Here is a 57,474-nt window from a genome sequence, read left to right as displayed (position 1 = left end):
TGATGGATGATGCAAGGCGTGCCGAGCTGCTTCAATATGTCGGCGGCCTCGCGCGTGCGCTGCGAATTGTAGGAGGAGATGCCGGCATAAAGCGCCTTGCCCGAGCGCACCGCGTGATCGAGCGCGCCCATCGTTTCTTCCAGCGGCGTTTCTGGATCGAAACGGTGCGAATAGAAGATGTCGACATAGTCGAGCCCCATCCGCTTCAGGCTCTGATCGAGGCTGGCCAGCACATATTTGCGCCCGCCCCACTCGCCATAGGGTCCGGCCCACATCTCATACCCGGCCTTGGTCGAGATGATCAGCTCGTCACGAAAAGAGGAGAAATCCGTCCGCAGGATTTCGCCGAAAGCCGTCTCCGCCGAACCGGGCGGCGGGCCGTAATTGTTGGCGAGGTCGAAATGCGTGATGCCGAGATCGAAGGCCTTGCGCGCGATCGCCTGCTTGGTCCGGTGCGGCGTGTCGTCACCGAAATTGTGCCAGAGCCCGAGCGAGATCGCTGGCAATTTCAGGCCGGATCGCCCGCAGCGATTGTAGACCATGTTCTCGTAACGGTTTTCGGCGGGGACATAGGGCATGGGAGATCCTCAAATCAAAAGCGAGCCCGGCAGTTGCCACCGCGATAAAGGGTGAGTCGGCTCTGCCTCTCACCCTTAGCCTCTCGCCGTTCCTGTGGGGAGAGGGATCGCTGAAGCGCTTGCGTTACTTCTTCTTCGCCAAGAGCCCATTCTTCTTCGCCAACAGCCCTTCCGCATCCTTGACGCCCAGTGCCGCAGGCCGTTCGCAGGTGGTCTGCATGGCAACGAACTTTCCGCTCGCGCCCGACCGCAACATGCCGGTCATCACATCGACCGCATGCAGCGCCAGGTCCATCGAACAGCGATGCGGCCGGCCTTCCGCAATCGCCAGCGCCATGTCGGCGAGACCGGCGGTGCGATAGTTGGCCATCATGCCGTGCGAATGCATCTGGTTGGCCACGCCGAACGGATGCTTCCATTTCGGCAGCTTCTTGACCGGCTTGGCGGCATTGGTGAAGCGAACGTCGCCGCCAAAGAAATTCGGATCCGGCAAAAACACCGTGCCCAATTCGCCGTAGAGTTCCATCGGCGCATGGCCATGGCTCCACACGTCCCAGCTGCTATTGAGCGTCACCACGGCGCCATTCTCGAACTCCATCACGCCGTGGATGGTCGTCGGCGTCGCGACCAGGATTTTTTCGCCCGCGCGCGGCTTCGAACTGATGGTGCGTTCTGTCGAGGGGATCGAAGCGAAGGCCGCCACCTGCTTCACCGGCCCGATCAGCTGGATCAGGTTGGTGATGTAATAGGGTCCGATATCAAGCACCGGACCAGCGCCAGGCTGGAAGAAAAAATCCGGATTGGGGTGCCAGTGCTCCATCCCATGGCTCATCACATGGCATGTGCCGCTGGTGATCTTGCCGAGCTTGCCACTGTCGATGAGGTTGCGGACGAGCTGGTGCGCGCCACCGAGGAAAGTGTCCGGCGCCGAGCCGATGCGCAGTCCGTCTTTCTCCGCCAGTTTCTTCAGGTCCAGCCCTTCCTTGACCGACAGCACGAACGGCTTTTCCGAATAGACGTGCTTGCCGGCATCGAGGATCTGTTTCGACACCTCATAGTGCACCGCCGGAACGGTGAGGTTGACGATGATGTCGATGTCGTCGGCCTTGAGCAGCCCTTCGACTGTCTCGGCGCGCAGCTTGAACTCCTTCGCCCGCGCCTTGGCTGCATCCATGTTGATATCCGCGCAGGCGCGCATCTCGATGCCGCGAAACAGCGGCGCAAACGAGAAATACGCCTTCGAAATGTTGCCGCAGCCGATGACGCCGACCCCAAGTTTTTTTGCCATGCTGGTTTGCTCCTAATAGGTCTTGGCGGCTGCGATCGAGCGGCGGGCGAAGCGCTCGATGTCGTTGGGGTTGTCGTGTTCCATGACGTAGTATTTGGCGGCGCTTTTGGCGCGCAGCGCCTGGATCAGACCGGCCCAGTCGATCGTGCCGTGGCCGACATCCGACCAGCCGTCCTCGTCGAGGCCCTCGCCGGGCTTGGCGATGTCCTTGACATGGACGGCGGCGATGCGTTTGCCATGCTTCTCGATCCAGGGCAGCGGATCGTCGCCGCCGCGCACCACCCAGGCGACGTCCATCTCCCAGCCGATGTCGGGCGCTGCCGCCAGGATGTGGTCCTGCGGCACCGAACCGTCGGCAAGCTTCTTGAACTCGAAATCATGGTTGTGCCAGGCAAAGCCGTAGCCGGCCTTTTCAGCCGTCTCGCCGACCTTGGCCAGGCGTGCGCCGAAGCCGCGCCAGCCGGCGGCATCGGTCGGCCTGCTCTCGGCGACCAGATAGGGGCAGATGAGCAGCGTGATGCCGAGCGCGTCGGCGATTTTGCGCACGCCGTCGAAATCGTTCTCGAGCGCATCGATCGAGAAATGGCCGGTCGGCATGGCGAGGCCGTTCTTGTCGAGTTCGGCGCGAAATGCCCCGGGATCGTCATAGACGCCGCCGAACCCCTCGACTTGCGCGTAGCCAAGCTCGCCGAGCAACTTGAGCACCCCTGCCCAAGGCTGGAAGTTGCGGGCGCTGTAAAGTTGGAATGACCAATTCATCGTCTCTGTCCGTTCTCTGGGGATGGATGTGCTTGAGGGTGAAATTCTCGGGGTGTTACAGGCGGTTGCCGGTTGCAGCGTCGAACAGCGAAGCGCGCATCGGGTCAAAACCGATGCTCACGGTGTCGGCGTTGTTTGGCGTGCGCTCAGATGTCACCCGCACGGTGAAATTCTGATTTGCGAGCTTCAGCCAGACCAGCGTGTCGGAACCCATGGGTTCGACGACCACGACATTTGACGTGGCTGTGAACGGCCATCCGGAGCCGCTGTTGAACGCGACATGCTCGGGCCGGATACCGAACACCGCCGCTCCCGGCACGGGCTTCTTTTCGAAAGCGTAGGTGGCAAGCGGGATCCGCACCTCCTCGGCGACGAAGTGCCAGTTGCCATCGTCCTTCTCCAGCCTGCCGTCGAGGAAATTCATCGCCGGCGAGCCGAGGAAGCCGGCGACGAAACGGTTGACCGGGCGATTGTAGATGGTCTGCGGTGCGTCGAGCTGCTGGATGACGCCGCCCTTCATCACCGCGATGCGGTCGGCCAGCGTCATCGCCTCGATCTGGTCGTGGGTGACATAGATCATGGTGTTCTGCAGCTTGCTGTGCAGCAGTTTGATTTCGACACGCAATTCGGCGCGCAGCTTGGCGTCGAGATTGGAGAGCGGCTCATCGAACAGGAAGACGTCGACGTCGCGCACCAGCGCCCGCCCGATCGCCACACGCTGGCGCTGGCCGCCCGAAAGCGCCGACGGCTTGCGCTGCAGCAATGGCTCGATCTGCAGGATCTCGGCGGCCCGAGCGATGCGCCTAGCGATCTCGTCCCTGGGAATGCCGGCAACGCGCAGCCCGAACGACAGGTTCTTCTCCACCGTCATCTGCGGGTAGAGCGCATAGGACTGGAACACCATGCCGATGCCACGGTCCTTGGGCTCCTCCCAGGTGACGTTCTTGCCCTTGATGAAGATGCGGCCGTCCGAAACGTCGAGCAGGCCGGCGATGCAGTTGAGCAAGGTCGACTTGCCGCAGCCGGACGGCCCGAGCAGCACGATGAACTCGCCCTCGGCGACATCGATGTTGAGGGTTTCCAGCACCGAAATTGCGCCGAAATTCAGCGACAGGTCCTGGATCGAAACGCTGGGATTTTCGAGTCTTGTCATCATCATCCTTTCACCGCGCCGGCGGCGATGCCACGCACGAAAAGCTTGCCCGAAACGAAATAGACGACGAGCGGAACCAGGCCGGTCAGGATGGTGGCGGCCATGTTGACGTTGTATTCCTTCACGCCTTGCACCGAGTTGACGATGTTGTTGAGCTGCACCGTCATCGGATAGGTGTCGGGGCGGGTGTAGACGACGCCGAACAGGAAGTCGTTCCAAATGCCGGTCACCTGCAGGATGATGGCGACGACGAAGATCGGCAGCGACATCGGCAGCATGATCCGGAAATAGATGCCCCAGAAGCCGGCGCCGTCGACGCGTGCCGCCCGGAACAGTTCCTCCGGCATGGAAGTGAAATAGTTGCGGAACAACAGCGTCAGGATCGGCATGCCGAAAATGGAATGGACGATCACCAGGCCGCTTAGGCTGCCATAGAGGCCGATCTCGCGCAGGATGATGACGATCGGATAGATCATCACCTGATAGGGGATGAAGGCGCCGACGATCAGGATGACGAAGAAAGTATCGGCGCCCTTGAAGCGCCAGTTGGCAAGCGCGTAGCCGTTCACCGAAGCGATGGCGATCGACAGGATGACCGACGGAACGGTGATGCGCACCGAATTCCAGAAGCCGCGCGAGAGCCCGTCGCAGTTGAGGCCGGTGCAGGCGCTGGACCAGGCCTTCACCCAAGGCTCGAAGGTGATCTCCAGCGGCGGCGAGAAGATGTTGCCGAGGCGTATCTCCGGCATGCCCTTGAGCGATGTCACCACCATCACGTAGAGCGGCAGCAGATAATACAGCGCCACCACGATCAGCGTGCCGTAGAGGAAGATGTTGCGGCGCGAGAACACATGCCGCGGCTTCGGCCCTCGCGGCCCGGATGCCTCAAGCCCGATAGAGCCCGTACCGGCAGGCAGGGGAACGGCAAGGTCAGCCACGCTTCTTGCCTCCGAATTCGAGATAGGCCCAGGGAACGATGACGACCACCACCGACAGCAGCATCATGGTCGAGGCAGCAAAACCCTGGCCGAGGTTCTGGGCGAAGAACATGTAGTCATAGACATATTTGGCCGGCACTTCGGAGGCGATGCCGGGACCGCCGCTGGTTTGTGCGACAACCAGGTCATAGACCTTGACGATGCCGGCAGCGATGATGACCAGCGCGGTGATGAAGACCGGTCGCATCATCGGGATGATGATGAACAGATAGGTCTTCAGGGTGGGTATCCCATCCACCCGCGCGGCCTTCCAGATATCCTCGTCGATGCCGCGCAGGCCCGCCAGCATCAGGCACATGATCAGCCCGGTGCCTTGCCAGAGCGCGGCGATCAAGATGCCGTAGATGACGATGTCGGAATTGTAGAGCGGATCGAAGCTGAAGCTTTCCCAGCCGAGGCCGCGCACCACCCCCTGGATTCCGAACTCCGGGTTGAGCAGCCACTGCCAGACCAGACCGGTGACGATGAAGGAGAGCGCGAACGGGTAGAGGAAGATGGTGCGGAACGTGTCCTCGAAGCGGATCTTCTGATCGAGCAGCGCCGCCAGTATGAAGCCGATGACCAGAGAGAACACCAGCGACAGCACGCCGTAGACCAGCAGGTTCTCGATCGAGACCAGCCAGCGCGGCGTCGACCACAGCCGATAATACTGGTCGAGCCCGACGAAGTTCAGCCGCGGCAGCAGTTTTGAATTGGTGAAGGAATAGAGCACCGTCCACGCGCTGCCGCCAACGAAGATCACCAGTGCGGTGAGGACCATCGGAATAGAGGCGACCTTGGCATTAAGGTTGCGGAAGAGTTGGTTGGGGCGTTCGCTCTTGCTCATCTGCACAGCCGGGCTGGATCGGGTAAGGCCGAAGGGTCAGGGCCAAGGGTCAAGACTTGACCCGGAGCTCCCGGCCCCGCGGTCGTGGGCCGGGAGCGAGCGGTTCGTCGATCGTCAGTCCGCTGAGGCGACGATGTCGGCGAAGCGCTTTTGCGCCTCTTCCACGGTCATGTCCGGCTTGGCGAAGAACTCGGAGAAAAGGTCCTCCTTCTGCTTTTGGGTGTCTTGCGACAGCAGCTGGTCCGTCCAGGGCATGACGCTGCCCTTGGCCAGGATGTCGAGCCCTTTCTTCATGCAGTCGTTCGCCGCCTTGAGGTCGATATCGCCGCGCACCGGCAGCGAGCCCTTCTTGAGGTTGAAGGCGACCTGCGTCTTGGGATCGAGCAGCGTTTCGGCCAGCGCTTCCTGCGCCTTGGACTTTTCTGCGTCCTGCAGCAGCGGGAAGTAGAAGGCGTCGCCGCCGGTGGCAATGACCTCGTTCAGGCCAAGGCCGGGAAGACACGTATAGTCCTTGCCGGCGGTCTGCCCGGCAACCTGGAACTCGCCCTGCGCCCAATCGCCCATGATCTGGCCGCCGGCCTTGCCGGAGATGACGAGATTGGTGGCCTGGTTCCAGTCCTGCACATTGGTGTTCTTCGCCATCTTGCGGGCATCGTCCGCGGCCTTGAATACCTTCGCGACTTCGGGCCCGGCGGCGAATTCGGCATCCTTGTCGCGATAGACCTTCAAGAAAGCGTCTGTGCCGCCGACCGCCGTAAGCAGCACGTCGAAGGCGCCCGAGGATTGCCAGGGCTGCCCGCCGACCGCCAGCGGTATGATGCCTGCCTTCTCCAGCGCGGGGGCGGCCGCGACATATTCATTCCAATTCTTCGGCACCGGCACACCGGCCTTTTCGAAGGCCGCGTTCGACAGCCACAGCCACTGCCAGGAGTGAATGTTGACCGGCACGCAATAGATCTTGCCGTCGAGGGTGCAGCCGTCGAGCAGGCTCTTCGGCTGGACGATTTCCGCCCACTTGTCCCTGGTGGCGAGCTCGGTCAAATCGCGCATCAGACCGGCCTGCACCAATTCTTCCGCTTGCCTTCCGTGGTTGAACTGGGTGGCGCCCATCGGGTCGCCGCCAGTGATGCGGCTGATCATGATCGGCCGCGCCGTGCCGCCGGAGCCGGCGATGGCGCCGTCGACCCAATGATTGCCTGTCGCGTCGAACGCCTTGGCGAATTCGGCGACCGCCGCCGCCTCGCCGCCTGAAGTCCACCAATGGGTGACTTCCAGATCGGTCGCTGCCGCCGGGGCGGCGAGCGCGGTTGTCACCGCCAACGCAGCGGTCATGATTTGGTATCGCATTTCGGCTCCTCCCAGAATCTGAAACGTTACAGATTTTCGATACGGCAATTGTTGGAGGCGCGCAACCCCCGAACAGGAGCAACTCGGCATTTTTTCGAGCCGCGAACAAACCCGCCGCGCAATGTCCGCCTACTGCACCGCAGCAAGCCAGGCTGCAATGCGAAAATGATGCTGCAATGCGTGAAATTCGGCAAAACCTTGCTAGCGGGCAAGTCCCTTGCCGACGCCCACCGACTTTGTGTCGAACGGAGCGCCGCTCATCCAGGTTAGCTTTTACTGGCCGCTGCGCGATGGCAAGTGACAATCTGTAACGTTTCAGTATATAGGGTGTTCATCGCCGATTGCCGACCTGCACGGCAACTGCTATGCGCCTAATGGGCGGGATGAATGGACAGAGACCAGACGGAAAAGGACGACGAGGGCTCGGGCAGGCCGACATTGAAGACGCTTGCCTTCATGACCGGGCTGGGCGTCACCACCGTGTCGCGGGCGCTGAAGGACGCGCCCGAGATCGGCGCCGAAACCAGGCGGCGCGTCCAGCTCGTCGCCAAGCAGATCGGTTACCGGCCGAACCGCGCCGGTGTGCGGCTGCGGACCGGCAAGACCAACGTCATCAGCCTCGTGCTCAACACCGAGCGCGAGATCATGAGCTTTGTCTCGGACATCATCTACGGCGTCTCGGAAGTCATCGCCGACACACCCTATCACCTGATCGTCACGCCCTATTCACGCTTTCAGGATCCCCTGGACCCGATACGTTATCTCTTGGAGACCGGCTCCGCCGACGGCGTCATCATCTCGCGCACCCAGCCGGATGATCCCAGGGCCCGTTACATGCTCGAGCGTGGCATTCCCTTCGCCACGCATGGCCGCACCGACATGGGGCTGATCCATCCCTATCATGACTTCGACAATTACGCGTTCGCGACGGAGGCTGTGCGCCACCTGGCCGGCATCGGCCGCCGCAGGCTGGCTCTGCTGGCACCTCCAGTCGAGCTGACCTACCACAGTCATACGCTGAACGGCTTCACCGATGCGCTGAGCGAGGTCGGCGCCAGCGAGATCCCGTTCAACACCGTTTCGGTCGACCATTCGATCGAGCAGATCAGGATGAGGACCGCGCAGCTGATGCGCCGCGACGTCAGGCCAGACGGTTTCGTCAGCAGTGCCGCTGCCGCGACACTCGCCATCGTCGCCGGCATCGAGGACGCCGGGCTCAAGCTCGGCCGGGACGTCGACGTGGTGTCCAAGCAGTCGTCCGACCTGCTGCACCTGTTCCGCAGGGAATTGCTGGTGGTCAACGAGAACTTCCGGCTGGCCGGCGCCGAGCTCGCCCGCTCAGTGTTGGGCTGGATCGGCGGCGCAACACCTGGTTCCTTGCAGAGCCTGAGCAAGCCGACCGGGGTTCTGGCCTATCGCCCTCCCGACTGATCTTTTTTTCAAGCACCGGATTTTTCCCAAAACCAGAAGTCACAGATGGCATGCCTGGTGGCCGCTCTCGACTTGCTCCGGGTTCTCTGCAAACCGGCCCGAACGCATCGTTCCCGTCAACATATGTTGACACGGGTCGATTTCGTCAACTAATGTTGACACATGATCGATGTCCGCCAACTGCCCACACCTGACGAGCCGGAGGAAGCCTTGGCTGCGGTCGTTGCGCTTCGGCGGGCGGCTGACCTATTGGAGCGTAGAGCGGTCAGGGCGGCCCTGAAGCAAGGTTGGTCCTGGGCGAAGATTGCCCAGGCACTCGGCATCTCCAAGCAGGCAGCCCACAAGCGGCTGTCCGACATCAACGCCCAGGACAATCCGCCATAGGAGACGATCATGCTCAGCGGCATCAAAACCCGTCTATCGAACGTCCGCACCATCAAGACACTGTGCGAAAGTGCGGAAAACTACGCTCTACAGGACCAGCAGCGACAGGCCGGAGCCGAACATTTCCTGCTGGCGGCCATCGATCTTCCCGACAATACCGCCCGTCTCGCATTCCGCGAAATTGGCGCGGACGCCGCTGGCTTCCGCGACGCGGTCGGCGCCCAATATCGGGAAGCCCTCCGCTCGGTTGGGGTGAACGCCGGGGAGCACATATCCGGGGGTTTGACCCCAGAACCGCTTCAGGCAGCCGCAGGCCTTTATGACGCAGCCCCGTCGGGAGCTGAGGTGATGAAGGAATTGGCGGCCAACCGAAACGATCACCGGCCACTGCTGGGTGCGCATGTCGTGGCTATAGTCGCCGCGATGGAGCAGGGAGTGGCGGCACGTGCGTTGCGTTGCATGGAAGTCGATCCCGCTGCGCTGAAGGCGGCGGCGAACAAGTTCTTGCGCGCCAGCTGACGGAAGGTGGTGTAGGTAGGTTTTTCCGTGGCGGACGGAGTGTTCGAACGCATGCGCCGAAGTATTCGGCTGAACTTCGGCGGCACAACTATGTCTGCCGCCGGATGGCTCATCCGGCGGTTTTGTTTGGAGAGTGTTTCTCTCCAACGTCCGCAGACCACTGCCGGTTGTCTCCTTGAGGGGCAATCCGGCAGTGGACTGCGCCGGCACTTCTTCGCTACGACCAAGGCGGTCGAGGAATGTCCGGTTTCAGGCTAATTCGGATCGCCTAAACGACCGACATGCGGCGCTAACCTGCCGCTCCGCTCCCCCAAGGGCCATGGAAAGCGCCCGGCCCGTCGATGCGTTCGAAGCCGTGCGTGCCGAAGAAATCGCGTTGCGCCTGGATCAGGTTCGAGGTGCCGCGGCCCCTGGCGATAGCTGAACCCGCTGCCAGCCGACCAGATCCACCGCGCTACGGAATCAGCATCGAACAGAAGTGAGAAGTTGAACGCTGATATCGGGCGTTCGGTTCAGCTCATACCGTGAATCATGGCTTCGTTCTCCGATGTCACATTGATCAGGCGCTGGCACTCCGAGTGGGCGAGGACCAACCTTCCGGTTGCGCGAGCAATGCCTATCGGCCGCGCTCGGCGCGCCACGTTTTGAACCGTTCGGCGTGTTCGTCTCGCGTGCAGGGATAAAGCCCGATTATCGGAACGCCCGCCTTAACCTGTTCGACCACGAAATCCTCGTAGATCGTCATCTCAGCCGCCTCATCGGCCACCTCGCCGGCGATTTCCCGGGGAATGACGATGACGCTATCGTCGTCTCCAATCACGATATCTCCGGGGAACACGGCCACGTCACCGCAACCGATCGGCACGTTCAGGTCCAATGCCTCGTGCAGAGTGAGATTGGTCGGGCTGGACGGCCGCGTATGGTAGGCCGGGATATCGAGTCCGCCGATCACCGCGGCGTCGCGGAACCCGCCGTCGGTAACGGCGCCGGCGACCCCGCGCACCATCAAACGAGTCACCAGGATGTCGCCCGCGGATGCCGCGCGAGGATCCTTGCGGCTATCCATGACGAGCACATGGCCCGCCGGGCAGGTTTCGACGGCGACGCGCTGCGGATGATCCGGCTTGCGGAATTCAGTGAGTTGGTTACGGTCCTCGCGCGCGGGGATGTAGCGCAGCGTAAAGGCCGGCCCGACCATGTTGCGGCCTTTTCGCTGCAACGGACCCACGCCCTGGATTACCTGGTTGCGCAGGCCGCGCTTGAACAGCGCTGTGGCCAGGGTGGCGACGGAAACGCCCATCAGTTGTTCGCGCAGGTTCTCGTCCATGTTCGCTTCCTCAATTCAGGTGCTGGCACTGCAAGCGCCGTGGTTTCTCCGGTCGCCGGTGTGGGCGGAAGGCAATTCGCAATTCAGTTGGGCTTTCCCGCCGCAAGGCGGTTCGCGACTAAAAAGGCGTCGAGCCTCGCCTGCTGCGCCGAAGTGAGCGGCCAGGCCGAGGGCGGGCGCGTCGGTCCGCAGCCAAGGCCCTGCGCGATCAGCGCCGCTTTTACGCCGGTCACGTTGGCGCCGCCCATCTCCTCCGCGCGGATTTCCTCGAAGACTCGCATTCCATCGATAAGTGCGTTCGCCTTCTCGAATTCGCCGGCCTTGAGTGCGGCATGGATCGCGACCGACCGTTCGGGCCATACGTTTATCAGCCCGGAGGTGAACCCTCGTGCGCCAACGGCATAGAAGACCGGCGCCCAGACCTCGGCCAGACCTCCGACCCAGACGATCGACGGGTCGCAGGCAGCCCGCGCTTCCGCCAGGCGAAGCGGATTAGGCGTCGCCCATTTCACCCCCTTCACGCCTGGAAGGCCGCAAAGCTCGGCGATGGCGCGCGTGCCGATCGTGTCGTTGCGCAGATAGAGCATCATGGGCAAGCCGCCCGATGCATCGGCCACCGCGTTCAGGTAATCGACCAGCCCTCGCGGCGCGACGAATGCGTCTGGCGGCTGGTGCACCATCAGCGCAGCGGCTCCGGCTTCGGCGGATACTTTCGCCAGCTTCTGCGCGTCACGGATGCTCCGCCCAACGCCCGCGAGCACCGGCGCGCGGCCAGCTACCATCGAAACGACTTCGCGCGCCATTGTCACCGCCTCATCGGTGGTCAGCGCATAGAACTCGCCGGTGTTGCCGTTGACCACCGGCATGTGCACGCCGGCGTCCAGTGCCCGGTCGAGGATCGGGGAAAGCCGTTCGGGCGCGATCTCGCCGTGTTCGTCGTAAGGCGTAACCAGAATGCCCGATATGCCGGTCAGCGCCTGATCGAGGGAAAGTGTCATGCCTGGCCTTTCAGAAAATGTCCGGTTCGCCGGCCGAAGCGCCGAAATCGCGTTCGAGGAAATCGAAATCACAGCCCTTGTCGGCCTGCGTCACATGGCGCGAGAACATCCAGCCCCAGCCGCGTTCGAAATGCGGAGCGGGGGGTGACCAGTCGGCCCGGCGGCGCGCCAGTTCGTCGTCCGCCACCAGCATGTCCAGCCGCCGGTTCGGCAAATCGAGCCGCACGACGTCGCCTGTCCGCAGCAGCGCAAGCGGCCCGCCGATATAGGCCTCCGGCGCGACGTGAAGCACGCACGCCCCGTAGGAGGTTCCCGACATCCGCGCATCGGAGATGCGCAGCATGTCACGATGTCCCTTTCTGATCAGCGCCTTGGGAATCGGTAGCATGCCCCATTCGGGAAAACCCGGTCCGCCCAGCGGGCCGGCATTGCGCAGCACCAGCACGTGGTCCGGCGTGACATCGAGATCTTCGTCGTCGACCGCCGCCTTCATCGCCGGATAGCTGTCGAACACCAGCGCCGGCCCTTCATGGACATGGAAGCGCGGTTCGCAGGCGGCCGGCTTGATGACGGCGCCATCGGGGCAGAGGTTGCCGCGCAGCACGGCGAGCGACCCTTCCGAATAGACTGGGTTGGACAGCGGGCGGATCACGTCGTCGTTCCATACCCGCGCGCCCTCGAGCGTTTCGCCGAGCGATTTGCCGGTGACCGTCAGCGTCGAAAGGTCGAGCCGCTCGCGTAATTGCGCCATCAGCGCACGGAGGCCGCCGGCGTAGTAAAAATCCTCCATCAGGTAGTCCTTGCCGGCGGGGCGAACGTTGGCGATCAGCGGCGTGGTGCGGCCGAGCGCGTCAAGATCGTCGAGAGTCAGCGGCACGCCGGCGCGGCGCGCCATCGCGATGAGGTGAACCACGGCGTTCGTCGAGCAGCCGGTGGCCATCGCCACGATAGCCGCGTTCCTGACGGCCGCCGCGGTGACGACTTTTTTGGGTGTGAGGTCGTCCCAAACCATCTCGACGATGCGCCGTCCGCAGGCTGCCGACATGCGCTGGTGGTCCGAATCGACAGCGGGTATCGAGGAAGCGCCCGGCAGCGACAGCCCCAGCGCTTCCGTGATCGCCGTCATCGTCGAGGCCGTGCCCATCGTCATGCAGACGCCGGCCGACCGCGCGATGCCGCTTTGGATACCCGTCCACTCGTCATCCGAAATCTTGCTCGCGCGCCTCTCGTCCCAGAATTTCCAGGCATCCGAACCGGAGCCCAGCGTCTTGCCGGCATAATTGCCGCGCAGCATCGGGCCGGCGGGAAGGAAGATCATCGGCACGCCGGCGCTGAGCGCGCCCATCACCAGCCCCGGCGTGGTCTTGTCGCACCCGCCCATCAGCACCACGCCGTCGAGCGGATGCGAACGGATCATTTCCTCCGTCTCCATCGCCAGCATGTTGCGGTAGAGCATCGAGGTGGGCTTGGTGAACGTCTCGTCCACAGAGAGCGCTGGCAATTCCACGGCGAAGCCGCCGGCCTGGGCCACACCGCGCTTCACGTCGTGCGCGCGTTCGCGAAAATGCGCGTGGCAAGAGTTCAGCTCGGACCATGTGTTGAGAACCCCGATCACCGGTCTGTCGCGAAAATCCTCCTCGGAATAACCGAGCTGCATCAGGCGCGACCGATGACCGAAGCTGCGCAGATCGTCCGGCGCAAACCAGCGCGCCGACCGCAGCGACGCCGGTGTCCTTCGCTTGTCGTTGGGCATGACATCCTCCACGCGGATCGGTGGATGTATGCGATAACATTCATGTTTGTCAATTTGGCACGTCCGCTAGAAATATAATTTGTGCCGCAATGCCGGTAAGGTTGACAGAAACACTCGTTTTCGTGCATGAAGATGTATGCGCTAACATAGACGCGCATGGGAGAGGGTTGTGTGGCAGCGGGAGACCGCCGCGCGACCCTGAGATCGTGCTGCGGGTTCCGCGGCCCAGGGAGGACATCATGAAACTGACCCGCAGATCCTTTCTCGCGACAGGCGCCGGGGCCGCCGTCGTACTGGCCACTCCGTTCGTCGCGCGTGCGCAGAGCCTGCCGCGCAACATCCGCATGGTCATCGGCTCTACGTCGACGGGCGGCGATACCTACCAGAACTCGTCGATCGTCGCCGAAGCGCTGGCGCAGAAGCTGGGCGTGAACATTCGCGTCGACCCAGTGGGCACCAATGAGGCGCTGAATGCGACCGGCCGCGATTCCCGCGGCACGACGATCATGCTGCACCACGACCAGATCTATCTTTCCTATCTCTACGGGGTGCCGGGCATCCCTGATGCCTTCGCCGATTTCGCCATCGGGCCGACGGTGGCGATCAACCCCGGCGACTGCTTCCTCGTCCCCAAGAAGTCCCCCTATCAGTCGATGGAGGACATCTTCGCAGCGGCCGCAAAAGGCGAGAAAGTTCGCGTCGCCATCCAGCCGGGCGGCGTCTCGGAGATCGGCTTCACCGGCATGCGCAATGCTGCTCGGGTGCGAAATCCAGGATCGGAAGCCAACATCGTGGCGGTCAACACCGGCTCGCAGGCCGACAAGAACCAGGCTATGTGGGACGATTTGGCCGACGTGATCAACGGTTCGATCCAGGCCAACGAGCAGTTCACGCAACTGCCGGAGGACGACCGCACTGCGATGCGCTTCGTCTGGATTACCGCGCGGCCCGAGACGCTGGCGCAGGCGCCCGAGGCGGGGATGGGTGGAACGAGCCGGGAAGAGATGCTCAAATTCGCCAGCCCCCAGACCAGCGTCACGCTCGACGGCAGTAAGGATTTTACCTTCGACAAGGAGTTTTTCCTGCTGTTCAACAAGGAGATGGACGCAGGCATCGCGTCCGAGATTGACGCCACGCTGAAGGAAATCTACGCCGCCGGCGAGATCCAGAAGCGGCAGACCAAGGCCTTTTTCATCCCCAATTACCTGCCGCAGGCCGAGGCGAAGGCGCATCTGACATCCAAGCGGGATACTGTGGCCTCGATCATCGAGAAGCTGAAGGGCTAGGGTACAGCCTTTCGTCTTCAACCGCGTCCGGCCTGCACGCAGGCCGGACGCTGCACATGCATGGAGGAGCACACGGCCGATGGGCGATTTCACGCGCGTCACGATCGATTTCCAGACATCACACCTGGTGTTTCCGACACTGATCGGCGCCATACTGCTTGCCTTGGGGGCAGCCATACTCATCACGCGCCGGCAGGCGATCGCCGGCGCCGGCCAGTACTGGTCGCAGACCCTGGCGGCGATGGACAAGCCGCGCTTCTTCGGGACGATCGCGTTGACGGTGGTCTATTTCCTGCTGATGGTCCCTGTCGGCGACTTCTGGCCCAATACCGGCATGGGCTTTCTCGTCTGCTCGATCCCGTTCGTGGCGCTTTCCGGGCTGCTCTACCTGCAGGAGCGGACGAAATCCGCCGTGACGGTGCTAGCCGTCGTCGCGGTCGCCGCGCCCTTGCTGGTGTGGTGGGTGTTCGCGCACGTCTTCTTCCTGACTCTGCCCTGACCGGGAGAACCCAATGGAACTGTTCGGTTTCGTCACGCCTCTGTTCGTTCTGCTGATCGCGGGCGGAACGGCGATCGGCATCGTATTCGGCGTCATTCCCGGCCTGACGGCGACGATGGCGGTGGCCGTCTGCCTGCCACTGACCTACTCGCTCGGGCTCGAGAACGGCCTCGCTCTGCTGATCGGTCTCTATGTCGGCGGCATCTCGGGCGGGGTGGTGCCGGCGATCCTCATCGGCATACCCGGCACGCCGTCGTCGGTCGCGACCACGTTCGACGGCTTCCAGATGGCCCGTCAGGGCAAGGGCGAGCAGGCGATGCGCATCGCCATCATCGGTTCGCTGATCGGCGGCCTGATCTCGCTCGCCGCGCTCTACCTGTTCACACCGTGGCTGGCCGATTTCGCGATCCGCTTTTCCTACGTCGAGAAATTCCTGATCATCCTGTTCGCGCTGACGGTGATGGGCGCGCTGTCGAGCGACATGCTGCTGGGCATCTTCTCGGGCTTCCTGGGCATCTTTGTCAGCCTCGTCGGGGTCTATGACGTGACCGACGGCGGCAACGGCCATTTCCGGTTGATCCCGCCCGGCATGGAGGACATCCTCTACGGCGGCTTCGCGCTGCTGCCGGTGCTGATCGCGCTGTTCGGGCTGACGACGGTGCTGGAGGAGGCCGAGATCGGCATGCCGAAGGGGCCTTCGGTCAAGGAACTGGAGTCGGGCGGCAGGTCGAAGTTCTCGTGGTCGATATTTCGTGGCCAGACGCTCAATCTTATTCGCTCGTCGGGCATCGGCACCTTCGTCGGAATCCTGCCGGGGATCGGCGGGTCGGCAGCGTCGATCCTCGCCTACACGGCGGCGAAGACGAGTTCGTCGCATCCCGAGACGTTCGGCAAGGGCGAACCGGCGGGCGTCATTGCCTCGGAGACGAGCAACAACGCGCTGACCGGAGGGGCGCTGGTGCCTCTGCTGTCGCTCGGCATACCGGGCGATTCGACCACCGCGCTGCTGATCGGCGCCTTCGCCCTGCAAGGCATCCAGGTCGGCCCGCTGTTTATCGGGCAGCATCCGGACACATGGAATTCGATGATCCTCGCGATGCTGCTCGCAAACCTCGCCACCTTTGTGATGATGTACTACGCGATCCGGTGGTTCTCGCTGGCGGTGGCGATCCCGAAGGCGATCCTCTATCCGGTCATCCTGATGATGTGCGTTATCGGCGCCTACACGATCAATTACGGCATCATGTTCGACGTCTGGACGCTGCTCTTCTTCGGCGTGCTGGGCTGGATCGGCGTCAAGCTGGGGCTGGAGGTCGCGCCGTTCATCATCGGCTTCATCCTTGGCCCTTCGGCCGAGATCTATTTCGTCAAGAGCCTGGAATCGTTCGGCGATCTCACGATTTTCTTCACCAAGAGCTGGATTGCCGCTTTCCTGTGGCTGCTTATCGTGGCGTCGATCGCAGTTTCGGTCGTCATCGGCCGGCGCCAGCGCGCGGAAAAGCTTGCCGCCGGTTGAAGCTTGCCTTTCGGGCCGGCCGAAGAAATAAGTCGTACATGGTTGTGGAGGAGACGTCGACTCGCGCCAGGCGCAGACGCTCGTCAGGGGCGGTGACCATGCAGACGGTCGGCCGTATGGCCGGCGTCTCGCAGGTCACGGTCTCGCGCGCGCTTTCGGAACCCTCAAAGGTCTCTGCTGAGACGCTTCGGCGCATCCATGAGGCGATCCGCGTCACCGGCTTCGTTCCGAATGCGCTCGCCGGCGCGCTCGCCTCCCAGAGGAGCATGCTGGTTTCGGCGCTCGTTCCGTCGATCTCGAACATCGTCTACGCCTCGATGATCACCTCGTTCAACGAACGCATGCGCGCGCGCGGCTACCAGATTCTGCTGTCGGAGACGGGTTTCGACCCCGGCGACGAGGAGGCGTTCATCGCCACCCACCTTTCGCGCCGGCCCGACGCGATGCTGCTCACGGGCATTCGCCACTCCGCGCAGGCGCGGCGCATGCTGCTGGCGGCGGGCATTCCGGTCGTCGAGGTCTGGGACATGAGCACCACGCCGATCGACATTTGCGTCGGCTTCTCGCATGTCGAGGCGGGCCGCGCGGCGGCCGACTTCGCCGTGGAAGCGGGATATCGCCGCGCGGCCTGCGTGTCGGCCGGCGACGAGCGGGCGCGCCGGCGCCAGCAGGCGTTCTCGGAGCGTTTCGAGCGGAGCAGCGGTCACGCGGTCCTGAAGGCAGCCTTTGACGCGCCGGCGACGCTGGCCAACGGCCGCGCCGGGCTTTCGCGCCTGCTGCGGGAAGGCTTTTCGGGCGGCGTGGTATTCTGCAGTTCCGACCTGCTTGCGCACGGCGTTCTGATCGAGGCGCATGCGCGAGGACTTTCCGTACCGGGCGACGTGGCGGTGATCGGCTTCGGAGACCAAGACTATGCCGCCGCGGTGGAACCTGCGCTGACCACCGTACGCGTCGACCGCGAAGCGCTCGGCGCTGCCGCCGCCGAGGCCATCCTGTCGCGCTTCCGTGCCGAAGATCAGCCGGAAAACGTCATCGACATCGGGTTCAGGATTATCCGGCGAGCATCAGCCTGAGCACGTTTCGATCGCACTCCGTGGACCTTTGGAAGTCGTCGGCAGGGCCGGAAGACGCATATCGGCCTACAGAAGCCAAAGCGGACTTGCCTGAACTCCCCCGCGGATCCTGGACCACAATGACTGCCGGCGCGCCGTGCGCCCCAGCGTACGCCCTACGAGGCCGAAAACCTCACGCTCTCGCCAAGCTGAGGCGGCATGAACATCATAATGGACTCCCTCGGCGGAATCCCCCTCGGTCGCCCCTCAAGCCCCGCCAAGATCGCCAATCTCGTCGCCTTTCTGTCTTCCGATCGTGCCTCTTCGATCACGGGTGCGGAGGACACAATCGACGGAGGAACCGTGCCTACAGTGTAAAAAAGGCCCATGCTTGCCGGCTTAGGCCGTGCTCCTCCAGACGCCCGTATGTTCATAGATCGCGTCACGTAGCTCCCTGACGTCACGGTTGATCTGGTTGAGATGCGCTGGGCTTTGTCCTGAGGAGGAAAGCAGAGCGTCAGCAAGGCAGCCTGCACGAGATCTGAGTTCGCGTCCCTTATCAGTCAGTGCAACCACGACCTGCCTCTCGTTCGCGGGATTCCGTGTCCGGCGCAGAAGTCCTGCCGCTTCGAGCCGTTTGAGCAAGGGCGTCAGAGTGCTCGACTCCAGCGCTAGCCTTTCGGCGATGCCGCCAACGGTCAGCTTGTCCTCGCGCCAGAGGACATTGAGTACGAGGTATTGGGGATAAGTCAGGCCCAAATCGTCCAGCAGTGGCTTGTACACTCTCTGGATCGCCATGCCGGCAGAGTAGATCGCGTAACAGAGCTGATCGTCGAGCGGCAATGGGTTGTTGAGTTTCTTCGGCGGCATGGGTGGCTCTCCTTGGACCCGATATAGCCTACCCGATCCCAAAAAAGAATATCGCGATAATTGTTATCGGATCAGTAAGAGGAGATCAGCATGACTTCCAGGACGACCAACCTTCTGGCCGCAACCGCCGCCGTCGCAGGAATTGCCGCAGCCACGGCCACTCACTCTGCCGAGATAATTCCCGACAACCAGACCGTCCGGAACGTGGTGCTGGTGCACGGCGCGTTCGCTGATGGATCGGGTTGGCGCGGCGTCTATGACGAACTGACCGCCCGCGGCTACCGTGTGTCGATCGTCCAGAACCCGCTTACCTCGCTTGCGGACGACGTTGCCGCAACCAAACGCATTCTTGACCGTCAGGATGGACCTGCGGTCCTTGTGGGACATTCCTGGGGCGGCACCGTGATAACGGAAGCAGGTACCCACTCAAACGTCACAGGCCTGGTTTACGTATCGGCGTTGTCGCCAGATGCCGGAGAGACGACTGCGCAGCAGTACGAAGGTTATCAGACCCCGCCTGAATTCGTCATCGAAACTACCGCGGACGGCTTCGGCTTCGTTTCTCCCGACCGGTTCAAGATTGGCTTCGCTAACGACACGACGGACGCGGATGCCGCTTTCATGCGGGACTCTCAGGTGCCGATAAACATGTCCGCCTTCGCAACCAGGCTCGAGCATGCCGCCTGGCGAAGCAAGCCGAGCTGGGCAGTGATTGCTACCGACGACAAAGCCTTCGATCAGCGTATGTTGCAAGCGATGGCGAAGCGCATCGGGGCGACAATCACGGAGGTCGCGGCAAGCCATGCGGTCTTTATGACTCAGCCAAAGGTCGTCGCTGACGTGATCGACGAAGCTGCCCGCAAGGGATCTGTCGAGGCGCAATAGTTCGGCCACGCGCCGTGTGCGGACATTTCGAGCTTTAAGCTGTCATAAACGAAAATACGGCCGCCGGATGGCTCATCCGGCGGTTTTGTTTCGAGAGTGTTTCTCTCCGACTCGCAGACCACTGCCGGTTGTCTCCTTGAAGGCAATCCGGCAGTGGACTGCGCTGGCACTTCTTCGCTACGACCAAGGCGGTCGAGGAATGTCCAGGTTCAGGCTCGGCCGGGACGTCGACGCGGTGTCCAAGCAGTCGTCCGACTTGCTGCACCTGTTCCGCAGGGAATTGCTGGCCGTCAACGAGAACTTCCGGCTGGCCGGCGCGGAGCTCGCCCGCTCGGTGCTGGGCTGGATCGGCGGCGCGGCACCCGGCTCCTTGCAGAGCCTGAGCAAGCCGACCGGGGTTATGGCCTATCGCCGTCCCGACTAGAGCGGATGCGGTCAAATTGAGCTGGGCCATCCCGCTCCATCTATTTGTCTTAGCCGCATTTCTGCGACGCCGAGTGATTCCACTTGGCTGCAAAACGCGCGCTGCTGACTGGCAGCCTTGGGGCCGAAAACAGACCGGCAGCTTCGGTCTGCAAATCGTCCAGAGCGGACATATACGTTGGGCGCGGGCATCGTCGTGAGACGCGCGGCCGCAAGGACACTTCGACGTTGCCGCTCCCGCCCTACGGCCTCAAGATTGACTCAGCGCTCGACGCATTCTGGCAGGTGCACAGGCTTTTCGAAACGGGCCACCGCCTCTGCCTTTGCACAGGGCGGGAAACCGGCGAGCCGCATGGTTTCGATGAGCCGCCGCCTGTCGTCTTCATTTGTGTCAGGAAGGCTAACAAATCCCTCTATGGTAAGATCGGGAAACCATTTCAGTGCTTCCGCAAGCGCGGTTTTCGCTTCCGCCGTTCGGCCGGAGGCGGCCAGCGCAGCTGGGCGATATACCCACATCCGTCGACCGTAGTTCTCCGGACCCATTTGCTTCTGCATGCGAAGCGCGTCTTCATAGCGTCCGGCCATGAAATAGGCAGCAGCAAAAAGCCTCGTACTCGCCATCGGGTAGTTCGGGTTAAGGCGGGTTGCCCGATCGGCCATCTCGGCACCGCGCTGCGGCTCGCCGAAGCTGGATGCCAAGAAAGCGTAGAAGCTCAGAATTTCGAACTGGTTCGGCGCCATGCGTAGCGCCGTGTCGAATTCCATCTTGGCACGTGCAAGATCATTCCTGTCGCCGAAACTGAAGCCCAGCACGGCGTGCGCCTCCGCGTCGCTCGGGTCAAGCATGACCGCACGTTCGGCAGCCTCGGCGGCCAGTCGGAAGTTGGCCTCGAAATCGGCGCCGAAACTGGGCATGACGCCATACGCGTGATAGAGCTCGACCCAGGCGCGCGCGAGCCCCGGGTCGAATTCGACGGCGCGTTTGAGGAGCTTGATGGCCTCCTCGACATCGGCGCGATTCATCTTCGCAAGCTTTTCCGTGCCGAGCAGGTACAGCTCGTAGGCAGTAAGGTCGCTTGGCGGCTTGCGATGCGCCGCAATCCGGCCTGCAACCTCGATCACGCCGTGCCCGCCGCCGAGGCGGTTGGAGACCTGCTCGGAGATCTCCGTCTGGATAGCGAACAGATCTTCGTCGGGCCGGTCCCAACGGTCCGACCATAGATGTTTGCCGGTTGCCGCGTCGAGGAGCTGCGCAGTGATGCGCAGCCGGCCGGCCTGGCGCTGGATCGAGCCTTCGACCACGAAACCGACCCCGAGCGTTTTGGCGATCTCGGCCAAACCGATCGATCTTCCGGCATATGTTTCAGTCGAGTCGTGCGCGATTACTTGAAATTCCGGGAAACGTGCGAGATCGGTGATGATTTCTTCGGTCAGGCCGTTGCCCAGTCGGCGTGCGGACGTCTCCTCACCCAACACGTCGAAGGGCAGCACCGCGACCAAAGGCTTGCCGCCAGGGGAGAGGGGCCGCAGCATCCACCCTGCAACAGCGGCGACAGCAAGCACAATCAGTAGCGACCCCACAAAGGCGGCGAGCGGTCGCTGGAGCGCGCGATTACTCGTCCGGCTCGTGGCGGGCATCGCAGCCGCATTCGCCTCCGGCAGCGCCAGCATGTAGCCGCGCCGCGACTTGGTCTTCAGGATGGCATGTCCGTCATCCTTCAGTGCGCGTCGGATCTCGTGGATGCATTGCACCAAGCTGTCGTCAGTGACTGCCGTTCCCGCCCACACCGACTGCATCAGCTCACCCTTGGTGACGAGTCGGTTGGGGTTGTTCGACAAATAGCGGAGCACCGCGAACGCCTGCGGCCTGAGATCAATCGGATTGCCCGGCCCGTCGCTCAGCGTTTCGTTGCTCAGTCCGCAACTACCCCATTGATAAGGAGCCTGGTCGGCGCCGGGGTGTTCATCGGCTATCTCAATGTCGCTGTCTTGCCTGCCTCGCTTCTTACCATAGTTTTCGGCGCCTGGACTGTCGCCCGATCGTCGTTTCTTCGGCAAAAGATCGTACGGCATTCGTTACTCGACAAGCCGTTCGGCTCACCCTCATGGCAACGTCTTCGGCATTGTCCCGAACAGCCGCCCAACCACAAACTCGTTGCATCGAGAGGAAGACCCACCCATGAAGCCGCGATCAGTCAACGCACGTCGTATCGGCATACTTGTGTTCTCACTGTGTGCTCTCGGGCTCATTCCCTCAGCGCCGATGGCCGCGGATGCCAAATTGGTCGTCGAGCCGGTGGTCGAGAAAAAGGTGAAGGAACTGCCACCCGGACCATTGTTCTGGCGGTTGGAGAATTTCCCCACCCTGGCCCAGGCCCAGGGCGCTGCGGGCTCCACCTCGCTTGCGGCGGAGGTCGCAGGCAAGGTCTGGCTGTTCACGCTTGGGCCGAAGGACGGCGCCACTGCCGGCGGAACCAAGGTAACTGAGATTGGTCCCCTCCCATCGGTCAGCGCGAGCGAATACTTGCTGCGCATCAACCGTGCCGGCGGCGCGCCCGGCGCCAAGTCGTCGATCCATTCACATCCGGGACCGGAGGCCTTCTATGTCCTGGCCGGCAAGCTCGGCCAGAGGACGCCCCACGGCGTGGCTTATGCCGAAGCCGAAACGACCATGGTCGGGCATGGCGCCGATACTCCTATGGAAGTGTTCAACGCCGGAACAACCGATCTCGATCAGTTGGCCATCTTCGTGGTGGATGCCAATCGGCCGTTCTCGTCGCCGGCCAGCCTCGATTGAAGCGACATTTCGCTGGGTCGCGCGAATGTTTGGACGGCGACGAGGCGCCACCCCGGCGCTTTCATCACGGCGCGGTATCTACAAGAGCGGCGCATGCTGTTCAGGTATCGCGTCCGCTTGCCCCGAATGCAAATCCTCGATCGCCGCGGCGCGGGCGCCGTTGCGCTGGCATCAACCTGGCCTGCTGCTCCATATGGCGCAACCACGATTTCCACCGTGGCCGCTGACAATGTCGGCTTTCAGGCGGTGGCAAAGCTGACTTTAGGGGCCGATATCAGGCGCTAAGCGGCCAGAAATGCAGAGTCGAGCAGCCGTTGTCACCACGCAAGCCGTTGGCCGTCGCGGAAGAAGCCGCCGGTCGGGCCATAGTTCGGCAAGGTCTCGGCTCAGACGATGCGCTCTGCCGCGAGCACGCGGGTCAGGGCGTTGAGCTTGCCTTGTTTATGGCGGGCATGGCAGGCGCTGGTCCTTCTGCTATAGCTTTGAGTGCAGCCCTTAGGGCGCCGCGGCGCTGTCCCCGCGGCCGTGTAGCCGGGAGCGCTTCGTAATACGGCCCTGCACTAGGCCGGTCCTTACCATCTGCTGATCTTTCGCTTATGGTCGCCGTTTCGATTTCTCCAGAGCCGCGATGTTGCAAAACTTTGGACCATTCCAACTCGATGAGGAGGCGCGCTCGCTGAGGCTGCGTGGAGCGGCACAGAAGATTCAGCCGCGCGTCTTTGACCTTTTGGCCTACTTGGTAAGGAATGCAGGTCGGGTAGTGCCGAAGGACGAGCTCATGGATGCTCTTTGGCCGGACCTTACGGTTACCGAAGCTTCCCTGCAGCGCGCCGTGAGCTTGGCCCGTCGCGCGCTTGCAGCCGGGGGGTTGGCGAATTCCATCCGCAGCTTCGTCAAGCATGGCTATCGCTTTGGGATCGACGACCCCCTCCTCGGCCAGATTGCGCCGACTGAGGCTAGCGACGATCTGGAGATTTCTGCCGCACGAGACCTGGCGATCCAGCGGGACTGGGCGGGCGCGGCCGAGCGGTTCGACGCCATCTCCCGGACGCGGGAGCTGGACCCAGGCGATCTTGATCTCTGGGCTCTGGCGGTCGAGTGTTGCGGCCGTCCCGTCGCGGCGATCCCAATACTTTCTCGTGCGGTCGCGGCTCATATGCGGATAGGTCAGTTGGTGCGGGCCGCACGAGCAGCCATCACATTGGCAAAAATCCATCTCGAACGCGGGGCGGCGGACGCAGCCATCGGCTGGCTGGAACGGGGCGGCCAGTTGCTGACCGGCTTGAGCGACAGCGGCACGATGGGTTATCTTTTGTGGATGAAGTCGCGCCTTGCCACTTTCGGAGGCCGACCGAAGGAAGCTCTTGAGCTCGCATCGAAGGCATTCGAGCTGGCCGAGCAGACTGACGATCAGGGACTTCGGGCACTGACGCTGGTTTACAAAGGCTTCTACAACCTCTCCCTCGGCAGGGTGAACGAGGGCAGTGAGCAGCAGAACCACGCCGCCGCCATCGCACTCTCCAGTCAGGTCGACCCGATCACCGGCAGCTTGGTCTACTGCAATATCCTTTGGAGCTGTCGCACTTTCGCCGATTGGCCCCGTGCAAGGCAATGGAGCGAAGGCTTCGAGAGCTGGTGTGAAGCCAGTTTCGCGGAAAGCCCAGGCGCCTGCGGTTTGCATCGTGCGGAAATAGTTGGAGCGCAGCGAACGCTCGGCGAGGCCCTGGCTAACATTGAGGCAGCGATTCCGAAGCTGGCGGACGAAGAGGCTTGGTCTCTGGGCGAGGGCTACCGCGTCCGAGGGGACATTCACGCAATGATTGGCGACCTCTCCCAGGCGAAGTCGGACTATGCAATGGCGTATTCGATTGGATGGGACGCTGAACCGGGCAATGCCGTTCTGCTCTTTGAGACAGGCGACGTGGAGGCTGCGCTTGCTACGCTTCACCGTGCTCTACAGGGGCTCTCTTGGTTTCACCTGCAGCGTCGCGGACTGCTCTTGGTCAATGCCGCTCGCCTAGCCGCCCTGGGCGGTCGGCCGGAATTGGCCGCCGGTTTCCTCGCGGAAATCGACGCCTCCCCGGAGCGCTGGCCTCAGCCTGCGGTGCGGGCGATGATCGCCGAAACCCGCGCCGCTCTCCTCCCCGCCGATGACCCCCAGGCGATGCAGCTTCGTCTCCTCGCCCGTCAGCTTTGGACAAGTGCCGGCGTAGAGTATCACGCGGCACGTCTCCGGATCGACTTGGCGCGTCGCTTCTTCGACATGGGTGACGTTAGCGGCGGCACCTCGGAACTGGCAGCTGCCGAGCGCACCGCCGCGCGTATCGGATCGCCTCGGCTCATGAGCATGGCTGCAAGTCTGGCTCCAGCACCGATCCCGGCTCACGGGAAGCAGCGTGGCGAGAGCGAACACCTCATGATCGCACCAAGCGGCACTTAACGGCTTTCGCTGTCCCTTGATCGGCAAAAGATAAGCGCAGGATAGGTCGACGGTAAGGACGATCTGCGGCAGCCGGCGCTAACTCTGGCCCAGTCATGCAACCCCGCATGGCCATTGCAATGGTGGGCGTCGAACCTGGGCGCCCGTAATCGGGAGAATTGGAAATGCAACTCTACGTTATTCGTCGGCCGAGCGCCTGGGCGTCGCTCGCCGAACTGGAAACCGCCGGCGCCAAGTCAGCACGGATCGGAAACGAAGAAATGCCTGACAGGGTCAGGTGGATCCGCAGCTACGTCGTGCATGAGCCCGACGGTCGCATCGGCACCTTCTGCATCTACCAGGCGCAGGACGGTGCGGCGATCCGCGAACATGCCCATCGCGTGGGCATGCCCGGCGAGGAATTCTATCCGGTCGCCACCACCGTGATCGTGCGGGCTGACCCGGCTGTAGAAGCCGCGGCAGCATGACCCATTAGCCCCGCGGGGCCATAGCTCCGCGGGTGCTCCTCAACCCCTCAGATGGAGGAACATAATGAATTTCCCACAGACGACCTTGCTGGTCGCCACCCTCGCGGCTGGTGCCGTTTGCCAGCCCGTTAAGGCTCACGAACTGGGTTCACGTGGCGACCCCACGGCTATTGCCCAATCGCGGGCCGCCGCAGAAGCTTACTACGACCTCGCCGACGCGACTGCAGCCGGCTACGAGCCGCTCTTCGACTGCACCGACGCGGGCGCCGAGGGGGCCATGGGCCAGCACTACATCAATAAGGGCTACGCCATGGACGGAAAGCTGGTTCTGGATCAGCCGGATGTGATTATGTACGAGCCGCAGGCCGACGGATCGATGCATCTGGTAGCGCTCGAGTACATCGTGTTCAAGGCACAGTGGCAGGGTTCGGAGGCACCGAGTTTCCTAGGTCAGGAGCTGAAGCTCAAGTCCAAGGTCGGTGTTCATCCGGTGGATCCATACTATGAGCTCCACGTCTGGCACTGGCGCTCCAATCCCAGCGGCATGATGGCGGACAACAACCGCAGTGTTAGCTGCGCTCATAGCGGCTGATGCGCTTGCATCGGCCCGCAAGTGCGGGCCGATGCAACGACCTCGGCGTTTGGGACAGCGCCTCCATCCGGGTGGCGGAGTTGAAACCGGACAGAGGTGGGAAGCTCAGGCTGGGCACCGAGCATCTCCAGGTATTTTGGGCGGGACCTGGGACGACGCAAATTGACCAAGGCGGACATTCCCGAGTGCGGAATAAGCTCCTCGAAGCGGGCGTTGGGCGAGACCGGAAATCTCCGACTTCGTCGTACGTTCTTCGGCCGCTGCCCGTTCTTTGCCCGGTTGGAAGTCAACCGAGAAACATCGTTCCCGCAAGATTTCAGACGGGGCTGATCGGCACCGCCGCCGGGGGCCGCTTCAGTGTGCTCGCGTATGTGTGAATCTTTGCTGTATGGGCAAGCACCTCGGCCTTGCTTGGCCCGCGAACTATGACCGCCCAGTCGGTCGACGACGGGCGGGTATCCATCCCAAATGAACGAGACATGATCTGATCTCCTGTGGTTTCGGTTGTGGCGCCTTCTTGGCGCACTTGCGGAGATCGCAGCTTCGCAGGGAAGCAAGCGTTTGAACGCCCGTTGTTTTTGTCAGACCCGACCGGCAGGGCGTCCACAGCCGTTCTGACGCAAAAACCTCTCGATTTCACACTGTCGTTCCCACTGCACGTCAAACGCTGCCGGCCGAGGTTTAGCCGTCCGGGGCGATCCCGGTCGCGCAACATTCGAACCCAGGAGTGAATGACATGCAGGATGATACAATGATCATGGAAAAGTCTCCCGTTAAGAAGGCGCCGCGGGAGCCGAGGAACGGCGTCGACACGCCCACCCTTCTGGCCACCATCAACGCCGTCGCGGGGCAGCCGGAGCTTGCCCAGTTCAAATTCCGTGCCAAGAGCCGCTGGATTGCGGGCACCCACAGCAGCAGCACGATGGCCAACTTCTTCGGCGCCGGCGCGGAGCAGTCTCACATGATGGCCTACCAGGCCGACAGCGACCATCCAGCGGTCCTGTGCGGCACAGACAACGGCCCGACGCCGGTCGAATACCTCCTCCACGCGCTTGCTTCCTGCCTCACGGCCGGCATCGCGAACATCGCGGCCGTGCGCGGGGTTACGCTGCATGAGGTGGAATCGACCGTCGAAGGCGACATCGACCTTCGCGGCATCCTCGGCATCTCCAACGAGGTCCGCAACGGCTACCAAGGCATCCGTATCTCCTTCAAGATCAAGGGCGATGCTCCGGCTGAGAAGCTCGAGGAAATCGTAATGCAGTCGCGCGCCCGTTCCGCGGTGTTCGACGTGCTGACCAACGGCGTGCCGGTCTCGGTTGCCGTGAAAGGCTGACTTTGGTCGGAAGTGCAATATCGCCGGCCTTGTCCTGGAAAGGATGGCGCCGGCGATCTGTTGCCCCCTGCTTACAAGGCGCGAATTCAATGCAGTGTACAGACGTGGCCATTATTGGTGCCGGACAGGCGGGTCTAGCCATGAGCCGGTGCCTGTCAGAGCGCGGGGTCTGCCACGTCGTGCTGGAGCGTGGCCGGATCGCGGAGCGCTGGCGCAGCGAACGGTGGGATTCCCTCCGCCTGCTGACGCCCAACTGGATGACGCGCCTGCCCGGCGGCGGCTATCGCGGGGCCGATCCCGACGGTTTCATGACAATGGCTGAGACCGTCGGGTTCTTGGAGAATTACGCATGCTCGATCACCGCGCCGGTAGTGGACGGTGTAGAGGTGCTTTCGACCGAAAGGATCGACGGAGGCTTCCGGCTGCTGACCGATCGCGGTCAATGGAGCGTGCGTGCGGTGGTAGTTGCGACCGGATACAGTGACAGGCCGCGGATTCCGCCAATCGCAAAGCAGATCTCCTCCCGTGTCAGGCAGATCGTGCCGCGGGACTATCGCAATCCTCGGCAGCTGGCTCAGGGCGGCGTTCTCGTGGCCGGGGCCTCCGCGACGGGAATACAACTTGCGGAGGAGATCCATCGCTCCGGGCGCCCGGTAACCCTGTCGGTCGGCAGTCATACACGCCTGCCGAGGCTTTACCACGGGCACGACATCCTGTGGTGGCTCGACCGGCTGGGAATGCTTGCCAAGCCCGTCGCCGAAGTTTCGGATCTAGCTGCGGCACGGCGGCAGCCGTCGCTGCAGCTAATAGGTACACCCGAGCGCAGGTCGCTCGACCTCGCCGGCCTTCGGGAGCAAGGCGTTCGTCTTGTTGGTCGAGCGGTTGCCGCTTACGATACACGCATTCGGTTCAATGGCGATCTCGCCGACACGACCATGGCGGCGGAACGTACGCTGAGGCGCGTGCTGGCCAATATAGACCGCGCGGCCGCCGGCGAGGGCCGCTACTCCATCGGTCCCGGTTCCATTCCGAGCCTGATCCTGAGCGCCGAACCGACCGAAATCGATCTCATCGACCAAGGTATCGAGACCGTCATATGGGCCACCGGCTATCGCCGGGAATACCCATGGCTGAAACTGGATGTGTTCGATGGCCGGGGCGAAATTCAGAACGATGGTGGCGTCTGCGCGTATCCGGGACTTTACGTGCTCGGCCTCAATTTCATGCGCCATCGAAGCTCCAGCTTCCTTGACGGCGTCGGCCGCGATGCGGAGGCGCTGGCGGCCCACGTGGCAATGTTTCTCAACGCCTCCCGCCGAGCCGCGGCCTGACCGCCGAATACAACGCTGGCGCGGCAAAAATCGACGTTGCCTTCAACGGTGACGCTCACGGCAGACCACGACAAGGGGCTCCACTGGCGCCGCAGTCAGCGCCCGCAACCATGGAGAAAATCAAAATGAGTGCAATGGTGAACCCATCCCTGTCCCTCACCCCAACGCGAGGTTTGCGCTGGGCTGGCGGAACAATGCTGGCCGCAGTCTGGCGTTCCATTCGCATCCAGCGGGACCGTCGACAGCTTTATGAGTTGCCGGACTACATCCTGCGCGACGTCGGCATCACCCGCTCCGAGATCAACTCGATCACCTCCTTTGCCGGGCGTGATCCCAGCCGCCGCACCCGGCCTTGAGCCGGCACGAAGGAGGTCGTCCGATGAGCGCCGCATCGACGTTCTGCGTCTCGCATAAAGCGTGCCACGCACCGCTTGTCATCGCCCTGCACTGCTCCGGCGGCAGCGGACGGCAGTGGCGCAACCTGGCGGAGCGGCTCGATGACAGCTACCGGTTCATCGCACCCGATTTGATCGGGGCACCGGGCGCCGGCACCTGGAATGGTGCCGGCACTTTCCGTTTGGCCGACGAAGCCGCCGGGATCCTGGAGATGATCGACCACCATGACGGGCCTGTGCATCTTGTTGGCCATTCCTATGGTGGTGGATTGGCCCTGCATATAGCAGCGATGCGTCCAGACAGACTGGCCAGCCTCTCCCTTTATGAACCGTCTGCCTTTCACCTGCTGCGCCAGCTGGACTCTGAGGGCCACGAGGCGCTCGGCGAAATCTCGTCGATCGCAGGCGCGATACACGACAGCTTGATCAACGGTAGCTACCTGGCCGCGACAGCTCGTTTCATCGACTACTGGAGCGGAGCCGGCACCTTCGACGCGATGAAGCCGGAACTTCAGGCGGCACTCGTGCGGTTTCTGCCGAAGGCCAGCCTCGACTTCCACGCGTTGATCTACGAGTCGACGCCGGCGAGCGAATATGCCCGATTTGGCTTTCCGGTCTTGATACTGCGTGGCGAATTTGCACCAGTTCCGACGCGGCTCATCGCCTGCGAACTGGTTTCTCGCGTTCCGGCCGCGATCGGGGCGATTGTTCCTGGCGCCGGACACATGGGGCCGCTGACCCACGCAGACCTGGTGGCGGATCGTTTGGTCCGGCAGATATTGTTCCATGATACCGCAGGATCGCGAGCTGCGTGACCGCGGCTTGCTCGCCTAGGCAGCGCAAACCTTCGAAGCAGATCCTTGGATGCGGAGGAATCACACCGTAGCGGCTATGCGATCGCGCACGATATTTCCGGCCGGGTCCTCCGTGTCAGAGAAATCTTCCCGCATCTGCATTTCGGCGTATAGCTTGCTCGCTTCCGCGAGAGTGGCATCCGCACCAGCGATTTTACCGCGCCGCTTCGCCAGCCCGAGAGCTAGCAAGGAGCGGGCAAGCTCCGGCCGTAATTCAACCCGCCGGGCAAGATCGCAGGCCTGTTCGAGCCAGTTAATGGCAGATCTGGAAGGTTTCAGTTCCGCAAGGCCGCGCAGTACCATGACCTCGCTCCACGGGTCGCCGCGTCCGCGCGCAAGCTCGAGCGCATGGCCGAGATTGGCCGCAGCTTCCGGCTCACAGAGGCGCGTACGCACGCATGCGAGCACCGCGCGCGCGTGACATTCGAACTGGGCAAGATCGAGCCGCTCAGCCTCGGTCACTGCCATTTCCAAGGTGGCGCCCGCGTCGTAGTTGCGGCCGAGCAGGAATTCCGCATGCCCGAGCACAGTCAACAGCCATGGCCGGAGTAGGATAAATGCGCTGGTCGCGGCTTCGGAGGACCAAAACTGCAGCGCCTCGACAAGCGCCGGATCGGGCCCGCGCAGGACGCCCACCACACCGGTAAAATAGGCGGCCGCGCAGCTGTCGATCGGGCGCGCCACTTCGGCGGCGACCTTCTGCAATCCCGCAAGCGAACGCTCCGCATCGTCGAACCGGCCAAGGCGCGCTTCCGCCTGCGCGCGATGCCCCAGGTACCAAACCGCACGCGCACCGAGCTGTCCGAAACGCTCCAGACGCCAGGCTTTGGTGAACCTCTCCTCATGCGGAACAAGGTGCTCCAGCACCTGCCGCGCCTCGCTGCGGATCAGAAGCGCCTGTGAGGTGGCCAGATCCGACTCGCTTATGCAGCGCTGCACGCCATTTGCCATCGCGCCGCGCTTGAGTGTGTCGGCCGGTTCCAGCGCCTCCTCGTAGCGGCCGTGGGAGCTGTTTAGATAGCTCAAGTGGAGCAACACGTCGGAGATGAGTTGCGGGTCGCCCAGTTCCATGGCCAGTTCGCGCGCTTCCAACAGCTGCGGCAGCGCCTTCCGGTAGGCACCAAGCGCGCCGTAGGCGGGCCGCATCCGCACCCGCAGGTTGATCGCCTGGGCGAGAGTTTTGGGATTCCGGGGCAATGCGGTGACTGCTTTGCGGGCGTTTTCGAGGAACTGGACCGCGGCGGAATAGGCCGAGCGTTCCTCAGCCCGACCCGCCGCTTGCAGCAGATAATCGGCGGCAGGTTCCCATGCCTCGGCACGAAGCGCGTGTTCGGCCAGTTCCTCGATGTGGTGATTCAGCGATCCGGCATAGAGTCTGTCCATTGCAACCAATGCAGCCCGATGCAGCCTTTTTCGGTCCTCCGCCAGCAGCGATTCGTAGGTCACCTTGAGCGTCAACGCGTGCTTGAACGTATATTCCACGTGAGGATAGCTCTGGACCTCGAACAGGAATTCCAAACTCTGCAGTTTGGCCAGACATGCCTCCAGCTCGGCCGCCGGTAGCGGCGAGAGCGCCCTCAGCAGCGGATACGGAACATTCTTGCCGATAACCGAAGCGACTTGGAGTATCTGCCTTTCCGAGTCACCCAGCTGCTGGATGCGTGCGGCGATGAGCGATTGAACCGTCGACGGGATGGTGATGGATTCCACGGGTCTCTTGAGCTCGTAGCAGCCCGACTGGCCGGCAAGGACACCATCCGCAACCAGTCCGCGCACCATTTCCTCCAGAAACAGCGGCGTGCCCTCGGCCCGCTCGGCAAGCGATTGCCGAAGTTCCCCCAGGCTAGGATCGGATCCCAGCAATTCGGTAAGGAATTGCTCCATTTCGTCCCGCGCGAACCGCTCCAGCCTTACCTGCTGGAAATAGCCGCGGCGGTTCCATTCGTGCCGGTACTGCGGCCTGTAGGTGGCGAGCAGCATGATACGGTTGGCGCCCATGACCTCGACCAGCCTGTTCATTACGGCCTCGCTCTCGGCATCGATCCAGTGCAGATCCTCGATAAGAACGGCCACGGGCGAGGCCTGACTCAAGGCAACGAGGAAAGCGCTCATCGCCTCGGATACCCGTGAGGTCCGCTCCCGCGCATCGAGATGCGGCCAGGAAGAATCGTTGATCGGCAGGTCCGCGAGGAAGCAAAGCGGCGCCGTATGACGTGGATCCAGGTCCAGTTCCGCCTGTTTGAAGGCAAACAGGCGCTGGGCTTCCGCCAAGCCGTCTTCGCCGCGAATGCCACAAGCCGAGAGCAGCAGCTTCTTTACGGCGCCCAGAGTAACTGACGAATCAAACTCCAGACCGCCGCATTCAAGCACAGTAAAACCGGCCACCTCGTCGAGGGAGAGAAATTCATGGGCAAGCCTCGACTTGCCGATGCCGGGGTCGGCGACGATCCCGACGACCTGGCCGTGGCCCTCCCGGACGCGGCGCCAAGTTGCAAGGAGGATTTTGAGCTCGAGCTCGCGCGCCACCAGTCCGGTAAGGCCGCGGTTGGCCCTCAGGTGCCAGCGCGACAGAGCGTGATTTTCGCCCAAAAGCTCGTAAATGCGTTCGTCGCGGCCAAGTTGCGGATACTCCGAATGCGCTAAGCGGTGCATCTGCACATAGCCCCCGGCGGCGGCGCGCGCCCGGCCTGTTGCGGCGATCGTCGCACGGTGCAAGGCACGCATCAGCCGGTTGGCTGCACGCGGCGCGGCTCCGGCCAGTTCAACCTTGCTGGCTTCGGTCGTCCATTGCTGCCGTACGATCACCTCGCCGGTGTCTATTCCGGCCCTCAACTGGATCCCGCCCTGGGAAAGCTCCTCCACAGCTAGCTTGGCCGCAAGCGCGGCGCGGCATGCAAGATAAGCGTGGTCCTCGGTGGCGCGAGCGAGGCCGAATGCTGCGGTGATTGTCCCGTCAGCAGCCGACGTGACGACGCCGCCATGGCTCTCCACGACTTGTATCACGCGATCCTCGACGGGCTGGAATTCGCGGATTGCCACTTCTGGGTCCTCCGTTTCGAGGAGATGCATGGGACTGATCACTTCCGTGGCCAGCACTGTGATGTACTGCCGCGAGCGGTTGATCCCCAAGGACGCCGGAGGGCCTGCCAGTTGCTGCGTCTGTTCGGGGTCGGCAAGGAAACGACGCGTTTCGTCCACGAAGGTTGCGAATGCCGGTTCATGGCCAAGTAACACGTGGTTGACGCTGTCGAGCGCGACGAAACGGGCGCCGGGGATTTTGCCGGCCATCGCCTGGCCGTGATCGAACGGAATGACCGCGTCCCTCGTGGCATGCATCACCAGGGTTGGAACGCGAATCCGCGGTAACAGCTCGTCCACGTCGATTACTGCGCCTTCCTCGAAGATGCGATGGGCAATCTCCGGCGAGACGGTGTTGCGTTGCAGTTCGTTATACCAGTTCCTCTGTTCCGGCGTTGCTTCCGGAATGAAGAGGGAGGTGAACATCTGCCGGAACACCGGGTCATCTTGGCCCCAGCCCTCCTGTATCAGCGCTCCCATGGCCTCGCGGCGCGCTATTTCGCGCTGATTGCCCCGTTTGCGCCAGCCTTTGGCAAATCCGCCATACAGCACCATCCCCGCGACGCGCTCGGGATGCCGGGCGGCATAGGCTATCGAAACGGCGCACCCCTGGGAAATGCCGAGCAGGGAAACGCGGCGCAGACCGGCCGCATCGATGATGCTCTCCAGGTCGGCGACCATGGCATCAAAGGATAGGTTGGCCGGATACCGGTCCGACAGGCCGTTGCCGCGCTGGTCGTAGCGTATCAGCTGGTAGTGCGAGGAAAGGCCCTCGATCCAATGCTTCCACACCGGACTGTCCCATTCGAGCTCGAGATGGGACATCCAGTGGGCTGCCCTTACCAAAGGAGGGCCTTGACCACTCAAGGAATAGGCCAGGCGCGCGCCGTCCGGAGTAGTGCACCGGCGGATCTCCTGCGCGAGGGCCCGCTCCGGCAAAGGGGGGAGATCCATCTCCGCCGCCGGCCAAACCGGCGGAGTGACGGTCTCACCGGTGGGAGCGGTCCCGGTATCGGTTCTCAAAGCGCGGCTCTGGACCATGGCGGATTGCCGTGCTGCCTCGCTCAGCCGGCGGATGTCCGCCCGAAGAGCCTCGTCCTCGGGCTCCAAGCCCTGCAGGACATGCGCGTAAGCAAGCGCCCGTGCCGGCTCATCCGCCAGCCGGTCGACGAGCACCCGAAGGATGCGCAGATGCGTCACGTGCAGTTCGTCGGCGGTCGCAATGCGCCAAGCTTCGAATTCCGGACAGCGCGGCAGTGAGAGATCATCCAGGAAACATCCGCGGAACGCCCCAGCGAGGGCCTCCAGTTTCTCCCGATCGAGAGCCTCTATGTCACGAACATCGAGGCCGCGGAGCGGCGCGATGTCTAGCACGATTTCGCTGGTGTTCAGGCGAACTACGCTGCGGTCGGCTTCCAGAATTCCGCTGTTCCCGAAGTCGACGACCTGCCTTATCTTGGAGAGACTCCAGCGCAGGGCGCCGCGAGGATCGTCCGGTACCTCCCAGAACATTTCGCAAAGGCGCTCGCGCCGCTGCGGGCGCTCTACGAGCGCAAGATAGGCCAGCAGCGCCCGCGTCTTTTTCGAAGGCGGCAAGGAAACGACCTCGCCATGGCGAAGGACGGTCAGATCTCCAAGAACGCGAATTTCGAGCGACACTTTGCCAATCCCAGTGCGCCTGCTAAATTAGCCATGGATTGTATCAAGTCCGTGCCGCTGCAGAGAGCGTTCGTTTCAGAAGCGCGAGGTTTCCGCTTGCGCTCTGATTTGCTCTTTTGTTTGTGGGGAAGCCGACACCGACAAGTGCAGGTGAAGCCGAGCCGAACGGGATCACGCCCGTTTCGACTCGCTTTGGTGATGACGACGACGCTCCAAACAGCCGGGAGGCGGGATCTCACGCTGCCGCGCGCACCCATCGGGGCAGCAGGCTCTCGGGATTTGCGCATGCGCCGGACGTGTAGTGTGCGCCGACGAACTCCAGCCGGGCGGCGAGCGTGCCGTCCCGCCAGGCCGCAAGCGTATCCATGCAGCCACCGATATGCTCGCCGCCGACGAAGACCTGCGGGATTGTGGGCGAACCGATCCGGGCCCTCAGGGCCTTGCGGATTTCCCCGTCCAGGCCGTTCTTCTGGAATTCCGGAGTATCGATTTCGATGGACCTGTAGGCGATTCCGGCACGGTCGAAGAGCTTTCTTACCGTCCAGCAGAATTCGCACCATGTCAGAGCGAACATGACCACCGGACGCTCCGGATCATGGATCGCCTCATCGACAAGCGCATGCGCCGACGGTTCGATTTGGATTTCGTTCACGGGTGCCGATGAAAGGGCGAAGGACGGCGGCCGGTCGAAGCGGTAGCCGGGTGTGGAGCGAGAGATCGCCTCTTCGGCTGGCGACATTTCCTCGCTGATGTTATCGAAGAGGATCGTGCTGAGATACCGCTCGCCCGTATCAGGCAACATACACAGCACGTTCCGGTCCGGGCCGACCCGCCGAGCGATTTCTAGTGCCCCGCTCAAGGTTGCCCCGCCGGATATGCCAGCCAGTATTCCTTCTTCCGTCGCAAGCCGGCGCGCGGCTTCCAGAGCGCTGGCGCCTGAAACGGGCAGGATCTCGTCCACAAGATCGTCAGCCATCGCGTTGCCGACGATCTTCGGAATGAAATCAGGGCTCCACCCCTGCATCGGGTGTGGCCGAAAGCGAGTATGCGCCCGTGTCGGCAGTCCTTGTTCGTCGAAGCTTTGCGGAATGCCACTCGACAGCAGCGCCGAATTGTCAGGCTCGCAGACGATGATCCGTGTTTCCGGTCGCTCGCGCTTGAGCACTCGCGCCACACCGGCAAGCGTTCCGCCTGTCCCGGTGCCGGTGACCCAGTAGTCCAGCGAACGATCCCAGAACGCCGCAAGGATTTCGAGCGCTGTCGTGCGGGCATGAATATCGGCGTTGACGGGCGTCTCGAATTGCCGGCAGAGGAACCAGCCGTGCATTCCGGCCAACTCGATCGCCTTGGCGAGCATGCCGCTGCCGCGCTCGACGGCAGGGGTTAACACGACCTTGGCACCGAAGAAACGCATCAGCTTGCGGCGTTCGACGCTGGCGTTTTCCGGCATGACGATGACGAGCGGGTAGCCTTTCCTCGCGCAAACCATGGCAAGTCCTATGCCCGTGTTGCCGCTCGTCGCCTCGATCACCGTCTGGCCAGCCTGAAGTGCACCGGAACCCTCCGCCTCTTCGATGACCGCGGCGGCAAAACGGTCCTTGACCGAGCCGCCAGGATTGAACGCCTCGATCTTGGCATAGAGCGAAGCGGTGCCGTTGTTGATGCGGGAAAGGCGAACGACCGGCGTATCGCCGATCGTGTCGAGAATGCTGTCGTAGATACTGCTCATCTCAGCTGGTCCTTGATTGGTGACGACGGTGCTCCGCCGTCTCATCGATCACTGAGGTTGGCATGACGACCGTGTTTTGCAGCGTTCGAACCACCGTGGAATTAAGTGGATTTCGACGTTTGAATCAGAGGCTCATCGCAGGGTTCGGAAGTCGGCCGCATGGTATCTGCGCTCTCGCGCCGGATGACGCTGCCAATACGCCCAAAACCACGAGATTGGCCGCGCCTGCGACAAATGCTCCCAGGAATGCGGGTCCATAGCTGCCGAAGCTGTCATAGACCAAGCCTCCGAAATAACCGGCCACGCCCATGCCCACCCAGCCGATCAGCATGACGATGCCGAGTGACTGGCCAAAGCGTTCGGCTGGCGCAAATTGGCGCACGCAAAGGACCAGGCACGTCATGTTTCCGGCAAAGCCGAAGCCGAAAACCGACGACAGCGCAAGTAGGCTCAGCTGCTGGTCCAGCGCGGGATAAATCGCAACGCATGCCGTCTGAATGAAGGACGCGAGGGCATAGGCGGCAAGATTGCCTGCCCGGTCGGCGAGGAGTCCGAATGCGATCCGCCCGATGCCGCCGAACAGCATGGCGATCAGCAGACTGAGCGATCCGACGTCCGAGGACCCGCACACGGCCGTGACGAAACTTGTGAGGTGTATCAGCGGGAAGCCCATGCAGGCGCAGCAGAGGAAGGCTGCGGCAGATAGCAGCGTCATCGGAGAAAGACGGCCACCTTGGAAACCTGGTCTTGCTGAAGACTGCACCGGTGCGGTAACCACACGATCGACGGGCGGCGCCTGCACCGCCGGCATGGAGATCGCCAGCATAGCCATCGTCGCCAAAGCCATGATCGCGTATGCGAGGCGCCAGCCGACGCCGTCGATCAGGGCATTTGCGGCGTAGGGCATTATGCCCTGACCCAGAGCTCCGCCTGCTGTAACGATCCCTATTGCCAGGCCGCGGCGGCGATCGAACCAGAGCCCGGTTACGGCAAGTACCGGCGCGTAGAGACACGAAAAGCCTAGCCCGCCCAAAACGAAATTGGCCGCATAGATCTGCCAGAGCGAACTGGCGAAGGACAGCGCGGCGAGCGCGATCACCATGCCGGCCGAGCCGATGAATAGCAGGGTTTTGATAGTCACGCGATCCGACAGGCGACCCCAGAACAGCCCGCCAAAGGCCATGCCGACGCTCGAGAGCGTATAGGCGAGACTGATATCGGCTCGCGACCAGCCAAACTCCGCCTCAAGCGGTCTGATGAAGACGGAAGTCAGCGCAAGACTGCCAAATCCGAACGCCATCGCGGTCATAGCGCCGGCCGCAGCGAACAGGCCGCGCAGTGGCATTGCGCTGTCCAGAGGCGCCCTGCCTCGAGTCGGTGATGATTGACGATTCGACATTTTCCTGCCCTCGAAAGACTTCTTCGAGGCTGTCATCGGCCAGGGGTATGGAAGCAGGCGTGTGCGTCAGCGTGGAAAATTATAATGCGGACCGTGGAAACGGCTACATAGAAACCTCCAATCTCCTTCCTTGTGGGGTAAGTGCCGCACGCTGCCGTGTGTAGAGAAATCCAAGGTGCCGCAAAGCCGCAGAAACAGAAGCGCCGCATCAGTTGGGCCGAACTGTGGAAGATTCGGCCTGACCTGAAGCCGGTGAATGACAATGAGCAAACGCCTAGGTCGGCTCGCCCAATTCTGCTTCGTTTCTTGCCGTCGGGCGACGCTCGTCATCGACAGGCGGAAGCTGCATAACCTCCGCCTCGGTGCGACCGAACTCACGGACGATTTGAAATGCCGCGAACAGCGCGCCAAGGCCGATCAAGAATCTAAGCATAGGGGTCTCCTTCGGCTCAGTAACCCGACGGACGGCGGTTTGTTCCAAGGGACGGGAACCGCAATGAACAGTGCCCGTTGCCTATGATCGATTGGCGAGGAGACGCAGAGATGGCCCGAAAAAAATCGACCAAAACGAGCCGGGTTAAGAAGGGGGCCGATCTTGAAGTTGAGCACCTGACGGAAGTGTCAGACGTGACACCGAAACAGGCGCGAACACTGCTTCGCAAGCACGGTGCCGACTGGCAGAAGCTGAAGGACGAAGCCGAAGATTTGAAGGAAGACTGACCAGGTATCCGAGGCAAGCCTGATACAAGAATACTCGCCTGATCTGACGGGGAAGGTAACTATAGCGTCAGCTTCGCCCCCCGGGTGGAGCCTTATAGCCGTTCCAGTTTGGGGCCGAGAGCGGACTGCCAGCTTCTGGCTTCGCAACCAGGATCTAGACGTTCAACCTGCTCGGCCACAGGTCGCGAATTGCCCCACGTAAGTCGTGCGGGGTCACGGCGGACTTGCTTGAGCGGGGTGGTCTTGCCGTGGGTGAGCGGCTCGCTCCGTACTCCAAAGGAGCATAGTCATCCGCTTCAGCGGTGCTCATCCCCTGCTTGTATGATATCTTTAGGGTTATCTTCCAGGCCGTTGGCGGGCGACAGGCTTCCATGGAACGCAAACTGGCTGCAATCCTCTCTGCCGATGTTGTCGGCTACAGCCGTCTGATGGGTGCCGACGAGGACGCCACGCTGGAGGCGCTCCGTTCGCATCGCGAGATCATTGACGCACTGATTGGAGCCCACCGAGGAAGGGTGTTCAACAGTGCCGGGGACAGTGTCGTCGCCGAATTCCCAAGTGCCGTTGAAGCGAGCCTTTGCGCCGTCCAAATCCAACAGGATATGGCCCAACGCAACGAGCTCGTCCCCTTGGATAAGCAGCTACAGTTTCGCATTGGCATCCACATCGGTGACGTCGTCTCCGAGGGCGGCAATTTGTTTGGCGATGGCGTCAATATAGCGGACCGTGTTCAGAAGCTTGCGGCGGCTGGCGGGATCTGTGTCTCGCGCAACGTTTACGATCAGCTTACGAGCAAGGTCAGTTTCAAATTGGAGTCTATGGGCGAGCATCGGGTTAAGAATATCGCATCGCCAATCTCTGTTTACCGCGTTCTCGTCGGCGACGCGTCCAAGCCGCGGCCGATCACCAGCCGGCTTTACGCACTGGCGCGAAGGTCCAGCCGCGTCGCCGCTATCGGCGCGGTGCTGTTGGCGGTCATTTCCAGTCTGGCGTTTTGGCAGTGGCAACGGAGTGGGCCGGCCCGGGACGGCTTTCCGTCCGTAGCGGTGCTGGCCTTCCAAAACTTCAGCGGCGACCCTGGGCTCGATTCATATGGCCGCGTCATCGCCGAGGACCTCACTACCGCAATGTCCCGATTTCCCGACATAACGGTGCTCTCACAAAACTCGAGCTTTGGCTTTGATGCTACCGACGTGAGTCCGGGGCAGGACTTGAAGGTCGACTACATAGTTGAAGGCAGCGTGCAGAAGAAGGGGAGTGGGCTGGCCATCAATGCCCAGTTGACCGATGTTTCTACCGATGCCCACGTATGGGCAGAGCGGTACGACGGACGCGAAGCCTCCGACCTTCAGGACGGGGCCATTGGAAGGATCGCAAACGCGCTGGCGAGCGAAGGCGGAGCAATCAGGAGATACGAATACAAGCGGACCGAAGGCAAGGACAAAACCGACTTCAGCGAATACGACTACTTCCTCAGCGGTCACGAGATTTTCGCTCGGTTTGCAAGCATAGAAGAGCACGACCGCGCGGGAGCGATTTGGCGGGAAGGACTTGAGAAGTTCCCGACCTCCGGGCTGCTGCGCGTCTCGCTGGCTTGGTATCATTTCTTCCGCCCCTGGAATTTCAACACCGACAAAAGGGCGGCAGACTATCGGCGAGCCGGGGAACTCGCACGAGAAGCCCTTGCCGAACAGAATACGTCGCCGCGTGTCCAATGGAGCGGCCGCAAGCTCATGGCCTACATCCATTGGCTCGAAGGCAACTTCGAGCGGGCTGTTGCGGACGCCGAAGCCGCCGTTGCCCTCGCCCCCTACGATGCCGACACCTTATCCTTCCTGTCTCGGGTGCAGGCCGCGTCAGGCAACACGACCCGGGCCTTGGAATGGGTGCAAGAATCCGTGCGCATCGAGCCGACCGTCCAAAGGACCACACGCATATTGGCCTGGATTTACTACTTGACTGGCGAGTACGAGAAATCGGTAGAGGCCGCAAAAAAAACATCAGGAACTGAGCCGCCAGTTCGGTGATGATGCCAGCTTTTACATGGTTACCAGCTATGTCCGCCTCGGCCGCATGGAGGATGCGCGGGGGGCGCTCAAGCAAGCGCTCGAGGCTGAACCGCAATGGAGCCAACTGAACGAACGGAATAATCATCTTGAAAGACCTTACAAGGATTCGGCTGTCTTCGAGCGCCAGCTCGAGGACCTCGCCGCTGCAGGACTGCCGGAACTACCATTTGGATATGATGGCGAGTTGGTAGATCGGCTGAATTCGGAGGAGATCAAGGCGATGACCTTCGGGCATGCGCTCCGCGCAAAGGACATGCGGTCCGGCTCATCCTTCACGGACGTGATAGCCAGTAACGGGACGATCCAATCTTCGGGGGACTTTGGCCAGGATACCGCGACCATCCAGTATCTTGGCAACTCCTTGATCTGCTATCGCTGGAAAGACACGGGACCCAACTGTGCGGCCGTCTTCCGCAGCAGGAACGAAACATCGAAGGCGGCCGGCGAGTTCACTTGGTCGACGCTTGGGGCGAATATCGGTATTCGATGGAAAAGTAGTCGGCTTGACGTGTCCCTGGAATGAGACCCTTGAGCCGCGTCTATCGAAGTAAAGCTGAGGTGCCAATTAGAGCGATTGCCGCTGAACCGGGACGTCTGCTTTGAGACCACGGAGAGTCTCGTTTCTACGACTGGCATGCGGCGCTAACCTGCCGCTCCGCTGCCCCACGGGCCATGGAAAGCGCCCGGCCCATCGATGCGTTCGAAGCCGTGCGCGCCGAAGAAATCGCGTTGCGCCTGGATCAGGTTCGAGGTGCCGCGGCCCTGGCGGTAGCTGTCGAAATAGGCGAGCGCCGACGACAGCGCCGGCACCGGCGAGCCGGCTTCCGACGCCCTTGCCACGATGCGCCGCAGCGATGGATGCGCTTCCTGCATCATCGCTATGAAGGCCGGTGCCATCAAAAGATTGGTGGCCGCCCCGCCGGTGCCGAAGGCTTCCGCCATCGTGTCCAGCAATTGCGAGCGGATGATGCAGCCTGCCCGCCAGATCTTGGCGATGGTCGGCATCGGCAGGTTCCAGTTGAATTCCTTCGACGCGCCGCTCATCACCGCGAAGCCTTGCGCATAGGCTGATATCTTGCCGGCGAACAGCGCCAGTTCGAGATCGCCAAGAAGCGCGTCCTTGTCTCCGGAAATGGTGGTCACGCCGCCTTTGCCATAGGCGTTTTCGGCGGCCAGCCGCTCGTCCTTGATCGACGACAGCACGCGCGCCGCCACCGCGGCCTCAATCGCGGTGGCCGGAATGCCGAGCTGCTGCGCTTCGATGACCGACCATTTGCCGGTGCCCTTCTGGCCGGCGCGGTCGAGGATGATATCGACCACCGGCTTGCCTGTCTTCGGATCGTCGGCGGCCAGCACCTTGGCGGTGATCTCGATCAGGTAGGAGTTGAGCCGGCCCTTGTTCCAGCCGGCAAACACCTGTGCGATCTCCTTCGGCCCCATGCCTAACCCGTCGCGCAAGATGCCGTAGATCTCGGCGATCATCTGCATGTCGGCATATTCGATGCCGTTATGGATGGTCTTGACGAAATGCCCGGCGCCATCGGTGCCAAGCCATGCGGCACAGGGCTCATCCCTGAACTTGGCCGAAATTGCGGTCAGCACCTTTTCGACGCGTTTCCAGGACTGTTCCGTGCCGCCGACCATGATCGACGGTCCATGGCGCGCGCCCTCCTCGCCACCGGACACGCCCATGCCGATGAAGGTGAGACCCGAATCGGAAAGCTCGGAGAAGCGCCGCATCGTGTCGCGAAAATTGGCGTTGCCGGCATCGATGACGATGTCGTTGGCCGACAGCACGCCGCGCAGTGCCGCGATCTGCTCATCGACCGGCTTGCCGGCCAGCACCATGATGATGATCGGTCGCGGCGGCCGGATGGCGGCGGCGAGTTCCTCCAGGCTGTAGCAGGGAACAACCATGTCCTTCAGCGCGCCGGCATTCTCGACGAAGGCGTCGGTGCGTGCCGCGGTGCGGTTGAAAACGGCTATGCGGTGCCCCTTCTCGGCGATGTTGAGCGCCAGGTTGGAGCCCATCGTGCCGAGGCCGATCAGGCCGATTTCGGCTTTTTCCATCGTTTCTTCCCTGCTTTCGGATCTTTTGTTGAGGCGCGATTTGTAGCGGTGCCCATTCTTCTTGGGATGCCATTCTTGTCGAGATGCCAATCTTGCCGAAATGAATGACGGGCCTTCAAGGCCGCGTCAACCGCCTCGCCGAAATGTGTTGCGCAGACTGCCGGCTGGTCCTCAAGACCTGATGTCGATCGGCGCCTCTATCTTCACGATCTCGAAATCCGAGACGAGAATATCGAGCCGTGCTGTCCATCGGCCGGGAACCGGGACGACGAGACCGTCGACGCGCCAGGTGCCGTCGCCTGGTTTTTTCGCCGCGCGCTTTATCGGCTCGATGCCGGCATCGGGTTTTGACAGCACCAGCGTCACTTGTTCAGCGTCGAGCGGGCCGAAGTCTCCGGTCATGATGACGATCGAGGCGGCAACCGGCCCAACATGGCCGGGTGTGATGCTGAGGTCGGCCATCGCCTTCGGCGTGTGGATATGCACCGAAGCCGGCTGCGCCGCTGCGATCGCCAGGGCGCGTGGCGGCGGCGTGAAGCGCCAGCCGGCGGCAACGCCGAATATCGCCAGAACGATCAGCATCTCAATGCCGATCGAGCGGACCAGCCTCTTCTGTACTTCCGTCTCTCCCGCTTCCGCGGGACCGGTCAGCTTCCAGCGGTTGATGGCGGCCAGAATGAACAGGAACAACAGCAGCGCCAGCTTGACCAGCAGCAGCCGGCCATAGGCGGTCTCGAGCAAAGCTGCGGGCGCCTGTACCTGGATGACAGCCAGCACGAAGCCGGTGGCCGCAAGCACGGCCACGACAGGTAGGATCGCCTGGGAAAACCGATGCAGGAAAGGTGCGGCCTCGGCCGGCTTCCGCCTGATAGTGAGACCGAGCGGCGCAAGCGCCCCGGCCCAGAACGCGATGCCGGCGCCGTGCAGAAACACCATCGGCCTTGTCAGCCATTGCGGTTCGGCAGCACTTGCATGTCNAACGCGATGCCGGCGCCGTGCAGAAACACCATCGGCCTTGTCAGCCATTGCGGTTCGGCAGCACTTGCATGTCCGCTGGCGGCAAGGGCGGCGCCGACACCGGCCAGGCCGGCAAAGGCAAACAGCTTTGCGCCGCCGCGCGGCCCGACCAGCGACAGCAGGCCAAGCCCGAGCGCCACCAGCGCGACCAGCACTGTCCAGCCGAAGCTGGTGCCGAGCCCGGCCTGCCAGACGCCTGGCTGCGCCAGCCGGACGAACGGTGCGCCGAGCGCGTCCAGTCCCTGCAAGCCGAGCGATAACGGCGCCGCGACGAGGCCGCACAGGATCGCGGCGATGACGAAGCGGCGGCCGGAACGCCCGCCCTTCGCCAGCCAGGCGATGGCAAAGGCGCCGCCGACGCCGAGAAACAGGCCGAAACAGAGAAAGACCTTGCCGGTCCAGATTGCCGACCTCAGACCCCGGTCGACAGCTTCGGCGACGGCCGGCGCCGCACTCGGCGCGCCGATCGAAAACAGCACCGAGCCGCCAACCGGATGGCCATCGGCGGAGATCACCCGCCAGCTCAGCACATGCGTGCCGGATCCGAGCCGTTGCGGATTGTCGATGTCGAGCGTCTGGCCATTGAGCCGAAAGGACGTCAGGGGAACCGGCGTTCCATCGGGCCGCACCAAGGTCAGCATCAGCGGTGACACCGGCTCGCTGAAGGTCAGCGAGAACTGCGCGGGGCTCTGCGCCAGCACGGCGCCGTCCGTCGGCTCGGTTGTGACCAGCGCCGCGTGGGCGAAGGCCTGACCTGGCGCGGCAATGGCGGCAAGCAGCACGATCGCAGCCAGCAGGCAGATCGCAAATCGGCCGGTTGTGCAGACCGTTCGCAGCAGGGATGCAGCACTCATGTCACGGCACAAAACAGCGGCGCACTCTTTCGAACAAGGCGCGCCGCCAAAAAATCATAGCTTCGGCGCAAGCTTGAGGCCGGGCGCCGGATATTCCAGCGCGTCCTCATCCTGGCCGGCCGCTGGAATCTCGATCCAGCATTCGGCGGCGCCGTCGCATTCCTGCACCACCGGGAAGTAGAGCGTTTGGCCTGCCGGCAGATCCGCCGCCAGTGTCCCGCGGAAGACGAATTCGTCGTAGAATTCGTCCGGCAGGCTGCCGCCGCTCCAGTTGACTTCCTTGACGCCGCTGGACACCTCTTGACCATGGAGCTGATAGGATTTCTCGTATCTGCCGTTCTTGACCTGCAGCGTCCAGCCGGCCTTCGGCATCGGCTTCACTGAAATCACTCCCTCCGGGATCTGCACGCGCACGGCGGTCGTCGCCTTGCCTTCACAGCCATGCGGCACGCGCAGGACGGCCTTGTAGGTCGAACCGACCGCCGCCTCCTGCGCTTCCAGCGTAATGTGGGCAAAGGCAGCACTTGTCCCCAGGACGAAAAACACGCCGGCCGACAGAAGATAATTGTTCATGATGGTTCCTCGAGTTTGAATTGAGCGGATCTGGCCGGATCAATTGGCATGGTCGTGCATGCCGCCCATTTCGCCCATGCCCTCGACGGCGAACTCGACGGTCACCGTGCCGGCCTTCTCGAAAGTCAGCCTGGCGGGAAACGTCTCGCCTTGCTTGGGCTGCTGCTTCAGCCCGACAAACATCAAATGATAACCGCCGGGCGCTAGCGCGACCTTGCCGCCGGCCGGGATTTCGAGGCCGCTGACCGGCCGCATCGTCATGACGCCGTCCTTGACGCCCATCTCATGCAATTCGGCCTTGGCCGAAATTTCCGAGGAGATCGACAGCAGCCGGTCCGGCGAACTGCCGGTGTTGGTGACGGTGAAATAGCCGCCGGCCACTTTGGCGCCCGGTGGCGTGGCGCGCGACCAGGGATGCACGATTTCGAGGTCGCCAACCCTGAACTCATGCGCGAAGACGGCCTGGGTGCTGACGAACAGCAGGGCGAGGAGGAGCACGGTGACGCCGAGTCGCTCCTCGAAGCTGCGCAGGAAGCGGCTGTTGCGGCCGAGCCGCACGCGAAAAGTGTGAGACATGATAGCTCCAGGAACTGAGAAATCGCGCCGTCGGCCGGTCGCGAACAGTTTCGATGTTGAACGAATTCGCCCGCGAAAAATTCCGCAAGGCGAACCGGGACGGATCAGGCCGTCACCGGAGGCGCGCGCGGATTCGATGGAGAGCGGTCGCGAGCAAAGTCGAGATGCCTGAACGCCGGCAGCACAAACGCAACGGTTTCGACCGAAAAATTGCCGGACGGCGTGGCGGCAGCGGGCGGCGGCGCGTAGACAGCCGAGGCCACGCCGCAGCCGGGCACGCAGCAGGCCGGGATGTGCTGCTGGTCGCCACCGGGACGCTGGGCCGCGCCCTCATGGGTGCAGATGACATTGCCGAAAGCGTCGCGTTGCGAAGCATCCGGCCCGATGCCGAAGGCGAATGCGCCAAGCACCGACTGGAGCACCAGCAAATAGGCCGCGGCGAATGTCGCCGGCATGCTCCATCGTCTCCGCCGGATGTTCAAAGACCTGCCTCCTCACGCAGCAACGGCAAGATATCTAGCACGCGGCCGGCGGTCGGAAAATCGCCAAATCACCACTGCGGCAACGCGGCGCTTTACGCGCGTTACGGTTGCTGGCCTTCTGGAATCGACGTCAGCAGCGTGTGCCGCGCGGACTTCAGATGCTTGCGGCAGGCGGCGTCGACCTTGCCGAGATCGCGCGATTTGAGCGCCGCGATATAGGCCAGGTGTTCCGCAACCGCCACTTCGTTGCGCTCGCGCTCCTGCGCCTTGTTCCACTGATAGTGGTAGTGGAAGATCATGGCGATGACGTCGTAGAAATCGACGATGAAGCGATTGTGCGACGCGCGGTGGATCAGCCGGTGAAAGCGCTCGTCGAGCTCCGAGAATTCGTTGAAGCGCGTGGCGATCTGGCGCGCCAGCAGGCGATGCTCGTCCTCCAGCAGGTCGAGGTCGGCCCACACCGGGCTGTCTTCCGGCAGCGCGGCGAAGGCGGCGGCCGAGCGTAGTTCGAACATCTCGCGGATTTCGGTCAGTTCCAGCGCGAAAGCGCGGGTAAAGCCTTTCAGCACCCAATGGCTGTTACGGCGCTTCTCGATCAGCCCGAAGCGGGAAAAGCGGATCAGGAACTCGCGCACGCTGGTGGTGCCAACGCCGATCTCGCGCGCCAGCTCGAGTTCGTTGATCTGCATGCCGGGCTCAGCACCGCCGGCAAGCAGCCGCCGCATGAAGGAGCGCTCGATGATCTGCGACAGCGTGTCGGTTTCTTCCTCGGGAAAAAAGTCGTCCGGCCGCGGCACGCGCAAAACCGTCTTGCTGCGCTTGTTCCAGGCGATCAGCCCGGTCTCTTCCATGCGCGCAAGGATGGTGCGGATCGTCGTGCGGCTGACGCCAAGCAGGGTGCCCAGCTCGGGCTCCGACGGCAGGCTTTTCGTTTCGTCGAGCAGCCGCAAACCGCGATTGTAGGCGTCCTTATAGACGTTGTTGCTCTTCGACATCCCCTGCCCCGTTGCGGCCGGCGCTTGCGGCGGCCGGCTTGAAGCGCGATATGCAGATGCTTCTGGCGCAGGCTCCCGGGAAGCGGAATCGCTTTTCGGAAGTCAGGCCTGGTTCCAGCGTCCGGTCCTCTGCGCATCCGCAAGAACGCGCGGCTTCGTCACGAAAAAACAATTGACGCAAAACTGTTTTTTCACGATAAAAGACATTAACTGTTAACAGGCGCGTGTCAATCGCTTGCCGATCCCAGGAACACCCAGGAAATTGCCCGTGAACACTGCAAACAGCATTCTTCTGTCCCCCGCCGACAATGTCGCGGTCGCCAACGGCCGCATCGAGATCGGCGCGGTGCTGCCGGGCGGCGCCGTTGCCACGGCGCTGATCGAACCCGGCCACAAGGTGGCGATCAAGCCGATTGCCGCCGGCGAGGCAGTGGTCAAATACGCCCAGGCGATCGGCCGCGCCACTGAAGCCATTGCGCCCGGCGAGCATGTCCATTCGCACAATCTGGTCTTCGAATCCGGGCGTTTGCCGGTGGTGCCGCCGAGCGAGGCCGTGCACGCCACAGAGGCCGATCGCGCCCGCACCTTCATGGGCTACCGCCGCGCCGACGGCCGTGCCGGCACGCGCAACTTCATCGGCGTTCTCGCCAGCGTCAATTGCTCGGCCACCGTTTGCCACGCCATCGCCGACGAGGCGAACCGGACGCTGCTGCCCAGATATCCGGGGATCGACGGCTTCGTTCCCATCGTTCACGGCCAGGGCTGCGGCATGAGCGCCACCGGCGACGGCATGATGGTGCTGCACCGCACGCTGGCCGGCTATGCTCGTCACCCGAATTTTGGCGGTGCGCTGATGGTCGGTCTCGGCTGCGAGGTCAACCAGCTCACCCTCTATGGCCAGAAGGGCGTCGCCGCGGGAAAGCGCCATTTCAACATCCAGGAAGCCGGCGGCTCGCGCAAATCTGTCGAGAAGGCGTTGGTCGTGCTGGCGGAGATATCAGAGGAGGTCGGCAAGCTTGAGCGTGAGCCGATCCCGGTCAGCGAGATCGTCGTCGGCCTGCAATGCGGCGGCTCCGACGGCATGTCCGGTATCACCGCCAATCCGGCGCTGGGCGCCGCCGTCGACATCCTGGCCGGCGTCGGCGGCATCGGCATCCTTTCCGAGACGACGGAAATCTACGGCGCCGAGCATCTGCTCGCCTATCGCGCGGCGACCCCGGAGATCGCCGCCAAGCTCGATGGCTATGTAAAATGGTGGGAAGACCATGTTGCCAAGCATGGCGCCTCCATCGACAACAATCCGTCACCAGGCAACAAGCGCGGCGGCCTGACCACCATTTTGGAGAAGTCGCTTGGCGCCGTCGCCAAGGGCGGCCAAACGCCGCTCAACGGCGTCTTCGGCTATGCCGAAAAGGTCAGCGGCCGCGGCTTGGTGTTCATGGACACGCCCGGCTACGACCCGGTTTCCGCCACCGGCCAGGTGGCTGGCGGCGCCAACGTCATCGTCTTCACCACCGGCCGCGGTTCCTGCTTCGGCTGCCGGCCGACACCGTCGATCAAGGTCGCTAGCAACTCGACCATGTACCACACGATGGAAGAGGACATGGACGTGAATTGCGGCGTCATCGCCTCGGGCGAAAAGACCATTGCCGGCATGGGCCGCGAGATTTTCGAGCTGATCGTCGAGACGGCTTCCGGCCGCAAGACCAAGAGCGAGGAGTTCGGCTACGGCGACAACGAGTTCGTGCCGTGGCACCTTGGAGCGACCCTCTAGAACAGCCACCAACTGACTTAAGACATGGACGGGGCCGGCAAATGGCCGGTGGGAGGCTTTGCATGAAGAAACGCCGTGTCGGCAGCACCGCGCTGGAAATAACCGAGGTCAGCTTCGGCGGCGCGGCGGTCGGCGGGCTCTACCGAGCCTGCCCACGCGAGACGGCGATGCAGACGCTGCAGGTCGCCTGGGATGCCGGCTTGCGCTATTTCGATACCGCGCCGTTTTACGGCTTCGGCCTTTCGGAACGCCGCTTCGGCGATTTCCTGCGCGACAAGCCGCGGGACTCCTACATGCTGTCGACCAAGGTCGGGCGCCTGTTGCGGCCGGTGCCGGAAGACCGGATTCCGGACCATTCCTATGTCGATCCGCTGCCCTTTGCGCCCGACTACGACTATTCCTACGACGGCATCATGCGCTCGGTCGAGTTCAGCTATGCGCGGCTTGGCCTCAATCGAATCGACGTCCTGTTCGTCCACGACATCGGCGTCTATACGCATGGCGTCGAGAAAACGAAGCTGCATTTCCGCCAGTTGATGGATGGCGGGCTGAAGGCGCTGGAAGAGCTGAAGTCGTCCAAGGTCATTTCCGCCTACGGCCTTGGCGTCAACGAGGTGCAGATCTGTCTCGATGTGCTGCGCCAGGCGCCGCTCGACTGCATCCTGCTTGCCAGCCGCTATTCGCTGCTCGACCGCACCGCCGAAGCCGAATTGCTGCCGCTTTGCCGGCAACGGCAGACCTCGCTGATCATCGGTGGCGTCTTCAACTCGGGCATCCTGGCGACCGGCCCGGTGCCGGGTGCAAATTTCGACTACCTGCCGGCCACCGAGGACATTCTCGACCGCGTCGGCGCCATGGAAAAAATCGCCGCCGAGGGCGGCTATCCGCTTGCCGCGGCGGCATTCCAGTTCCCGCTGCACGAGCCTGTGGTGGCTTCTGTGCTGACGGGCACCGCCAAGCCGGCCAATCTGGAACGAAACCTGCAACTGCTCGACATCCAGGTGCCCGAAACAGAATTCGCCAAATATGATGCCTACACGGTCGTTCAGAAACTCGGCTGATGCGCTGCGGCCTTCGCCGGTTGAACGGCAGACGGTGCGATCAGGAGGCGCCCCACCTTACGCCTCAAAAAAGAACAAATATTCCATCTTGACTGGCAGATGGAATTAATATTCCATACCTTTTCGGGGAGGGGTTTGGCAATGTGGATCGGCACTCCCTTCCGGTCGAGGCATACGCAGGACGATACGAAACACCGCTTGCGTCGACCGGACCGATGCACTATCAAAATGCGGTAAATGTTTTTTATTGATAAAGTTCCGTTTGGCCAGCGCCTATCCAAACCGAGCTTCCGCTACGTTCACCAGGCGACCTAGGGAGGAAGTCTAAATGAAATTCGTGACCAGCATTCTCAACCGCCGCGTATTCGTGGCGCTCGCCGCCGCCTCGATGCTTGCCGGCGTGATGCATTCGGCGCCGGCTTCGGCGGCGGACGTAACCATTCCGATCATCGTCAAGGACACCACCTCTTTCTACTGGCAGATCGTGCTGGCCGGCGCCCGCAAGGCCGGCAAGGACCTCGGCGTCAACGTGCCGGAACTCGGCGCCCAGGCGGAGACCGACGTCAACGGCCAGATCTCGATCCTTGAAAACGCCGTCGCCGGCAACCCGGCTGCCGTGGTCATCGCACCAACCGAGGCCAAGGCGCTCGGCAAGCCGATCGACGAGGCAGCCACCAACGTCAAGATCATCGGCATCGATTCCGGCGCCGACTCCAAGGCCTTCACCTCGTTCCTGACCACCGACAATATCCAGGGCGGCCGCGTCGCCGCTGACGGGCTGGCGGCCGCGATCGGCGAAGCCAATGGCGGCAAAATCGAGGGCGACGTCGCCCTGATCACCGCGCTTCCGGGTGCCGGCTCGCTCGAGCAGCGCGCCCAGGGCTTCAAGGAACAGCTTGCCGCCAAATATCCCGGCCTCAAGCTCATTGCCGACAAATACGCCGACGGCCAGGCCACCACCGGCCTCAACATCGCAACCGACCTGATCACCGCCAACCCGAACCTCAAGGGCATCTTCGCCTCCAACCTGATCATGGCGCAGGGCGTCGGTCAGGCGATCGCCGAGAACAGCCTTGCCGGCAAGGTCGGGCTGATCGGTTTCGACAGCGACGAGAAGCTGGTCAAGTTCCTCAATGACGGCGTCATTTCCGGCCTCGTCGTCCAGGATCCGTACCGGATGGGCTATGACGGCATCAAGACGGCGCTCGCTGCCTCGAAGGGCGAGAAGGTCGAGGCCAATGTCGACACCGGCGCCAACCTGGTCACAAAGGCTAACATGAAAGATCCGAAGATCGACGCGCTGCTCAATCCGAAGCTCGACTGAGCACCGGCATTGGCACACCGTTTCCGGGGCTTTTTGCCCCGGAAACGACCTACACGCGTGCCACTCGTGAGGCCGATCTGGGAGGCCAATCTGGGAGGCCAATTGGGAGGAACGTCATGACGTCGACGGCGCAGGAACTGCATCCCGCCCCAACGCTGGAACCGGGCAGGACGATCCTCGAACTCAAAGGACTGGAGAAGCGATATCCCGGCACGCACGCGCTGAAGCCGGTTGACCTCGCCTTCAAGGCCAGCGAAATCCACGCCATTGTCGGCGAGAACGGTGCCGGCAAATCCACCCTGATCAAGCTTTTGACCGGCGTCATGCCGCGCACCTCCGGCGACGTCATCTGGGAGGGCAAGCCGGCAGCGCTGGCGACGCCGCATGAGGCGATGGCTCTCGGCATCAATGCCGTGCACCAGGAGGTCGTTCTGTGCCGCCATCTCACGGTCGCGGCCAACATGTTCCTCGGCGAGGAGGATTCCCGCTTCGGCATACTGCAGCAGCGGGCCATGGTCAGGGAAGCGCAGAATATCATCGACGATCTCGGCTTCGATCTGCCGGCGCATGTCGTGCTGGGTGACCTGACCATAGGCCAGCAGCAGCTGATCGCCGCCGCCCGCGCCACCGTGCGCGGCACCAAGTTCCTGATCTTCGACGAACCGACTGCCTATCTCACCCGCAAGGAAGCCGACCAGCTATTCACGCTGATCCGCCGGCTGAAGGGCGAAGGCGTCACCATCATCTACATCAGCCACCGCATGGAAGAGGTGTTCGAGCTCGCCGACCGCGTCTCGGTGCTGCGCGACGGCACGCTTGTCGGCACCAGGAACATCGCCGAGACCAACGACGCCGAGCTGGTCAAGATGATGATCAACCGCTCGATCGAGCAAGTCTATCACAAGGAGCATTTTACCCCGGGCGCGACGCTGCTCGAAGCCCGAAATCTTTCCGGCAAGGGCTTCGAAAATGTCTCGATGACGGTCCGTGCCGGCGAAATCGTCGGGCTCTACGGCCTGATCGGCGCCGGGCGCAGCGAGTTCGTCACCACGCTCTACGGCCGTCACCGCAAGTCGGCCGGCCAGATCCTCTGGGAGGGCAAGGAGGTTCAGGTCAACTCCGAGCATGACGCTATCAGGCTCGGCATGGCGCTGGCGCCGGAAAGCCGCCGCGACCAGGGCCTCTGCCTCAACCTGCCGGTCGGCCTCAATCTCAATCTGCCGATCTACAAGCGCATCTCCAGCAATCTGCTGATCTCCAGCGCACAGGAGAAGACCGAGGCGGATCGCCAGATCGCCAATCTCAGGATCAAGACGCCGACGCGCAACGCGCTCGCCTCCAGCCTGTCCGGCGGCAACCAGCAGAAGATCGTCATCGGCAAATGGCTGGCGCACGGCGCCAAGCTGTTCATCTTCGACGAGCCGACAGTGGGCGTCGATGTCGGCACCAAGGCAGAGATCTACCGCCTGTTCGGCGAACTGTTGTCCAAGGGCGCCGGCATCATCCTGATCTCGTCCTATCTGCCCGAGGTCTATGAACTCGCCGACACGCTGCATGTGTTCCGCCGCGGCAAGCTGGTGGCCACTCATGGTTTCCACACTGCCGACCATGAGGAGATCCTCACCCAGGCGCTGGCCGAGAAACAAGAAAAACCGGGAGGACAGATATGAGCACCGAGGCGATCGCGGCCGAAAGGCCGAAACGCAACTACAACGCGCTGTTCGGGCTGACGCTGCTGGCGCTGCTGGTGCTGTTGTGGGTCATCCTGTCGGTGGCGACGCCGAGCTTCGCCTCCGCCAACAACATCTCGAACCTGCTGCGGCAAGGTTCGATGATCGCCATCCTGGCGGTCGGCCAGACCTTCGTCATCATCACCGGCGGTATCGACCTTTCCGTCGGCGCCGTGGTTGGCTTCGCCACCGTCATCGTTGCGATGCTGATCAATGCCGGCGTGCCGATTTACCTCGCCATCCTGATCACCTTGCTGGTTGGCGTCGCCATCGGCCTGTTCCACGGCTTCGGCATCGTCAAGATGGGCCTGCCGCCNCCTGATCACCTTGCTGGTTGGCGTCGCCATCGGCCTGTTCCACGGCTTCGGCATCGTCAAGATGGGCCTGCCGCCATTCATCATCACGCTGGCGACGCTGACCTCGCTGCGCGGCATCGGCCTTTTGATGACCAATGGCAACTCGATCTCGATCAACAACGACGCCTTCCAGCTGTTTTCGCGCAGCTCGTTCCTCGGCGTCCCCAATCTGTTCTGGATGGTGATCCTGGTCGGCATCCCCGCCTACATCTTCCTGCATCACAGCCGCTGGGGCCGGTATCTGTTCTCGGTCGGCTCCAACGCCGAGGCCTCGCGTCTGTCCGGCGTCAACGTCCAGCGCACCATCTACATGGCCTATACGCTGTCGGGCCTCTGTGCGGCTTTTGTCGGCGTGCTGCTTGCCTCGCGCATCGGCATCGGCAATCCGACACAGGCCGAGGGCTGGGAGTTGCAGGCGATCGCCTCGTCGGTGATCGGCGGCACCTCATTGTTCGGCGCCGTCGGCTCGGTGCACGGACCGCTGCTTGGCGCCTTCATCCTCGCCACCATCAACAACGGCGCCAATCTCTTGAACGTCAATGCCTTCTGGCAGCGCATCATTACCGGCGTGCTGATTATCGTCATCGTCTATTTCGACGGCCTGCGCCGCCGCGGCAAGTAGACCATCTTAACAACCGCCGGCCCGGCGATCGGGCCGGCGGTGCCATGAACCGACTGGATCAAAGCATGAAAGCCGTCATCTGCCGTTCGCCCGGCGATCTTGTTGTGGAAGACCGCCCGGCGCCCAGCACACCACCGCCGGGCTGGGCGTTGGTCGCGGTCAGTCATGTCGGCATCTGCGGCACCGACTATCACATCTTCGAGGGCAAGCATCCGTTCCTCGCCTATCCCCGCATCATGGGTCACGAGGTCTCCGGCACCGTGATCGAGGCCGGCGAAGGCGTCGATCTGGCCGTCGGTGAGCCGGTGATCATCAATCCCTATCTCGCTTGCGGCAAATGCAGCGCCTGCCGCCTAGGCAAGCCGAATTGCTGCGTCAGGATCGAGGTGCTCGGCGTCCACCGCGACGGCGCCATGTGCGAACGGATCCTGGTGCCGGCGCAAAATCTTTATCCGACCAACGGCCTGTCGCTGGCCGATGCCGCCGCCGTCGAATTCCTGGCGATCGGGGCGCATGCCGTGCGGCGCTCGCTGGCTGATCCCGGCGCGCGCACGCTGGTCATCGGTGCCGGGCCGATCGGCCTCGGCACAGCGCTGTTTGCCCACATCGCCGGTCTCGACGTGACGCTGCTCGACATGAGTGCCGAGAGGCTGGGTTTTGCTGCAAGCGAACTCGGCTTCGCCACCCTCGACGCATCTCGGCAGTCTGCGACCGATCTGGTGCGCGAGGCGACCAACGGCGAAGGTTTTGACGTGATTTTCGATGCCACCGGCAACACCCAGTCCGTCCAGTCAGCCTTCGCCCATGTCGCGCATGGCGGGACGCTGGTCCTGGTCAGCGTCGTCAAGGACGACATCGTCTTTTCCGATCCCGAATTCCACAAACGCGAGATGACGCTGATCGGCAGCCGCAACGCGCTGCGCGCCGACTTCGACCATGTCGCTGCCTCGATTCGCGATGGTGCTGTGCCGCTGGCAAAGCTCGTCACCCATCGCACGACGCTTGGCGACACGCCGCGCGACCTCGCCCGCTGGGCGCATGAGAAATCCGGCCTGATCAAGGCCGTCATCCAGGTCGGATGAACCGGACCTAAAGCGCCGATATCTTGAGCTCGACCCGCTCGGCCGGAAACCGCGTTTCGGCGAACTGGATCGGCTGGCCGTCCGGCGTGACGTTGACGGCGACCGTGACCAGCACGATGGCGCCGGGCTGCAGATTAAGATCGGCAAGGTCGGCGGCATCCGCGTGGCGGGCCGACAACACCGTCGATTGTCTGAGATAGTCACCGATGCCGAAACGCCGGAATGAGGCGGTCACCGATCCGGTTTCGGCCATGGCGGCATCGATGCCGGCGAAGCGAGCCGCGTCGAACCAGCCGGTCGCACGCGAGACCGGTTGCCCATCGGCTTCGCCGCGTGTCTCGAGGCGTATGACAGTCGAACCCCTGGCAAGCCCCAGCCCTTCGGCGACGCGCCGGCTGGCCGGCTCGACCGCCGATTCGAGCAGCACGCTGCGGCGCTCCGACGCCTGCCCTTGCAAGCCCTCCGAAAAACGGGTGCGCGCTCCGATCGGATAGGACAGGCGCTTGCGCGACAGCACGAAGGTGCCGCGCCCCTGTTCGGCCCTGAGCACGCCATCCTGCACCAGTGCGGCGATGGCGCTGCGCACCGTATGGCGGTTGACGCCATAGCGCTCGGCCAGTGCAACTTCCGGTGGCAATGCAGCATTCTCGGCAAAGTCGCCGACGGCGATCGAATGCAGGATCTGGTCGGCGATCTGCCGCCACAGCGAGACGCCGCTGCGCCGCTCCAAGCTGCTGGCCATCTGCTGACCGATCATTTCTTTGCCCCGATCTTTTTCGCGCTGTCATCCGTCCGTCATGGACACGCTTTAGAAAATAGATATAATTCGTATAATTGTCTATATCAATAGATGAATTTTCGATGCAAGGGAATGTCAACCATGCGAGGACAGGAAGCGCGCGATCAGCAGCTTGAGCGCAAGGCCGTCATGGCGACGCTGGCGCAATCGATTGGCGACGATATCGTCCGCCTCTGGAACGAAGCCGGCCTGCCTTCGGAAGCAGAACTCCTGCGCGGCCCTGAAACCGGCCTGGTCACCGTGCGTGGCCGCATCGGCGGCGGCGGCGCACCATTCAACGTCGGCGAGGCGACGGTCACCCGCGCGACGGTGCGGCTTGCCTCGGGAGAAGTCGGCCACTGCTATGCGCTCGGCCGTGACAAGCAGAAAGCAAAACTGGCGGCGATCGCCGACGCGCTCTGGCAGGATCCCACCCGCCGCAACGAGGTCGAGAGCAAACTCATTGCGCCGCTGCAGGCCGCACTGGCCAGCGGACGTGAGCGGCGNCCCGCCGCAACGAGGTCGAGAGCAAACTCATTGCGCCGCTGCAGGCCGCACTGGCCAGCGGACGTGAGCGGCGGCGCGCCGAAACGGCGGCAACGAAGGTCGATTTCTTCACCATGGTGCGCGGAGAAGACTGATGGAAATTGCAACCCAGGCGATCGAGGGCGGCTTTGTCGATCCGGTGTTCGACGCCCAGACGGTGTTCCGCGCCGTGATGGACGCAATGGCACGGCCGGGCACCCTGCAGCCTCTGCCGGTCTTTGCCCGCCCCCCCGCGCCGCTGTCGGCCACCGCGGGCGCCATCGCGCTGGCGCTGTGCGACAACGACACGCCGCTCTGGCTCGACCTCGTTCTGCAGGCCCCAGCAGCGATGAAATCCTGGCTCGGCTTCCACACCGGCGCGCCACTGGCCCACACGCCAGCCGATGCGCATTTCGCGCTGATCGCCACGCCGGCCGAGATGATGGCGCTCGACGGCTTTTCACAAGGCACCCAGGACTATCCCGACCGCTCGACGACGCTGATCCTGCAGGTCAGCGATCTCGTCTCAGGCGCCCCGCTGCTGCTCGAAGGTCCCGGCATCGAAACAACCGCGACAATCGCGCCGGCGCAGATGCCGCGCCACTTCGTCGAACAATGGAAGCAGAACAATCAGCGTTTTCCCCGTGGTGTCGACATTATCCTCGCCACCCCGGAAGGCGCTGCCTGCCTGCCGCGCACCACGCGCATCAAGACGATGGAGGCGTGATATGTATGTCGCGGTAAAAGGCGGCGAAGCGGCCATTGCCAACGCACACGCCCTGCTCGCCGACCGTCGCCGCGGCGACCGTTCCGTGCCGGCGCTTCGCCTCGACCAGATCGTCGAGCAGCTGGCGCTCGGCGTCGACCGGGTGATGAGCGAAGGTTCGCTCTACGACC

At 62.8% G+C, this 57,474-nt stretch carries 49 protein-coding genes and 6 pseudogenes (2 of these 55 running past the window's edge); 30 read left to right on the top strand and 25 right to left on the bottom strand.

The genetic code is table 11. The features are described from left to right. The 7 genes from mgrA to X738_RS49030 all read right to left on the bottom strand — a co-directional run. Nucleotides 1-578 carry the 5' portion of an L-glyceraldehyde 3-phosphate reductase gene (gene mgrA, locus X738_RS49060; protein ID WP_023797410.1) on the bottom strand. It extends 469 nt beyond the left edge of the window, so only the first 578 of its 1,047 coding nucleotides appear in the window; the start codon lies at nt 576-578; the stop codon falls past the left edge of the window. 124 nt (nt 579-702) lie between these two features. Continuing rightward, a complete protein-coding gene (locus tag X738_RS49055) occupies nt 703-1,866 on the bottom strand; it encodes a Gfo/Idh/MocA family protein (protein WP_023797409.1) in 1,164 nt (387 codons plus the stop codon). A gap of 12 nt (nt 1,867-1,878) precedes the next feature. Continuing rightward, nucleotides 1,879-2,625, bottom strand: a complete 747-nt coding sequence (locus X738_RS49050; protein ID WP_023797408.1) for a sugar phosphate isomerase/epimerase family protein — start codon at nt 2,623-2,625, stop codon at nt 1,879-1,881. A 55-nt stretch (nt 2,626-2,680) separates the two neighbouring features. After that, nucleotides 2,681-3,778, bottom strand: a complete 1,098-nt coding sequence (locus X738_RS49045) for an ABC transporter ATP-binding protein (protein WP_023797407.1) — start codon at nt 3,776-3,778, stop codon at nt 2,681-2,683. Between the two features lie 2 nt (nt 3,779-3,780). Next, complete coding sequence (locus tag X738_RS49040) at nt 3,781-4,716, bottom strand: carbohydrate ABC transporter permease (RefSeq protein WP_023797406.1); 936 nt, start codon at nt 4,714-4,716, stop codon at nt 3,781-3,783. Then, nucleotides 4,709-5,602 (bottom strand): carbohydrate ABC transporter permease, encoded by an 894-nt coding sequence (locus tag X738_RS49035; protein ID WP_023797405.1) that lies wholly within the window; start codon nt 5,600-5,602, stop codon nt 4,709-4,711. Before X738_RS49035 ends, X738_RS49040 begins: the two co-directional genes overlap by 8 nt. A 114-nt stretch (nt 5,603-5,716) precedes the next feature. Further along, nucleotides 5,717-6,949, bottom strand: coding sequence for an ABC transporter substrate-binding protein (locus X738_RS49030; RefSeq protein ID WP_023797404.1), 1,233 nt, complete (start codon nt 6,947-6,949; stop codon nt 5,717-5,719). A gap of 387 nt (nt 6,950-7,336) precedes the next feature. On the opposite strand from X738_RS49030, the gene X738_RS49025 reads away from it, so the two are divergent. The 3 genes from X738_RS49025 to X738_RS49015 all read left to right on the top strand — a co-directional run bounded on the left by X738_RS49025 (nt 7,337) and on the right by X738_RS49015 (nt 9,283). Then, nucleotides 7,337-8,380, top strand: coding sequence for a LacI family transcriptional regulator (locus X738_RS49025; RefSeq protein WP_023797403.1), 1,044 nt, complete (start codon nt 7,337-7,339; stop codon nt 8,378-8,380). A gap of 162 nt (nt 8,381-8,542) precedes the next feature. After that, nucleotides 8,543-8,764, top strand: a complete 222-nt coding sequence (locus tag X738_RS49020) for a helix-turn-helix domain-containing protein (RefSeq protein ID WP_023797402.1) — start codon at nt 8,543-8,545, stop codon at nt 8,762-8,764. 9 nt (nt 8,765-8,773) lie between these two features. Next, nucleotides 8,774-9,283: a Clp protease N-terminal domain-containing protein gene (locus tag X738_RS49015; RefSeq protein ID WP_023797401.1), complete on the top strand. Its 510-nt coding sequence runs from the start codon at nt 8,774-8,776 to the stop codon at nt 9,281-9,283. Nucleotides 9,284-9,572: 289 nt separating this feature from the next. Here the strand turns inward: X738_RS49015 and X738_RS82185 are convergent. From X738_RS82185 to araD, 4 genes and pseudogenes are all read right to left on the bottom strand, one after another. Continuing rightward, nucleotides 9,573-9,698, bottom strand: a pseudogene (locus tag X738_RS82185) (hypothetical protein); the annotation flags it as partial. 201 nt (nt 9,699-9,899) lie between these two features. Then, nucleotides 9,900-10,610 carry a ribonuclease activity regulator RraA gene (locus tag X738_RS49010; protein ID WP_023797399.1) on the bottom strand — a complete coding sequence of 237 codons (711 nt, stop codon included), beginning with the start codon at nt 10,608-10,610 and terminating at the stop codon, nt 9,900-9,902. Between the two features lie 83 nt (nt 10,611-10,693). Further along, on the bottom strand, nt 10,694-11,608 hold the full coding sequence (locus tag X738_RS49005) for a dihydrodipicolinate synthase family protein (RefSeq protein ID WP_023797398.1): 915 nt from the start codon (nt 11,606-11,608) through the stop codon (nt 10,694-10,696). A gap of 10 nt (nt 11,609-11,618) precedes the next feature. Next, complete coding sequence (araD, locus tag X738_RS49000) at nt 11,619-13,361, bottom strand: L-arabinonate dehydratase (protein ID WP_023797397.1); 1,743 nt, start codon at nt 13,359-13,361, stop codon at nt 11,619-11,621. A gap of 239 nt (nt 13,362-13,600) precedes the next feature. Between araD and X738_RS48995 the strand changes: the two genes are divergently transcribed. The 5 genes and pseudogenes from X738_RS48995 to X738_RS82180 all read left to right on the top strand — a co-directional run. Continuing rightward, nucleotides 13,601-14,647, top strand: a complete 1,047-nt coding sequence (locus X738_RS48995; RefSeq protein WP_023797396.1) for an ABC transporter substrate-binding protein — start codon at nt 13,601-13,603, stop codon at nt 14,645-14,647. 79 nt (nt 14,648-14,726) lie between these two features. Continuing rightward, nucleotides 14,727-15,146, top strand: coding sequence for a tripartite tricarboxylate transporter TctB family protein (locus X738_RS48990; protein ID WP_023797395.1), 420 nt, complete (start codon nt 14,727-14,729; stop codon nt 15,144-15,146). A gap of 13 nt (nt 15,147-15,159) precedes the next feature. After that, on the top strand, nt 15,160-16,662 hold the full coding sequence (locus X738_RS48985; protein ID WP_023797394.1) for a tripartite tricarboxylate transporter permease: 1,503 nt from the start codon (nt 15,160-15,162) through the stop codon (nt 16,660-16,662). Between the two features lie 98 nt (nt 16,663-16,760). Further along, a complete protein-coding gene (locus X738_RS48980; protein WP_031254188.1) occupies nt 16,761-17,735 on the top strand; it encodes a LacI family DNA-binding transcriptional regulator in 975 nt (324 codons plus the stop codon). A gap of 192 nt (nt 17,736-17,927) precedes the next feature. Then, a pseudogene (locus X738_RS82180) lies at nt 17,928-18,092 on the top strand (SDR family oxidoreductase); the annotation flags it as partial. A 21-nt stretch (nt 18,093-18,113) separates the two neighbouring features. Here the strand turns inward: X738_RS82180 and X738_RS48975 are convergent. Continuing rightward, nucleotides 18,114-18,584: a MarR family winged helix-turn-helix transcriptional regulator gene (locus tag X738_RS48975; protein WP_023797391.1), complete on the bottom strand. Its 471-nt coding sequence runs from the start codon at nt 18,582-18,584 to the stop codon at nt 18,114-18,116. A 90-nt stretch (nt 18,585-18,674) separates the two neighbouring features. Here X738_RS48975 and X738_RS48970 point away from each other — a divergent pair, with 90 nt between their 5' ends. Continuing rightward, nucleotides 18,675-19,469, top strand: coding sequence for an alpha/beta fold hydrolase (locus X738_RS48970; RefSeq protein WP_023797390.1), 795 nt, complete (start codon nt 18,675-18,677; stop codon nt 19,467-19,469). Between the two features lie 211 nt (nt 19,470-19,680). Further along, nucleotides 19,681-19,893: pseudogene (locus X738_RS48965) on the top strand (LacI family transcriptional regulator); the annotation flags it as partial. A 260-nt stretch (nt 19,894-20,153) separates the two neighbouring features. Here X738_RS48965 and X738_RS0140575 read toward each other — a convergent pair. Further along, entirely contained in the window at nt 20,154-21,965 is a 1,812-nt protein-coding gene (locus X738_RS0140575; RefSeq protein WP_023797388.1) for a winged helix-turn-helix domain-containing protein, read from the bottom strand. 106 nt (nt 21,966-22,071) lie between these two features. Between X738_RS0140575 and X738_RS48960 the strand changes: the two genes are divergently transcribed. The 4 genes from X738_RS48960 (at nt 22,072) to X738_RS48940 (ending at nt 26,188) form a co-directional block, all read left to right on the top strand. Next, nucleotides 22,072-22,689 carry a cupin domain-containing protein gene (locus tag X738_RS48960; RefSeq protein ID WP_023797387.1) on the top strand — a complete coding sequence of 206 codons (618 nt, stop codon included), beginning with the start codon at nt 22,072-22,074 and terminating at the stop codon, nt 22,687-22,689. A 628-nt stretch (nt 22,690-23,317) separates the two neighbouring features. Next, the gene (locus X738_RS48950; RefSeq protein WP_023797385.1) at nt 23,318-25,129 is read left to right on the top strand and encodes a winged helix-turn-helix domain-containing protein; all 1,812 of its coding nucleotides are present in this window, start codon (nt 23,318-23,320) and stop codon (nt 25,127-25,129) included. A 164-nt stretch (nt 25,130-25,293) separates the two neighbouring features. Then, nucleotides 25,294-25,596, top strand: coding sequence for a nickel-binding protein (locus tag X738_RS48945; protein WP_023797384.1), 303 nt, complete (start codon nt 25,294-25,296; stop codon nt 25,594-25,596). 64 nt (nt 25,597-25,660) lie between these two features. Then, complete coding sequence (locus tag X738_RS48940; RefSeq protein WP_023797383.1) at nt 25,661-26,188, top strand: hypothetical protein; 528 nt, start codon at nt 25,661-25,663, stop codon at nt 26,186-26,188. A gap of 316 nt (nt 26,189-26,504) precedes the next feature. Here X738_RS48940 and X738_RS84535 read toward each other — a convergent pair whose 3' ends face one another. After that, nucleotides 26,505-26,669, bottom strand: a complete 165-nt coding sequence (locus tag X738_RS84535) for a hypothetical protein (RefSeq protein ID WP_156942548.1) — start codon at nt 26,667-26,669, stop codon at nt 26,505-26,507. A gap of 255 nt (nt 26,670-26,924) precedes the next feature. Between X738_RS84535 and X738_RS48935 the strand changes: the two genes are divergently transcribed. The 4 genes from X738_RS48935 to X738_RS48925 all read left to right on the top strand — a co-directional run bounded on the left by X738_RS48935 (nt 26,925) and on the right by X738_RS48925 (nt 30,065). Then, complete coding sequence (locus X738_RS48935; protein ID WP_084833613.1) at nt 26,925-27,524, top strand: OsmC family protein; 600 nt, start codon at nt 26,925-26,927, stop codon at nt 27,522-27,524. A gap of 29 nt (nt 27,525-27,553) precedes the next feature. Further along, on the top strand, nt 27,554-28,855 hold the full coding sequence (locus tag X738_RS48930) for an NAD(P)-binding domain-containing protein (RefSeq protein ID WP_245277590.1): 1,302 nt from the start codon (nt 27,554-27,556) through the stop codon (nt 28,853-28,855). Between the two features lie 125 nt (nt 28,856-28,980). Continuing rightward, entirely contained in the window at nt 28,981-29,211 is a 231-nt protein-coding gene (locus X738_RS82175) for a DUF1127 domain-containing protein (protein ID WP_198032770.1), read from the top strand. A gap of 23 nt (nt 29,212-29,234) precedes the next feature. Next, complete coding sequence (locus tag X738_RS48925) at nt 29,235-30,065, top strand: alpha/beta fold hydrolase (protein ID WP_023797379.1); 831 nt, start codon at nt 29,235-29,237, stop codon at nt 30,063-30,065. 60 nt (nt 30,066-30,125) lie between these two features. Here the strand turns inward: X738_RS48925 and X738_RS80700 are convergent, their stop codons facing one another. The 4 genes from X738_RS80700 to X738_RS84530 all read right to left on the bottom strand — a co-directional run bounded on the left by X738_RS80700 (nt 30,126) and on the right by X738_RS84530 (nt 38,402). Next, nucleotides 30,126-34,841 (bottom strand): alpha/beta fold hydrolase, encoded by a 4,716-nt coding sequence (locus X738_RS80700; RefSeq protein WP_023797378.1) that lies wholly within the window; start codon nt 34,839-34,841, stop codon nt 30,126-30,128. 235 nt (nt 34,842-35,076) lie between these two features. Beyond that, nucleotides 35,077-36,570, bottom strand: coding sequence for a cysteine synthase A (cysK, locus tag X738_RS0140565; protein ID WP_031254177.1), 1,494 nt, complete (start codon nt 36,568-36,570; stop codon nt 35,077-35,079). Between the two features lie 124 nt (nt 36,571-36,694). Next, nucleotides 36,695-37,870: an MFS transporter gene (locus X738_RS48920; RefSeq protein WP_245277594.1), complete on the bottom strand. Its 1,176-nt coding sequence runs from the start codon at nt 37,868-37,870 to the stop codon at nt 36,695-36,697. 373 nt (nt 37,871-38,243) lie between these two features. Continuing rightward, nucleotides 38,244-38,402: a hypothetical protein gene (locus X738_RS84530; RefSeq protein WP_023797376.1), complete on the bottom strand. Its 159-nt coding sequence runs from the start codon at nt 38,400-38,402 to the stop codon at nt 38,244-38,246. A gap of 110 nt (nt 38,403-38,512) precedes the next feature. On the opposite strand from X738_RS84530, the gene X738_RS85895 reads away from it, so the two are divergent. The 3 genes from X738_RS85895 to X738_RS48910 all read left to right on the top strand — a co-directional run bounded on the left by X738_RS85895 (nt 38,513) and on the right by X738_RS48910 (nt 41,281). Beyond that, complete coding sequence (locus X738_RS85895) at nt 38,513-38,689, top strand: hypothetical protein (protein ID WP_084833610.1); 177 nt, start codon at nt 38,513-38,515, stop codon at nt 38,687-38,689. Nucleotides 38,690-39,060: 371 nt separating this feature from the next. Continuing rightward, nucleotides 39,061-40,716: an adenylate/guanylate cyclase domain-containing protein gene (locus X738_RS48915; RefSeq protein WP_156942547.1), complete on the top strand. Its 1,656-nt coding sequence runs from the start codon at nt 39,061-39,063 to the stop codon at nt 40,714-40,716. A 16-nt stretch (nt 40,717-40,732) separates the two neighbouring features. Further along, a complete protein-coding gene (locus X738_RS48910; RefSeq protein ID WP_023797373.1) occupies nt 40,733-41,281 on the top strand; it encodes a hypothetical protein in 549 nt (182 codons plus the stop codon). A gap of 119 nt (nt 41,282-41,400) precedes the next feature. On the opposite strand, the gene gndA is transcribed toward X738_RS48910, so the two are convergent. From gndA to X738_RS48880, 6 genes and pseudogenes are all read right to left on the bottom strand, one after another. Continuing rightward, complete coding sequence (gene gndA / locus X738_RS48905) at nt 41,401-42,828, bottom strand: NADP-dependent phosphogluconate dehydrogenase (RefSeq protein ID WP_023797372.1); 1,428 nt, start codon at nt 42,826-42,828, stop codon at nt 41,401-41,403. A gap of 171 nt (nt 42,829-42,999) precedes the next feature. Further along, a pseudogene (locus tag X738_RS48900) lies at nt 43,000-44,699 on the bottom strand (copper resistance CopC/CopD family protein). 54 nt (nt 44,700-44,753) lie between these two features. Beyond that, complete coding sequence (locus X738_RS48895) at nt 44,754-45,272, bottom strand: YcnI family copper-binding membrane protein (protein ID WP_023797371.1); 519 nt, start codon at nt 45,270-45,272, stop codon at nt 44,754-44,756. Between the two features lie 39 nt (nt 45,273-45,311). Continuing rightward, a complete protein-coding gene (locus X738_RS48890) occupies nt 45,312-45,848 on the bottom strand; it encodes a copper chaperone PCu(A)C (RefSeq protein WP_023797370.1) in 537 nt (178 codons plus the stop codon). A gap of 104 nt (nt 45,849-45,952) precedes the next feature. Beyond that, nucleotides 45,953-46,303, bottom strand: coding sequence for a DUF2946 family protein (locus X738_RS48885; protein ID WP_023797369.1), 351 nt, complete (start codon nt 46,301-46,303; stop codon nt 45,953-45,955). Between the two features lie 128 nt (nt 46,304-46,431). After that, nucleotides 46,432-47,325: a GntR family transcriptional regulator gene (locus X738_RS48880; RefSeq protein WP_023797368.1), complete on the bottom strand. Its 894-nt coding sequence runs from the start codon at nt 47,323-47,325 to the stop codon at nt 46,432-46,434. Nucleotides 47,326-47,593: 268 nt separating this feature from the next. Here X738_RS48880 and X738_RS48875 point away from each other — a divergent pair, with 268 nt between their 5' ends. The 6 genes and pseudogenes from X738_RS48875 to X738_RS48850 all read left to right on the top strand — a co-directional run bounded on the left by X738_RS48875 (nt 47,594) and on the right by X738_RS48850 (nt 55,274). Beyond that, nucleotides 47,594-49,099, top strand: coding sequence for a UxaA family hydrolase (locus X738_RS48875; protein WP_023797367.1), 1,506 nt, complete (start codon nt 47,594-47,596; stop codon nt 49,097-49,099). Nucleotides 49,100-49,161: 62 nt separating this feature from the next. Beyond that, nucleotides 49,162-50,160, top strand: coding sequence for an aldo/keto reductase (locus tag X738_RS48870; RefSeq protein WP_023797366.1), 999 nt, complete (start codon nt 49,162-49,164; stop codon nt 50,158-50,160). Nucleotides 50,161-50,488: 328 nt separating this feature from the next. Beyond that, complete coding sequence (locus X738_RS48865; protein ID WP_023797365.1) at nt 50,489-51,484, top strand: ABC transporter substrate-binding protein; 996 nt, start codon at nt 50,489-50,491, stop codon at nt 51,482-51,484. 116 nt (nt 51,485-51,600) lie between these two features. After that, a complete protein-coding gene (locus tag X738_RS48860) occupies nt 51,601-53,154 on the top strand; it encodes a sugar ABC transporter ATP-binding protein (protein ID WP_023797364.1) in 1,554 nt (517 codons plus the stop codon). Continuing rightward, nucleotides 53,151-54,192: pseudogene (locus X738_RS48855) on the top strand (ABC transporter permease). The gene X738_RS48860 and the pseudogene X738_RS48855 overlap by 4 nt, the downstream one beginning before the upstream one ends. Nucleotides 54,193-54,257: 65 nt before the next feature. After that, complete coding sequence (locus X738_RS48850) at nt 54,258-55,274, top strand: zinc-binding alcohol dehydrogenase family protein (RefSeq protein ID WP_023797363.1); 1,017 nt, start codon at nt 54,258-54,260, stop codon at nt 55,272-55,274. Between the two features lie 7 nt (nt 55,275-55,281). Here X738_RS48850 and phnF read toward each other — a convergent pair whose 3' ends face one another. After that, complete coding sequence (phnF, locus tag X738_RS48845) at nt 55,282-56,031, bottom strand: phosphonate metabolism transcriptional regulator PhnF (protein ID WP_023797362.1); 750 nt, start codon at nt 56,029-56,031, stop codon at nt 55,282-55,284. Nucleotides 56,032-56,154: 123 nt separating this feature from the next. Here phnF and phnG point away from each other — a divergent pair. From phnG to X738_RS48830, 3 genes and pseudogenes are all read left to right on the top strand, one after another. Then, nucleotides 56,155-56,693: pseudogene (gene phnG / locus X738_RS82165) on the top strand (phosphonate C-P lyase system protein PhnG). Further along, nucleotides 56,693-57,304: a phosphonate C-P lyase system protein PhnH gene (gene phnH / locus X738_RS48835; protein ID WP_023797360.1), complete on the top strand. Its 612-nt coding sequence runs from the start codon at nt 56,693-56,695 to the stop codon at nt 57,302-57,304. Before phnG ends, phnH begins: the two are co-directional and overlap by 1 nt. A gap of 1 nt (nt 57,305) precedes the next feature. Then, nucleotides 57,306-57,474: the 5' end (the start) of a carbon-phosphorus lyase complex subunit PhnI gene (locus tag X738_RS48830; RefSeq protein WP_023797359.1), read on the top strand. Its footprint extends 944 nt past the window's final position; the window shows 169 of its 1,113 coding nt (coding positions 1-169); its start codon is at nt 57,306-57,308; its stop codon lies beyond the right edge, outside the window.

It is taken from the genome of Mesorhizobium sp. L48C026A00 (assembly GCF_000502375.1).
GTDB lineage: Bacteria > Pseudomonadota > Alphaproteobacteria > Rhizobiales > Rhizobiaceae > Mesorhizobium > Mesorhizobium muleiense.
This window is presented reverse-complemented; position numbering and strand designations above follow the sequence as displayed.

Bases quoted from the DNA above. Each gene is read 5' to 3' on its own strand.
- phnF (WP_023797362.1), bottom strand. From the start codon at position 56,031: ATGATCGGTCAGCAGATGGCCAGCAGCTTGGAGCGGCGCAGCGGCGTC.
- X738_RS48985 (WP_023797394.1), top strand. From the start codon at position 15,160: ATGGAACTGTTCGGTTTCGTCACGCCTCTGTTCGTTCTGCTGATCGCG.
- X738_RS49030 (WP_023797404.1), bottom strand. From the start codon at position 6,949: ATGCGATACCAAATCATGACCGCTGCGTTGGCGGTGACAACCGCGCTC.
- X738_RS48915 (WP_156942547.1), top strand. From the start codon at position 39,061: ATGGAACGCAAACTGGCTGCAATCCTCTCTGCCGATGTTGTCGGCTAC.
- X738_RS49020 (WP_023797402.1), top strand. From the start codon at position 8,543: ATGATCGATGTCCGCCAACTGCCCACACCTGACGAGCCGGAGGAAGCC.
- X738_RS49035 (WP_023797405.1), bottom strand. From the start codon at position 5,602: ATGAGCAAGAGCGAACGCCCCAACCAACTCTTCCGCAACCTTAATGCC.
- X738_RS84535 (WP_156942548.1), bottom strand. From the start codon at position 26,669: ATGTCTCGTTCATTTGGGATGGATACCCGCCCGTCGTCGACCGACTGG.
- phnH (WP_023797360.1), top strand. From the start codon at position 56,693: ATGGAAATTGCAACCCAGGCGATCGAGGGCGGCTTTGTCGATCCGGTG.
- X738_RS0140575 (WP_023797388.1), bottom strand. From the start codon at position 21,965: ATGCCGTACGATCTTTTGCCGAAGAAACGACGATCGGGCGACAGTCCA.
- X738_RS48860 (WP_023797364.1), top strand. From the start codon at position 51,601: ATGACGTCGACGGCGCAGGAACTGCATCCCGCCCCAACGCTGGAACCG.
- X738_RS48865 (WP_023797365.1), top strand. From the start codon at position 50,489: ATGAAATTCGTGACCAGCATTCTCAACCGCCGCGTATTCGTGGCGCTC.
- X738_RS48920 (WP_245277594.1), bottom strand. From the start codon at position 37,870: ATGGCGTTCGGATTTGGCAGTCTTGCGCTGACTTCCGTCTTCATCAGA.
- X738_RS49005 (WP_023797398.1), bottom strand. From the start codon at position 11,608: ATGACACTTTCCCTCGATCAGGCGCTGACCGGCATATCGGGCATTCTG.
- X738_RS49015 (WP_023797401.1), top strand. From the start codon at position 8,774: ATGCTCAGCGGCATCAAAACCCGTCTATCGAACGTCCGCACCATCAAG.
- X738_RS48980 (WP_031254188.1), top strand. From the start codon at position 16,761: ATGCAGACGGTCGGCCGTATGGCCGGCGTCTCGCAGGTCACGGTCTCG.
- X738_RS48910 (WP_023797373.1), top strand. From the start codon at position 40,733: ATGGTTACCAGCTATGTCCGCCTCGGCCGCATGGAGGATGCGCGGGGG.
- X738_RS84530 (WP_023797376.1), bottom strand. From the start codon at position 38,402: ATGCTTAGATTCTTGATCGGCCTTGGCGCGCTGTTCGCGGCATTTCAA.
- X738_RS49025 (WP_023797403.1), top strand. From the start codon at position 7,337: ATGGACAGAGACCAGACGGAAAAGGACGACGAGGGCTCGGGCAGGCCG.
- X738_RS49010 (WP_023797399.1), bottom strand. From the start codon at position 10,610: ATGGACGAGAACCTGCGCGAACAACTGATGGGCGTTTCCGTCGCCACC.
- X738_RS48880 (WP_023797368.1), bottom strand. From the start codon at position 47,325: ATGTCGAAGAGCAACAACGTCTATAAGGACGCCTACAATCGCGGTTTG.
- X738_RS48885 (WP_023797369.1), bottom strand. From the start codon at position 46,303: ATGCCGGCGACATTCGCCGCGGCCTATTTGCTGGTGCTCCAGTCGGTG.
- X738_RS48870 (WP_023797366.1), top strand. From the start codon at position 49,162: ATGAAGAAACGCCGTGTCGGCAGCACCGCGCTGGAAATAACCGAGGTC.
- X738_RS48850 (WP_023797363.1), top strand. From the start codon at position 54,258: ATGAAAGCCGTCATCTGCCGTTCGCCCGGCGATCTTGTTGTGGAAGAC.
- araD (WP_023797397.1), bottom strand. From the start codon at position 13,361: ATGCCCAACGACAAGCGAAGGACACCGGCGTCGCTGCGGTCGGCGCGC.
- gndA (WP_023797372.1), bottom strand. From the start codon at position 42,828: ATGGAAAAAGCCGAAATCGGCCTGATCGGCCTCGGCACGATGGGCTCC.
- X738_RS49050 (WP_023797408.1), bottom strand. From the start codon at position 2,625: ATGAATTGGTCATTCCAACTTTACAGCGCCCGCAACTTCCAGCCTTGG.
- X738_RS48895 (WP_023797371.1), bottom strand. From the start codon at position 45,272: ATGAACAATTATCTTCTGTCGGCCGGCGTGTTTTTCGTCCTGGGGACA.
- X738_RS48990 (WP_023797395.1), top strand. From the start codon at position 14,727: ATGGGCGATTTCACGCGCGTCACGATCGATTTCCAGACATCACACCTG.
- X738_RS49055 (WP_023797409.1), bottom strand. From the start codon at position 1,866: ATGGCAAAAAAACTTGGGGTCGGCGTCATCGGCTGCGGCAACATTTCG.
- X738_RS48935 (WP_084833613.1), top strand. From the start codon at position 26,925: ATGCAGGATGATACAATGATCATGGAAAAGTCTCCCGTTAAGAAGGCG.
- X738_RS49045 (WP_023797407.1), bottom strand. From the start codon at position 3,778: ATGACAAGACTCGAAAATCCCAGCGTTTCGATCCAGGACCTGTCGCTG.
- X738_RS82175 (WP_198032770.1), top strand. From the start codon at position 28,981: ATGAGTGCAATGGTGAACCCATCCCTGTCCCTCACCCCAACGCGAGGT.
- X738_RS48950 (WP_023797385.1), top strand. From the start codon at position 23,318: ATGTTGCAAAACTTTGGACCATTCCAACTCGATGAGGAGGCGCGCTCG.
- X738_RS48960 (WP_023797387.1), top strand. From the start codon at position 22,072: ATGAAGCCGCGATCAGTCAACGCACGTCGTATCGGCATACTTGTGTTC.
- cysK (WP_031254177.1), bottom strand. From the start codon at position 36,570: ATGAGCAGTATCTACGACAGCATTCTCGACACGATCGGCGATACGCCG.
- X738_RS48995 (WP_023797396.1), top strand. From the start codon at position 13,601: ATGAAACTGACCCGCAGATCCTTTCTCGCGACAGGCGCCGGGGCCGCC.
- X738_RS48925 (WP_023797379.1), top strand. From the start codon at position 29,235: ATGAGCGCCGCATCGACGTTCTGCGTCTCGCATAAAGCGTGCCACGCA.
- X738_RS85895 (WP_084833610.1), top strand. From the start codon at position 38,513: ATGGCCCGAAAAAAATCGACCAAAACGAGCCGGGTTAAGAAGGGGGCC.
- X738_RS48970 (WP_023797390.1), top strand. From the start codon at position 18,675: ATGACTTCCAGGACGACCAACCTTCTGGCCGCAACCGCCGCCGTCGCA.
- X738_RS48945 (WP_023797384.1), top strand. From the start codon at position 25,294: ATGCAACTCTACGTTATTCGTCGGCCGAGCGCCTGGGCGTCGCTCGCC.
- X738_RS48890 (WP_023797370.1), bottom strand. From the start codon at position 45,848: ATGTCTCACACTTTTCGCGTGCGGCTCGGCCGCAACAGCCGCTTCCTG.
- X738_RS48940 (WP_023797383.1), top strand. From the start codon at position 25,661: ATGAATTTCCCACAGACGACCTTGCTGGTCGCCACCCTCGCGGCTGGT.
- X738_RS48975 (WP_023797391.1), bottom strand. From the start codon at position 18,584: ATGCCGCCGAAGAAACTCAACAACCCATTGCCGCTCGACGATCAGCTC.